General features: G+C 68.3%; 55 protein-coding genes and 2 tRNA genes (2 of these 57 only partly in view). 29 read left to right on the forward strand and 28 right to left on the reverse strand.

Going from position 1 to position 54987, the window contains the following annotated elements; translation table 11 throughout:
* A protein-coding gene (locus tag ABDJ40_RS08120; RefSeq protein WP_269629487.1) for a hypothetical protein crosses the window boundary here: on the forward strand, window positions 1-25 show its 3' portion. The gene continues 158 nt to the left of window position 1, outside the view; 25 of the gene's 183 nt are visible here — the last part of the coding sequence; the start codon falls outside the window, past its left edge; it ends in the stop codon at window positions 23-25.
* A gap of 69 nt (window positions 26-94) precedes the next feature.
* Here the strand turns inward: ABDJ40_RS08120 and ABDJ40_RS08125 are convergent, their stop codons facing one another.
* From ABDJ40_RS08125 to ABDJ40_RS08160, 8 genes are all read right to left on the reverse strand, one after another.
* Window positions 95-910 (reverse strand): LytR/AlgR family response regulator transcription factor, encoded by an 816-nt coding sequence (locus ABDJ40_RS08125; protein WP_347608622.1) that lies wholly within the window; start codon window positions 908-910, stop codon window positions 95-97.
* A complete protein-coding gene (locus ABDJ40_RS08130; protein ID WP_347608624.1) occupies window positions 907-1980 on the reverse strand; it encodes a sensor histidine kinase in 1074 nt (357 codons plus the stop codon). Before ABDJ40_RS08130 ends, ABDJ40_RS08125 begins: the two co-directional genes overlap by 4 nt.
* A gap of 153 nt (window positions 1981-2133) precedes the next feature.
* The gene (locus ABDJ40_RS08135; protein WP_347608626.1) at window positions 2134-2400 is read right to left on the reverse strand and encodes a hypothetical protein; all 267 of its coding nucleotides are present in this window, start codon (window positions 2398-2400) and stop codon (window positions 2134-2136) included.
* A gap of 119 nt (window positions 2401-2519) precedes the next feature.
* A complete protein-coding gene (locus ABDJ40_RS08140) occupies window positions 2520-3443 on the reverse strand; it encodes a hypothetical protein (RefSeq protein ID WP_347608628.1) in 924 nt (307 codons plus the stop codon).
* Window positions 3444-3766: 323 nt separating this feature from the next.
* Window positions 3767-3857, reverse strand: a tRNA-Ser gene (locus tag ABDJ40_RS08145).
* A gap of 97 nt (window positions 3858-3954) precedes the next feature.
* Window positions 3955-5250, reverse strand: a complete 1296-nt coding sequence (gene serS / locus ABDJ40_RS08150; protein ID WP_347608630.1) for a serine--tRNA ligase — start codon at window positions 5248-5250, stop codon at window positions 3955-3957.
* 102 nt (window positions 5251-5352) lie between these two features.
* Window positions 5353-6336: a 4-hydroxy-3-methylbut-2-enyl diphosphate reductase gene (gene ispH / locus ABDJ40_RS08155; protein ID WP_347608632.1), complete on the reverse strand. Its 984-nt coding sequence runs from the start codon at window positions 6334-6336 to the stop codon at window positions 5353-5355.
* Window positions 6336-6779 (reverse strand): FKBP-type peptidyl-prolyl cis-trans isomerase, encoded by a 444-nt coding sequence (locus ABDJ40_RS08160; protein ID WP_347608634.1) that lies wholly within the window; start codon window positions 6777-6779, stop codon window positions 6336-6338. The genes ispH and ABDJ40_RS08160 overlap by 1 nt, the downstream gene beginning before the upstream one ends.
* A gap of 150 nt (window positions 6780-6929) precedes the next feature.
* Between ABDJ40_RS08160 and radC the strand changes: the two genes are divergently transcribed.
* The 4 genes from radC to ABDJ40_RS08180 all read left to right on the forward strand — a co-directional run bounded on the left by radC (window position 6930) and on the right by ABDJ40_RS08180 (window position 10071).
* Window positions 6930-7601, forward strand: a complete 672-nt coding sequence (gene radC / locus ABDJ40_RS08165) for a RadC family protein (protein ID WP_269629497.1) — start codon at window positions 6930-6932, stop codon at window positions 7599-7601.
* A 1-nt stretch (window position 7602) separates the two neighbouring features.
* The gene (locus ABDJ40_RS08170) at window positions 7603-8259 is read left to right on the forward strand and encodes a Smr/MutS family protein (RefSeq protein ID WP_269629498.1); all 657 of its coding nucleotides are present in this window, start codon (window positions 7603-7605) and stop codon (window positions 8257-8259) included.
* 253 nt (window positions 8260-8512) lie between these two features.
* Complete coding sequence (locus ABDJ40_RS08175) at window positions 8513-9160, forward strand: hypothetical protein (protein ID WP_347608637.1); 648 nt, start codon at window positions 8513-8515, stop codon at window positions 9158-9160.
* Window positions 9161-9435: 275 nt separating this feature from the next.
* Entirely contained in the window at window positions 9436-10071 is a 636-nt protein-coding gene (locus tag ABDJ40_RS08180) for a hypothetical protein (protein ID WP_347608639.1), read from the forward strand.
* Window positions 10072-10332: 261 nt separating this feature from the next.
* Here ABDJ40_RS08180 and ABDJ40_RS08185 read toward each other — a convergent pair whose 3' ends face one another.
* From ABDJ40_RS08185 to ABDJ40_RS08205, 5 genes are all read right to left on the reverse strand, one after another.
* Window positions 10333-11751, reverse strand: a complete 1419-nt coding sequence (locus tag ABDJ40_RS08185; RefSeq protein ID WP_347608641.1) for a carbohydrate porin — start codon at window positions 11749-11751, stop codon at window positions 10333-10335.
* A 1-nt stretch (window position 11752) separates the two neighbouring features.
* Window positions 11753-11947, reverse strand: a complete 195-nt coding sequence (locus ABDJ40_RS08190; protein WP_347608643.1) for an iron transporter — start codon at window positions 11945-11947, stop codon at window positions 11753-11755.
* A gap of 232 nt (window positions 11948-12179) precedes the next feature.
* Window positions 12180-12590: a group II truncated hemoglobin gene (locus tag ABDJ40_RS08195; protein ID WP_347608645.1), complete on the reverse strand. Its 411-nt coding sequence runs from the start codon at window positions 12588-12590 to the stop codon at window positions 12180-12182.
* A 35-nt stretch (window positions 12591-12625) separates the two neighbouring features.
* On the reverse strand, window positions 12626-13429 hold the full coding sequence (locus tag ABDJ40_RS08200) for a MinD/ParA family protein (protein ID WP_347608647.1): 804 nt from the start codon (window positions 13427-13429) through the stop codon (window positions 12626-12628).
* The gene (locus ABDJ40_RS08205) at window positions 13426-14148 is read right to left on the reverse strand and encodes a GGDEF domain-containing protein (protein WP_347608649.1); all 723 of its coding nucleotides are present in this window, start codon (window positions 14146-14148) and stop codon (window positions 13426-13428) included. The genes ABDJ40_RS08200 and ABDJ40_RS08205 overlap by 4 nt, the downstream gene beginning before the upstream one ends.
* A 194-nt stretch (window positions 14149-14342) precedes the next feature.
* On the opposite strand from ABDJ40_RS08205, the gene ABDJ40_RS08210 reads away from it, so the two are divergent.
* The 4 genes from ABDJ40_RS08210 to ABDJ40_RS08225 all read left to right on the forward strand — a co-directional run bounded on the left by ABDJ40_RS08210 (window position 14343) and on the right by ABDJ40_RS08225 (window position 18962).
* Window positions 14343-15197 carry a CheR family methyltransferase gene (locus ABDJ40_RS08210; RefSeq protein WP_347608651.1) on the forward strand — a complete coding sequence of 285 codons (855 nt, stop codon included), beginning with the start codon at window positions 14343-14345 and terminating at the stop codon, window positions 15195-15197.
* A gap of 55 nt (window positions 15198-15252) precedes the next feature.
* Complete coding sequence (cheD, locus tag ABDJ40_RS08215; RefSeq protein WP_347608653.1) at window positions 15253-15921, forward strand: chemoreceptor glutamine deamidase CheD; 669 nt, start codon at window positions 15253-15255, stop codon at window positions 15919-15921.
* Between the two features lie 21 nt (window positions 15922-15942).
* The gene (locus ABDJ40_RS08220; protein ID WP_269629509.1) at window positions 15943-17037 is read left to right on the forward strand and encodes a protein-glutamate methylesterase/protein-glutamine glutaminase; all 1095 of its coding nucleotides are present in this window, start codon (window positions 15943-15945) and stop codon (window positions 17035-17037) included.
* Between the two features lie 137 nt (window positions 17038-17174).
* A complete protein-coding gene (locus tag ABDJ40_RS08225; RefSeq protein WP_347608656.1) occupies window positions 17175-18962 on the forward strand; it encodes a GGDEF domain-containing protein in 1788 nt (595 codons plus the stop codon).
* Window positions 18963-18973: 11 nt separating this feature from the next.
* Here the strand turns inward: ABDJ40_RS08225 and hemW are convergent, their stop codons facing one another.
* Genes hemW through ABDJ40_RS08250 form a run of 5 tightly spaced genes read right to left on the reverse strand, consistent with a single transcriptional unit; the run spans window position 18974 to window position 23494 of the window.
* Window positions 18974-20194 (reverse strand): radical SAM family heme chaperone HemW, encoded by a 1221-nt coding sequence (gene hemW / locus ABDJ40_RS08230; RefSeq protein WP_347608658.1) that lies wholly within the window; start codon window positions 20192-20194, stop codon window positions 18974-18976.
* 43 nt (window positions 20195-20237) lie between these two features.
* Window positions 20238-20852 (reverse strand): RdgB/HAM1 family non-canonical purine NTP pyrophosphatase, encoded by a 615-nt coding sequence (rdgB, locus tag ABDJ40_RS08235; RefSeq protein WP_347608660.1) that lies wholly within the window; start codon window positions 20850-20852, stop codon window positions 20238-20240.
* A gap of 22 nt (window positions 20853-20874) precedes the next feature.
* Entirely contained in the window at window positions 20875-21609 is a 735-nt protein-coding gene (gene rph / locus ABDJ40_RS08240) for a ribonuclease PH (protein ID WP_269629513.1), read from the reverse strand.
* 11 nt (window positions 21610-21620) lie between these two features.
* Window positions 21621-22529 carry a PP2C family protein-serine/threonine phosphatase gene (locus tag ABDJ40_RS08245; protein ID WP_183102785.1) on the reverse strand — a complete coding sequence of 303 codons (909 nt, stop codon included), beginning with the start codon at window positions 22527-22529 and terminating at the stop codon, window positions 21621-21623.
* The gene (locus ABDJ40_RS08250; RefSeq protein ID WP_183102784.1) at window positions 22526-23494 is read right to left on the reverse strand and encodes a serine/threonine protein kinase; all 969 of its coding nucleotides are present in this window, start codon (window positions 23492-23494) and stop codon (window positions 22526-22528) included. The genes ABDJ40_RS08245 and ABDJ40_RS08250 overlap by 4 nt, the downstream gene beginning before the upstream one ends.
* A 31-nt stretch (window positions 23495-23525) precedes the next feature.
* On the opposite strand from ABDJ40_RS08250, the gene ABDJ40_RS08255 reads away from it, so the two are divergent.
* The 14 genes from ABDJ40_RS08255 (at window position 23526) to ABDJ40_RS08320 (ending at window position 38341) form a co-directional block, all read left to right on the forward strand.
* On the forward strand, window positions 23526-24437 hold the full coding sequence (locus tag ABDJ40_RS08255) for a YicC/YloC family endoribonuclease (RefSeq protein ID WP_347608663.1): 912 nt from the start codon (window positions 23526-23528) through the stop codon (window positions 24435-24437).
* 302 nt (window positions 24438-24739) lie between these two features.
* The gene (locus tag ABDJ40_RS08260) at window positions 24740-25003 is read left to right on the forward strand and encodes an acyl carrier protein (protein ID WP_347608665.1); all 264 of its coding nucleotides are present in this window, start codon (window positions 24740-24742) and stop codon (window positions 25001-25003) included.
* Entirely contained in the window at window positions 24996-26051 is a 1056-nt protein-coding gene (locus ABDJ40_RS08265; RefSeq protein ID WP_347608667.1) for a 3-oxoacyl-[acyl-carrier-protein] synthase III C-terminal domain-containing protein, read from the forward strand. The genes ABDJ40_RS08260 and ABDJ40_RS08265 overlap by 8 nt, the downstream gene beginning before the upstream one ends.
* Window positions 26038-26982 (forward strand): 3-oxoacyl-ACP synthase III family protein, encoded by a 945-nt coding sequence (locus tag ABDJ40_RS08270; protein ID WP_347608669.1) that lies wholly within the window; start codon window positions 26038-26040, stop codon window positions 26980-26982. The genes ABDJ40_RS08265 and ABDJ40_RS08270 overlap by 14 nt, the downstream gene beginning before the upstream one ends.
* Window positions 26983-27001: 19 nt before the next feature.
* On the forward strand, window positions 27002-28426 hold the full coding sequence (locus ABDJ40_RS08275) for an MATE family efflux transporter (RefSeq protein ID WP_347608671.1): 1425 nt from the start codon (window positions 27002-27004) through the stop codon (window positions 28424-28426).
* Entirely contained in the window at window positions 28410-29999 is a 1590-nt protein-coding gene (locus ABDJ40_RS08280; protein WP_347608673.1) for an acyl-CoA ligase (AMP-forming), exosortase A system-associated, read from the forward strand. Before ABDJ40_RS08275 ends, ABDJ40_RS08280 begins: the two co-directional genes overlap by 17 nt.
* Entirely contained in the window at window positions 29996-31210 is a 1215-nt protein-coding gene (locus ABDJ40_RS08285) for a pyridoxal-dependent decarboxylase, exosortase A system-associated (protein ID WP_347608675.1), read from the forward strand. The genes ABDJ40_RS08280 and ABDJ40_RS08285 overlap by 4 nt, the downstream gene beginning before the upstream one ends.
* Before the next feature lie 19 nt (window positions 31211-31229).
* Window positions 31230-32369 (forward strand): acyl-CoA dehydrogenase family protein, encoded by a 1140-nt coding sequence (locus ABDJ40_RS08290; protein ID WP_347608677.1) that lies wholly within the window; start codon window positions 31230-31232, stop codon window positions 32367-32369.
* Window positions 32366-32893, forward strand: coding sequence for a GNAT family N-acetyltransferase (locus ABDJ40_RS08295; RefSeq protein WP_347608679.1), 528 nt, complete (start codon window positions 32366-32368; stop codon window positions 32891-32893). The genes ABDJ40_RS08290 and ABDJ40_RS08295 overlap by 4 nt, the downstream gene beginning before the upstream one ends.
* Before the next feature lie 43 nt (window positions 32894-32936).
* Window positions 32937-33977 carry a beta-ketoacyl-[acyl-carrier-protein] synthase family protein gene (locus tag ABDJ40_RS08300; RefSeq protein ID WP_347608681.1) on the forward strand — a complete coding sequence of 347 codons (1041 nt, stop codon included), beginning with the start codon at window positions 32937-32939 and terminating at the stop codon, window positions 33975-33977.
* The gene (locus ABDJ40_RS08305; protein WP_347608683.1) at window positions 33974-34942 is read left to right on the forward strand and encodes a hypothetical protein; all 969 of its coding nucleotides are present in this window, start codon (window positions 33974-33976) and stop codon (window positions 34940-34942) included. Before ABDJ40_RS08300 ends, ABDJ40_RS08305 begins: the two co-directional genes overlap by 4 nt.
* 200 nt (window positions 34943-35142) lie before the next feature.
* Window positions 35143-35871: a LuxR family transcriptional regulator gene (locus ABDJ40_RS08310; protein WP_347608685.1), complete on the forward strand. Its 729-nt coding sequence runs from the start codon at window positions 35143-35145 to the stop codon at window positions 35869-35871.
* Between the two features lie 613 nt (window positions 35872-36484).
* Entirely contained in the window at window positions 36485-37123 is a 639-nt protein-coding gene (locus ABDJ40_RS08315) for an acyl-homoserine-lactone synthase (RefSeq protein WP_347608687.1), read from the forward strand.
* A gap of 15 nt (window positions 37124-37138) precedes the next feature.
* Entirely contained in the window at window positions 37139-38341 is a 1203-nt protein-coding gene (locus ABDJ40_RS08320) for an acyl-CoA dehydrogenase family protein (protein WP_347608689.1), read from the forward strand.
* A 329-nt stretch (window positions 38342-38670) separates the two neighbouring features.
* On the opposite strand, the gene ABDJ40_RS08325 is transcribed toward ABDJ40_RS08320, so the two are convergent.
* The 8 genes from ABDJ40_RS08325 to ABDJ40_RS08360 all read right to left on the reverse strand — a co-directional run bounded on the left by ABDJ40_RS08325 (window position 38671) and on the right by ABDJ40_RS08360 (window position 46218).
* The gene (locus ABDJ40_RS08325; protein WP_269629530.1) at window positions 38671-39459 is read right to left on the reverse strand and encodes a FadR/GntR family transcriptional regulator; all 789 of its coding nucleotides are present in this window, start codon (window positions 39457-39459) and stop codon (window positions 38671-38673) included.
* A 125-nt stretch (window positions 39460-39584) separates the two neighbouring features.
* Window positions 39585-40130: an amino acid synthesis family protein gene (locus tag ABDJ40_RS08330; protein ID WP_347608691.1), complete on the reverse strand. Its 546-nt coding sequence runs from the start codon at window positions 40128-40130 to the stop codon at window positions 39585-39587.
* Entirely contained in the window at window positions 40127-41539 is a 1413-nt protein-coding gene (locus ABDJ40_RS08335) for an amidase family protein (protein WP_347608695.1), read from the reverse strand. Before ABDJ40_RS08335 ends, ABDJ40_RS08330 begins: the two co-directional genes overlap by 4 nt.
* On the reverse strand, window positions 41539-42723 hold the full coding sequence (locus ABDJ40_RS08340; RefSeq protein WP_347608697.1) for an ABC transporter substrate-binding protein: 1185 nt from the start codon (window positions 42721-42723) through the stop codon (window positions 41539-41541). The genes ABDJ40_RS08335 and ABDJ40_RS08340 overlap by 1 nt, the downstream gene beginning before the upstream one ends.
* Window positions 42724-42772: 49 nt before the next feature.
* Window positions 42773-43459, reverse strand: coding sequence for an ABC transporter ATP-binding protein (locus tag ABDJ40_RS08345; RefSeq protein ID WP_347608699.1), 687 nt, complete (start codon window positions 43457-43459; stop codon window positions 42773-42775).
* A complete protein-coding gene (locus ABDJ40_RS08350; protein ID WP_347608701.1) occupies window positions 43452-44189 on the reverse strand; it encodes an ATP-binding cassette domain-containing protein in 738 nt (245 codons plus the stop codon). The genes ABDJ40_RS08345 and ABDJ40_RS08350 overlap by 8 nt, the downstream gene beginning before the upstream one ends.
* Window positions 44186-45337, reverse strand: a complete 1152-nt coding sequence (locus ABDJ40_RS08355) for a branched-chain amino acid ABC transporter permease (protein ID WP_347608703.1) — start codon at window positions 45335-45337, stop codon at window positions 44186-44188. Before ABDJ40_RS08355 ends, ABDJ40_RS08350 begins: the two co-directional genes overlap by 4 nt.
* Before the next feature lie 5 nt (window positions 45338-45342).
* A complete protein-coding gene (locus ABDJ40_RS08360; protein ID WP_269630512.1) occupies window positions 45343-46218 on the reverse strand; it encodes a branched-chain amino acid ABC transporter permease in 876 nt (291 codons plus the stop codon).
* A 370-nt stretch (window positions 46219-46588) separates the two neighbouring features.
* Between ABDJ40_RS08360 and ABDJ40_RS08365 the strand changes: the two genes are divergently transcribed.
* From ABDJ40_RS08365 to ABDJ40_RS08385, 5 genes are all read left to right on the forward strand, one after another.
* Window positions 46589-48025: an amidase family protein gene (locus ABDJ40_RS08365; RefSeq protein WP_347608705.1), complete on the forward strand. Its 1437-nt coding sequence runs from the start codon at window positions 46589-46591 to the stop codon at window positions 48023-48025.
* Between the two features lie 154 nt (window positions 48026-48179).
* The gene (locus ABDJ40_RS08370) at window positions 48180-49226 is read left to right on the forward strand and encodes a porin (protein ID WP_347608707.1); all 1047 of its coding nucleotides are present in this window, start codon (window positions 48180-48182) and stop codon (window positions 49224-49226) included.
* A 300-nt stretch (window positions 49227-49526) separates the two neighbouring features.
* A complete protein-coding gene (gene gmk, locus ABDJ40_RS08375; RefSeq protein ID WP_347608709.1) occupies window positions 49527-50147 on the forward strand; it encodes a guanylate kinase in 621 nt (206 codons plus the stop codon).
* Between the two features lie 64 nt (window positions 50148-50211).
* Complete coding sequence (rpoZ, locus tag ABDJ40_RS08380; RefSeq protein WP_183102758.1) at window positions 50212-50415, forward strand: DNA-directed RNA polymerase subunit omega; 204 nt, start codon at window positions 50212-50214, stop codon at window positions 50413-50415.
* Between the two features lie 144 nt (window positions 50416-50559).
* A complete protein-coding gene (locus ABDJ40_RS08385) occupies window positions 50560-52827 on the forward strand; it encodes a RelA/SpoT family protein (protein ID WP_347608711.1) in 2268 nt (755 codons plus the stop codon).
* 23 nt (window positions 52828-52850) lie between these two features.
* On the opposite strand, the gene greB is transcribed toward ABDJ40_RS08385, so the two are convergent.
* The gene (gene greB, locus ABDJ40_RS08390; RefSeq protein WP_269629542.1) at window positions 52851-53414 is read right to left on the reverse strand and encodes a transcription elongation factor GreB; all 564 of its coding nucleotides are present in this window, start codon (window positions 53412-53414) and stop codon (window positions 52851-52853) included.
* 125 nt (window positions 53415-53539) lie between these two features.
* On the opposite strand from greB, the gene ABDJ40_RS08395 reads away from it, so the two are divergent.
* On the forward strand, window positions 53540-54685 hold the full coding sequence (locus ABDJ40_RS08395; protein ID WP_347608714.1) for a CaiB/BaiF CoA transferase family protein: 1146 nt from the start codon (window positions 53540-53542) through the stop codon (window positions 54683-54685).
* A gap of 245 nt (window positions 54686-54930) precedes the next feature.
* Here ABDJ40_RS08395 and ABDJ40_RS08400 read toward each other — a convergent pair.
* Window positions 54931-54987: transfer RNA gene (locus tag ABDJ40_RS08400), tRNA-Arg, on the reverse strand (it continues 20 nt past the right edge of the window).

Consider the following 54987-nt stretch of genomic DNA (forward strand, 5'->3'; position numbering starts at 1 on the left):
GGACGGCAAGTCCGCGCCGCGCTGAGACGCCCCCCGCCCGCATCGGGGCTAGCGAGGCTTGCCGGACGGCGTCACGTGACGTGATCCGCCGGGCTCACATCTGCCGGAACAGGTGCAGGTAGCTGCGACTGACCGGCAAGACCTCGCTGCGCTTCTTCAGGTGCAGGTCCGCGGTTTCATTGGGGCCGCGCGTCACGTGGCTGATCGCGTGCAGATTGACCACCACCGAGCGGTGCACCTGTACGAAGTTCTGGGGATCGAGCTGCTCGATCAACTCGCGGATGGGCGTGCGGATCAAGGCCTCGCCCTCCTCCCAGACCACCAGGGTGTACTTCTCGTCGGAGCGCATGAAGAGGATCTGCTCGACCGGGATGAGGCGCAGCGTGCTGCCCACCGAGGCGCGGATCCACTGCAGATAGCCGCTGGCGGCGGGTGCGGCGCGCGGGGCGGTCACTGGCAGGCTGCCCTCCTGCGCCAGGCGCTGGGCCAGTTGCTCGATCATGGACTCCAGTCCGGCCGCCACAGGCGACTGACCCGCGCGCTGCTGCCGCAGGCGCTCCTGGAGGCGCTCAACGGTGTCACCCAGGCGCGCCGGGTCGACCGGCTTGACGACATAGTCCAGGGCCCCCTGCTCGAAGGCCTGCACCGCGTACTGCTCGTAGGCAGTGACAAAGACCAGCTGCGCGCGGCGGCCGATCTGGCGCGCCGCCTCGACGCCATTGACGCCGGGCATGTGCACATCCAGGAAGACGACGTCCGGCGTGTGGATCTCGAAGAGCTCCACCGCCTCGCGCCCGTTGCGGGCGGTGGCCACCACCGTCAGCTCGGGCCAGTGCTGCAGCAGGGCCCGGCTGAGACTTTCGCGCAGCAGGGGTTCGTCGTCGGCAATCAGGGCAGTGGCGGCAATCATGGGCTGAACTGGATCTGGGCACGCAGGCCGTGCGGTTGATTCTCTGCCAAATCCAGCGAGGCCGAGGGTCCGTAGAACACTTGCAGGCGCTCGCGCAGATTGCGCAGGCCCGTGCCCGTGCCCATGGACTGCGCCAGGCCCACGCCGGTATCCGTGACTCCCAGCACCACGCGTGCCCCCTGGTGCTCGCCGCTGATCACGATGCGGCCGCCGTCCTCGCTGGGGTCGATGCCATGGCGCACGGCGTTCTCCACCAGGGTCAGCAGGGCCATGGGTGGGAAGCGCAGGCTGTGCAGCGGGGCGGGCACCTCGATGCTGAACTGCAGGCGGTCGGGCATGCGCAGGTGCATGAGGTCCAGGTAGGCGCGCACCAGCCCCAGCTCATCGCCCAGCGTGGCCAGCTCATCGTGCAGCCGGGGCATGGCCGCACGCAGATAGGCGATCAGGCTGTGCAGCACCGGCGCGGCCTGCGGCGAGCCCGTCTCCACCAGCGCGCGCACATTGGCAAGCGTATTGAAGAGGAAGTGGGGTTCGATCTGCGCCTGCAGCAGTCGCAGGCGGACATCCAGCGCGCGGCGCTCCAGCTCGCTGCGCTCCAGCTCGAAGCGCAAGGCCTGGGAGCGCGCCTCGGCGTCACGCTGGCGGTACAGCGCGCCCAGTGCGATCAGGGGCCCCAGCAGCAGCCCCGAACCCACGATCCACTGGAAGCCCAGGATGCGGCCCTCGCTCTGCAGCAGCCGGTCGACATCCCCGCCCACCGCGGCCAGGTAGACGATGGCCGTGCCCACTGGCACCGCCAGCACCACGACCATCACCTGCAGCAGCCAGCGCTCGATCCAGCGTGGCAGGCGCCTGGGCCATTGCCCGGCCGCAAGAAAGGCGATCAGCGCCAGGATGGCGACGAACAGCGTCCGGCCCAGCAGGACCGGAAAAGGCGTGATGAAAATGGAATTGAGGAAGCCGGCGGCCACGGCGCCCAGGGCCAGGGCGACCCCGACTCGGCGCGGATTCAGCTCGGCAAAGAAGGCGCGCCGGGCTTCAGCATGGCTGGGCACGGGCGGGCTGGGCATCTTCTCCGATTGCATGGAGCGAGACGATAGCCGCCCGTCGCGCCCTCACCAAGGCGCCAGCCCCAAGGAGGCGATGAGCGACGGTATGGCAAGCCTGAAATACGCTTGCCCGCGCCAGGGGCGCCCAGGGGTGTCTGGATGTGTCTGGCGTGCTCAGGCCGTCACGGCGCCGTAGGGTCTCTGCAGTGCCCGGCTGCTCACGGCCCGCTGCCCTTCGCGCACCGCGTGGCGCAGGGCTTCCGCCGGGGAGGGCCAGCCGTAGCCACCCGCCATGTTCTCGTCCCTGAAAACTTCGTGCTGCGGCCGCCCCTGCTCCAGGCGCATCACCACCACGGCGGCCACATAGCCGTAGGCTCGCGTGCGCTCGATGGCGCCAGCGAAGATCCGGTAGTTCCCGCAGTCGACTTCCTTGAAATGCATGACCAGCTCCATCGCGGCCCAGGCTTCAGGCCGCAGTCCCCACTGTCCTCCCGGGCAGGGGCGAGCAGGGGGACTCTTTAGGGGGCCCCCGAAGGAGGGATAAGCCAGACCAGCCCCCCTCAGTCCCGCGGATCCCGCCAGAACAGCGACCCCATGCGCAGACGCAACTCCTTGAGGCGCCTTCGGCTGCCCTCGTCCAGCCATTGCTCATAGAGGGCCTGCAGCCGTTCGCGCACTCCGGGCTGCGCCAGCAGGCGATCAATGGCCTGCACGGCGCGCCGCCCGGCCGGGCTGGCGGAGCAGGCGATGTAGGACAGCTGGGATTCGTCCAGCTCCTCCAGCGGCCACCAGGCCAGCTGCTCGCCGAGCTCGGGCTGCAGGGCCACGAAGTAGCTGAGCTCGAATTCGTAGACCAGGGTGGCGTCCATGGCATGCGCGCGGGCCAGCATGGCCAGCACGGACTGGTTGGAGGTGTTCAGCACGAAGCGCTGCACCTGGGCCGCATGGGCACCCAGCATGAGATCCACCATCCCGCCATGGGCTCGATAGCCCACGAGGCCCAGGCGCACCCCTCGGTCCAGCAGCCCCTGCAGGGACAGCGGCTGCGGGTCGATGCGCGGTGCCGGCGCCAGCGCATGGTCTCTGCGCATGACCACGCCCACGGGCAGGAAGCGGAAGATGGCCGAGGTGAAGGCATAGCGCGTCATGCGCGAGGCCGTGCGGCTGAAGGCCGGGCTGCAGACCGCCTGATCCGATTCCCGCAGCTCGCGGTCCAGGCGTGCGGGCGACACATGCAGGGTCTCGTGGCGGTACGGCGGCAGGCCGGGCTGCAGCACTTCGGCCAGCATGCGGTCCACATAGCCGCGCCCGCGCAGCGATCCTTCCCGGATGACCATGGGAGCATAGGGCGCCCCCGCCCAGACCAGCCGCTCCGGCGATCCGTTCGACGCCCTGCCCGCCACCGGCGCAGCAAGAGGCTCCGCCGCCTGGCACAGCAGCCCGGGCCACGCCAGGGCGAGCAGCAACAACAACTTCAAGGCCATCGGGCGCGCCTGGCAGGGAGATCCCAGGGACGATAGAGGATGACAGTCCCTTGCACCACAAAGCGGGCCCGCGCAAACGCCCACCAGGACACAAGTTTTGCACGCCAGACGCGCAGAAGACCGCTGCCACGATTGCCGTAGACCCGGTGCGCCGGGGCATACGCTTTCCGCCGCTTCCGCCGTTCTTGCCCTGCCCTTGCTGCCCGCGGCCGCATGGCAGCAAGGGCCATCATCATTGACGGAACCGGATTTCGGAAATGCTGGCCACAAAGCAAAGAAGCCGGCGCTGGGCCGGCTTCTAGGTCCTTGATTCACAAGGCATCTGGCGGAGAGGGGGGGATTCGAACCCCCGGTACGGGGATACCGTACGCCTGATTTCGAGTCAGGTACATTCAACCACTCTGCCACCTCTCCTGATTCGGTGCTCGCGTGGTTGTTTGCGAGTAAGCCCGCTAGTATAGCGACATTTTCCGACCCACCAAGCAATTTCAGCCGGGCAGGCGAAAAAAGTTCAGGCCTTCAGCAGGGCCAAGCCGCCCAGATAGGGGCGCAGCGCTTCCGGCACGGTGATGCTGCCGTCGGCGTTCTGGTAGTTCTCCAGCACGGCCACCAGGGTGCGGCCGACGGCCAGGCCGGAGCCGTTGAGCGTGTGCACCAGCTCGTTCTTGCCCTGGGCATTCTTGAAGCGGGCCTGCATGCGGCGCGCCTGGAAGGCCTCGCAGTTCGAGCAGGAGCTGATCTCGCGGTACACGCCCTGCGCCGGCACCCAGACTTCCAAGTCGAAGGTCTTGGCTGCGCCAAAGCCCATGTCGCCCGTGCACAGGCTCATCACGCGGTAAGGCAGACCCAGCTTCTGCAGGATGGCCTCGGCATGGCCCACCATTTCGTCCAGGGCCTCGTAGCTCTTCTCGGGATGGACGATCTGCACCATCTCGACCTTGTCGAACTGATGCTGGCGGATCAGGCCGCGGGTGTCGCGCCCTGCACTGCCCGCCTCCGAGCGGAAGCAGGGGCTGTGGGCCGTCAGCTTGATGGGCAGCTGGGCCGCATCCAGCACCTGCTCGCGCACGGTGTTGGTCAGCGAGATCTCCGAAGTGGAGATCAGGTACTGCTCCGCCGCTTCGTCGTCACCGCCGCGCAGCACCCAGAACATGTCTTCCTTGAACTTGGGCAGCTGGCCGGTCCCCTCCAGCACCTCGCGGTTGACGATGTAGGGCGTGTAGCACTCGGTGTAGCCGTGCTCTGCGGTCTGCACGTCCAGCATGAACTGCGCCAGCGCGCGGTGCAGACGGGCCGCCGGGCCCTTCAGGAAGGTGAAGCGCGAGCCGCTGAGCTTGGCGCCGGTCTCGAAGTCCAGGCCCAGGGGAGCGCCCAGGTCCACGTGGTCCTTCAGCTCGAAGTCGAAGGTCTTGGGCGTGCCCCAGCGGCGCACCTCGACATTGCCCGATTCATCGGCGCCCGCGGGCACCGACTCATGCGGCAGGTTGGGCACGCTCATCAGCATGGCGTGCAGCTCCTGCTGGATGGCGTCCAGGCGCTCGGCGCCGGCCTTCTGCTCGTCGCCGATGCCGCCGACTTCCGCCATCTCGGCCGAGGCGTCCTCGCCCTTGCCCTTCTTCATGCCGATCTGCTTGGACAGCGCATTGCGGCGTGCCTGCAGCTCTTCGGTGCGGGTTTGCACAGCCTTGCGCTCGGCCTCCAGGGCCTTGAAGCGTTCGACATCCAGGAAGGTCTGGGGATTCTTGCGGGTCTGCAGACGCGCGATCACGGCGTCCAGGTCCTTGCGCAGCAGGGTCAGGTCAAGCATGGGGGTCCTCGTCTCAGGGAGGGAATTCTAGGCAGCGGGCCGGCCGACTCAGGCGCGCCCGGGCGAAAAAGGGGCCGTGTGGCCGTCAGGGAGCGGCCAGCGTCAAGATCGGGACGCGGCGTGCTCGGCCATGGACTTGTCGCCCAGGCCCAGGGGCAGCGGGAAGCGCACATGCTCCTCCACGCCCGGCAGGCTGCGCACGGTGGTGGCACCCAACGCGCGCAGGCGGGCGATGACGGCCTGCACCAGCACGTCAGGGGCCGAGGCGCCCGCCGTGAGGCCCACGCACTGGCGGCCTTCGAACCAGGCGGCCTGCAGGTCCTCGGCGCCATCGACCATATAGGCCGGCGTGCCCAGGCGCTCGGCGAGCTCGCGCAGGCGGTTGCTGTTGGAACTGGTGGGGCTGCCCACCACGATCACCACGTCCACCTGCGGCGCCAGCAGCTTGACGGCATCCTGGCGGTTCTGGGTGGCGTAGCAGATGTCCTGCTTCTTGGGCTCGCGGACCTGCGGGAAGTGCCGCTTCACGGCGGCGAGGATCTCGGCGGCGTCGTCCACGCTGAGCGTGGTCTGGGTGACCACGGCCAGGCGGGCGGGGTCCTTCACGCGCACATGGGGCACGTCCGCCACCTCTTCCACGAGGTAGATGCCATCGCTGAGCTGGCCCATGGTGCCTTCGACCTCGGGGTGCCCCTTGTGGCCGATCATGATGAACTCATAGCCCTCGCGATGCAGCTTGGCCACCTCCACATGCACCTTGGTGACCAGCGGGCAGGTAGCGTCATAGACCTGGAAGCCGCGCTGGGCCGCCTCCTGGCGCACCGCCTGGCTCACGCCATGGGCGCTGAAGATCAGGGTGGCGCCCGGCGGCACGTCCGCCAGGTCCTCGATGAAGATCGCGCCCTTGGCCTTGAGGTCGTTGACCACGAAGGTGTTGTGCACGATCTCGTGGCGCACATAGATGGGTGCGCCGAACTTCTGCAGGGCGCGCTCGACGATCTCGATCGCGCGGTCCACGCCGGCACAGAAGCCGCGGGGCTCGGCCAGCAGAACTTCTCCCAGGGATTGCAGGGCCTGCTCGCTCATCACAGCACCCCGATGATCTGGACTTCGAAGCTCACCGGCTGGCCGGCCAGCGGGTGGTTGAAGTCGAACAGCAGCCAGTCCTCGCCGAGCTCGCGCACCAGGCCGGCGTAGCTGCCCGTGCCGTCCGGCGTCGGGAACTCGATCACATCGCCCACCGAGTAGGTCTGGTCGGGATCGCCCAGCTCGTCCAGGAGGGCGCGCTTCACGCGCTGCAGCATCTCCGGGTTGCGTTCGCCAAAGGCCTCGCCGGCAGCCAGCTCGAAACGGGTGTGCGTGCCCTCGGCCAGGCCGATCAGGCGGGCCTCGATGGCCGGCGCCAACTGGCCGGCGCCCAGGGACAGGGTGGCAGGCTTGTCGTCAAAGGTGTTGACAATGTCGGCACCGTCAGGACCGGCCAGACGGTAGTGCAGGGTTAAAAAGGACCCTTGTTGGATGAGGTTCATGCTGTCCCGGCGCCCAGGCCGGTCTCTTTGTCGCTGTGGCGGATTTTAGGCTGGACGACAATGCGAGCCCGGCCGAACCCACATTCCTTTCAATTCCTTGGTCCAGCGCAAGCTCGCCGCGCCTGGTGCCACGCTGCTTCTTCTGCTCCCATGCTGCATGAACTCCCCGCCGCCGCCCGGCCCCGCGAGAAGCTGCTGGCCCGCGGCGCCTCGGCCCTCGCCGATGCCGAACTGCTGGCCCTGCTGCTGGGCACCGGGCTCAAGGGCAAGCCCGTGCTGAGCCTGTCCCAGGAGCTTCTGGACCGCTTCGGCGGCCTGGCCGGGCTCATGCACGCCGACGCCCAGGCCCTCAAGTCCGTCAAGGGCCTCGGGCCGGCCCGGCGCGCCGAACTGGCCGCCGTCCTCGAGATCGCGGACCGTACCCTTCAATCCCGGCTGCAGCGCAGCTCCAGCTTCGAGGCCCCCCATGCGGTGCGCTCCTATCTGCAGCTGCAGCTGGCCCACCTCGACCACGAAGCCTTTGCCGTGCTGTTCCTTGATGCCCAGCACCGCCTCATCCGCATGGAAGTCCTCTTTCACGGCACCCTCACCCAGGCCAACGTCTACCCCCGCGAGGTCGCCAAGCGTGCCCTGGCCCTGGGCGCGGCGGCGCTGATCCTGGCGCACAACCACCCTTCGGGCGTGGCGGAACCGTCCAAGTCCGACGCACTGCTGACCCAGCAGCTCATCAAGGCCCTGGCCCTGGTAGACGTGCGGGTGCTGGACCACTTCGTCGTGGCGCCCGGGCAGTCGGTCTCCATGGCCGAACGGGGCCTGATCTGACATGAGCCGCAAGCCCGCCACCCCCGCGCTGCAAAGCCTCCAGGACCTGGGCCAGCTGCACAAGGAGCTGCAGCGCCGTCAGCGTGAGGAAGAAGTCCGCCTGGAGCGCGAGGCCGCACAGCGGCGCCTGATGGAGCGCGAGGCACGGCTGTTCGAGCTGAGCGTCGGCCCCGTCACCCAGCTGCCCGACACCGGCCGCGTGCTCCTGAGTGCCGCCCCACCCCTCCCCGAGCCTCGCCAGCGCGAGCTCGACGAACAGGCCGTGCTGCGCCAGGCCCTGTCGGACGACTTCGACGTCGAGTCCCTGCTGGAAACCGACGAGACCCTGTCCTTCCGCCGCCCCGAAGTCAGCCTGGAGGTGGTGCGCAAGCTGCGTCGAGGCCACTGGGCCCTGCAGGCGCAGATTGACCTCCATGGCCTGCGGCGAGACCAGGCGCGCGAAGCCCTGGGCGGCTTCATCCATGACAGCGCGCGCCGCGGCATGCGTTGCGTGCGGGTGGTGCATGGCAAAGGCAACGGATCGCCCGGCCGGGAGCCGGTGCTAAAGACCCGGGTGAGGCGCTGGCTGGTGCAGAAGCAGGAGGTGCTGGCCTTCGTGCAGGCCCGCCCCAGCGACGGCGGCGCGGGGGCCCTGATGGTGCTGCTCAACGGCTGCTGAGGGCCAAACCCGCCCAGCATCCCGGCCCATGCTGAACGCCAGCTTGCAAGGCTGGCCAACTGTCGATGTCGGACCACAGTCGAACGCCAGGACGGTCATCCACAACACCGCCCATTGACGTCCACTCAGCACCCTCGTTAGTCTGGCCCGGCGGCATGCACCGACGGGAGGTTTCCCGGCGGCCCGCCAGGCAAGCGCCCGGGACGGTGCCACCGTGTAGTTCTCATTGACCCCATTCCTGAGAGGACCGCACATGAGCGACTTGCACACCCTGCAACTCCCGAAGAGGAGTGTCAAAGGCATCGGCCTGGTCGTCCTGACCCATGCCTTGATCATCTGGGGGCTGGCCTCCGGCCTGAGCACCCATTTCACGAAGAAGGAACAGCCGCCCGCAGTGTTCATCGACAAGCCGGAGAAGACCGTCAAGCTGGAGCCCCCACCCCTGGAGCCTCCCAAGCCGGTCTTCGATGCCGTCAAGCCTGATCTGATCCCGCTGCGGGACATCCCCATCGAGCAGACCCAGCCCACCATCACGGGCGTCACCGAGGCCACGTCCACGCCCAGCGACGTCAGGCCGGGCAGCGGCAGCAGACCCGTGGAGAACGGCCAGACCCAGGTCGTCACCCCGCCCACGAGCGGTCCGCTGCGCGCTGAGGCCGTGTGCGATGTGATGGCCATGCCCGAGGTGCCGGCCGTGAACTGGAGCGGACGCGCCTCACTGACGGTCCAGGCCCGCCTGGTAGGCGGCCGCGTGGCCGAGGTGCAATTCCTGAGCCTGGCCGGCGGCATGGACGCGCGCACCCGCCGTGCGCTGCAGAGCGCGGTGCAGGCGGCCCTGGGCGCCTACCAGTGCCGCGGCAACCAGGCCTTCGAGCAGGAGTTCGTCTTCAACATCCAATGAGTTAGAGGCGCTGCCTCGAGACGGCAGGGGCGTGGCTGCGCCCCTGCTTCCCGGTGAGCAGACGTATCCATCTGAACCAAGCTGTCACTCCCTTGGCCGTCTCTCCTGGGGCAAGCCCCTGACGCCGCCATTGAGCCGCATTGACAGGCCCGCCGCCGCCTCACTAGTCTGGACTCGCGTCGTGCGCCGAGGGAGTCGTCCCGGCACTGGCTGGCGATTCTCGAGACGGTGTCACCCCGTGGTGCCCAAGCCGCATTCACAGAGGAGGCCTGCCCATGAACAGCACCCCTGCCCTGCAGCTGCCCCGTCGAGGGCTGCGAAGCCTGGTCCTGGTGATCCTGATCCACGTCCTCATCATCTGGGGACTGTCCTCGGGCCTGGCCCGTGACATCGTCAAGAAGGTCGTCCCCCCCACGGTATGGGTCGACGAGGTGGTGGAGCCCGAGAAGCTCGTGCAGCCCAAGCTCGAGATCGCCAAGCCTGAGTTCACGCCGCCGGAAACGCCGGTCATCCCCGCGCCGGAGATCCAGATCGACAAGTCGCTCCCCTCGCCCATCACGGTGGCGGTCGAGGCCGATGCCAGCCCGGCGCTCACGCAGGGAAGCCACCCGGCCATGCCTTCGGAGGACGGCGCCCCGACGTCCGAGGCCGCCCGACCGGAGGCACTCTGCAGCGTGATGGCCCCGCCGGCCGTGCCGGCCGTGAACTGGGAAGGCCAGGCCATGTTCCGCATCCACGCCCGGCTGCAGGCCGGCCATGTGGCGGACGTGAAGGTGCTCAGCAGCACCGGCGGCATGGACGCCCGCACTCGCCGCGCCTTGCTGGACTCGGTGCAGTCCGCGCTGGGCGCCTACCAGTGCCGGGGCAATCAGGGCTTCGAGCAGGAGTTCGTCTTCAAGATCGTCCGTTGACCCGCGGGCAGACCCTGCCCCGGTGCGCCAGGCTTGCCGAAAGTGGCGCCACCAGAGGCCGTCCACCAGCTGCAGGCAGACCAGCAGCAGGCAGGCCAGCAACAACAACCCCGCCGACCAGCGCCGCTCCAGGTGGCGAGGCCGATGGGATGCAATAGCCGCGCGGCCTCGAGCTTCTCGGCCACCCAGGCCAGGCAGACGACCACGGAGGCCATGAGCAGCCCCCCGGCCGCCGCAGAGCGCAAGGAAACGGCCGGGGCATCACAGCCCCACCCGGGCCCGCACGCCCCAGACGCGGATGGACGGGCTGCCGGCCTGGGCCAGCGGCCGACGTATCCATTGCAGGTCCGGTGTGATCTGCACCTTGTCGTTGAGTTGATAGCGGTAGAACAGCTCACAGACCTGTTCCTGCGCGCCAGAAGTCTGTGCCTGACGCCAGGACTGCGCAGCATGCAGCCAGGCGGCGGCCAGGCCCAGACCGTCGGCACTGCGCCCCCAGCGCCGGCCGTCGAGCTCCAGGCCCAGGGTCAGCGCCCGGTCCACGCGCGGCGAGCCCTTCAGCTGGTGGCCGTAGCGCAGGAAGCCGGTCCAGTCATTGCCCAGGCGCTGGTCCAGGGAGGCGCCCCAGCCCCCATGCGCGGCGGGGCGCCCCTCATGATCGCTGGCCTGGCCGTTGCGCCAGGCGTAGACCCGATAGTTGCCTGGCAGGCCGCCCCACAGGCGCCGGCTGGTGTCCAGCTGGGCCAGCAGCAGCGGCCGGCCCAGGCCCCGGCCGAAGCCCGCCGCCTCGCCCGCGGCGAACACGCCCAGGGAGGCGTTCCAGCCGGTCGCCCGGTCAGGCGAGGCGCCATAGGCAAGGCGCAGGCCCGGCGCGAAGCCGTAAGCGTCGCCGCCAATGTCTCCCCCCGCGTCCAGCAGAGGGTTGTGCACGAAGACCTTGTTCTGGAAGCGCGCTGTCTCGTCGTCTGCGATGGCGTTCTGGTCGAAGAACAGGAAGGGGTCCATCTTGCCCACGGTGATCTCCAGCTGCTCACGGTCCTGGGCCTGCCCATGCTCACGCGGCAGGGGCACGGTCAGTTGGTACCAGGCCTGGGCCAGGCTGGCGAAGGCGTCCGAGGCGCCGGCCTGCGTCTGGAAGACGATGGCATTCGTGCCGCCCGCCAGGCTGTCGCGCAGCGTGAGCCCCTCCCCCTGCCCCAGCCGCACATGGACGAACAGGCGGCCCTCGATGTCGTTGAGCCGGCCGGCCGGCACGCCCACCGAGACATCGCCCCGGTAGTTCAGCCGCGACTGAGCGCTGCTGCCGTCCCGAGACCTCGCCGGCGCCCGCTGCAGCACGCCCGTCAGCGAGGCCGCCACACTGACGCCCTCCAGCGCCTCGATCTGCCGTTCCACCGGCTTGAGCCCGGTGACGAGCTCGGGCTCCTGCTCGCTCAGGCGTTCGGTGGCCAGGGCCTTGTCGGTCTGCTGCCGGGCGTCCTCCAGGGCCTGGAGCCGCGGGTCCGTCGCCGGGGCCAGGGCATCCAGCCGCTCGCGCAGCTGCTGGTTCTCCCTCTCCAGGCGCTCCATGCGCTGCAGCAGATGCCGGAGCTCGGGCGGCAAGGGCAAGGCGGCCTGGGCGCACGCCAGCACCGGGCCCAGCAAGGCCGCGCCCAGCAGCGGATGCAGGGTCCGGCGCATCTCAGTACCCGCCCTTCCTGCCGGGGCCGCGGAGTTTGACGCTGTCGCCGTGGTGCGGGCCGTTGCTGACAGGCCCTTCGGGCGCCATGTCCACCGGCTGCAGGCAGACGGCAGCGATGTCCATGCCCGCCGGGTTCTGCGGCACGCCGATGGGCGTTTCCGCGGCCTGGGTCTGCCAGCGGCGATTGAACGTCATGCATGCCTCCGAGAGAAAGTGGGAGGCAATGTAAATGCGAACCACTCGCATTCAGTTGAACAAGATCAAGCTTGCTGCGCAGGCGCGCCGCCCGCCCCGGCAGGCACGCCGCGTACGGCGACGTACGGCAAGTACGGCTGGCGATCTGAGGCGCCCGGCAGCGGCAGCGGCAGCGGCAGCGCCGTGCGCAGGCAGACAGGCGAGAAGCAGGCGTCAGTGCGCCCGTGCCCGCTCAGCCGCCGATATTGCGCATCCAGTCCGCCGTGCCCATGAAGGCCTCGTCCAGGCGGGACTGCAGGGCCGGGTCCAGGGCCAGCTCGGCCATGGCCTGGCGCATGCAGGCCACCCATTGGTCGCGCTCGCGGATGCCGATGCGAAACGGCAGGTGCCGGGCCCGCAGGCGCGGGTGGCCGAAGCGCTCGACGAAATGGTCCGGCCCGCCCAGCCAGCCGCAGAGGAACCAGAAGAGCTTGTCCCGCGAGCCGGACATGTCGGTGGGATGCACGGCCCGCAACTCGGCATAGGCCGGTTCCAGGTCCATGAGGTCGTAGAAGCGGTCGACCAGGGCACGTACGGCGTCCTCGCCGCCCACCCACTCATAGGCGCTGCGGGGCGGCTCCTTGCTCGAAGCGGAATCAGTCATGCCGCCAGCTTAGCAGCGCGGGAGCGTTGCTGGCCTCAGCTCAGCAGGCGGGTCGCCAGGGCTTTGATGGACTGCGCGGCATCGCTGCCGGGGAAGTGCTCCAGCAGCAGTTGGCGCTTGAGCACGGCCTGCCGCACGGCCAGGTCCGCCTTGACCTCGCCCAGCAGCTCCAGCTTGAAGCCCTGGCCCGGCAGGGAGCCCACGAAGCGCTGCAGCACCTGCTGCAGCTGCCCGCAGATCAGCTTGCCCTCACCGGGTCGCGAGGCCTGGTTGAGCACCAGCCCCACATGACGGCGATCCTGCTGCGTGACCAGCACCTTGATGGTGGCATAGGCGTCCGTCAGGGAAGTCGGCTCGGGCGTGGCGACGACCAGCACATCGGTCGCCAGGGACACGGCATAGAGCACGACGTCGGAGATGCCGGCACCGGTGTCCAGCAGCACCCAGTCGAAGCGCGGCTTGACCAGCTCGATGATGTGCAGGAGCTTCTCGCGGACCTCGGGCGTCAGGCGCGAGTACTCGACCATGCCCGAGCCCGCCAGCAGCACGTGAAAGCCGCCGGGAGCCGGCAGGATGGCCTGTTCCAGCGTGGCCTTCTCCGTGAAGACGTCGTGCAGGGTGATCTTGGGATGCAGGTTCAGCACCACGTCGAGGTTGGCCAGGCCCAGGTCAGCGTCAAGGACCAGCACACGCAGGCCGCGGGCCGCGAGGGCGGCCGCGAGGTTGGCAGTCACAAAGGTCTTGCCGACGCCCCCCTTGCCGCTGGTGACGGCCAGGGTCCGGGCGCCGCCTCGGCTGGGCCGGGTGGGAGATGCAGCAGGCGCTGGGGTGGTGCTCATTCGCTTTCCTGTTGCGTTAGTGCAAACAACATGCTTTTTTCGTCAGCGCTGACCAGGGAGTCCGGCTGGGCCTCCAGACAGGCGCGGTTGCGGCCTTCGGCCTTGGCGCGGTAGAGCTGGCGGTCGGCGCGTTCCATCCACAGCAGGGCCGAGGAACGCACCCATTGCGGCGCAAAGGCGCCGCCCAGGCTGACGGTGATCTTGAGGGACTGCATCGGCGTCACCTGGATGGGCAGGGCCTCCACGGTCTCGCGGATGCGCTCCGCCACGGTGGCGCCAAAGGTGGCCGGGCAGTTAGGCAGGATGATGGCGAACTCCTCGCCGCCCACGCGGGCCACGGTGTCCATGGGGCGCACGGTCTGCATGAGAGCCTTGGCCACCGCCTGGATCACCAGGTCGCCAGCCGCATGACCGTAGGTGTCATTGACCGACTTGAAATGGTCGATGTCCAGCACCAGCAGCAGGGCCGGCTCGCCGGAGCGGGCCACCCGGTCCACCTCGCGCGACAGCGCCATCTCGAAGCTGCGGCGGTTGTCCAGATGGGTCAGGGCGTCCTTGCTGGAGAGATCGCACAGGGCATCCAGCACGGCCTGCAGCCAAGCCCTGCTGTGGGGTTCGGTGTCGGGCAGCATGGCGCCGGCCTGCTGCAGCAGCTGCAGCGCGGGCTCCAGGCGGAGGTCCTGGATGTCGATGTGAGGGCGGGATGGACTGGATGGCAAGAGCGTCCCCTGAGGATGCCAGGGCAGTCTAGCAGCGCCCAAGTGCGCAAACTGGCACGAATTGGCCCGTTCTCCCCTCCCAGTTTTTACATTCTTGCCACGGCAGGCTCACAGACACTGGAAAACACCCGAGAATCGACTCGACAGGGCCATAGAAGCCCTTGCCGACCAACCAGGAGCAGCGAGCAATATCCATGCGGCCCACCCTGCCAGCGTCCCCCGTTGCCGAGTCCGTGGACCACGAGTTCAGTTTCAGCCGCAGCGACTTCGACCGCGTGCGCCAACTGATCTACCAGCATGCCGGCATCAGCCTGCATGACGGCAAGCACGCCATGGTCTACAGCCGCCTGTCCCGCCGGCTGCGGGACACCGGCTACAACTCCTTCGCCAGCTACCTGCAGTGGCTGGAATCCTCCACCGGCCCCCAGGGCGAGCAGGAGTGGCAGGAGTTCGTCAACTGCCTGACGACCAACCTGACCTCCTTCTTCCGCGAGGAACACCACTTCCATGCGCTGGCCGACGACCTGAAGCCGCTGGCGGGCAAACCCGTGCGCATCTGGTGCTGCGCGGCCTCCACCGGCGAGGAGCCCTACTCCATCGCGATGACCTGCTCAGAGGCCCTGGGCAGCAGCGCGCAGGTGCAGATCGTCGCCAGCGACATCGACACCAACGTGCTCAACACGGCCCGGCGCGGCGTCTACAACGCGGACTCCCGCGGCCTCTCGCCGGCCCGCCTCAAGAGCTTCTTCATGCGGGGCACGGGGGCCAACGAAGGGCGCATCCGCGTCAAGCCGGAGTTGCAGCGCTGGATCGACTTCAAGTCGCTCAACCTGATGAACAACCAGTGGCAGCTGGGCGAGCCTTTCCACATCGTCTTCTGCCGCAACGTGATGATCTATTTCGACGCCCCGACGCAGCGCAAGGTGCTGGAGCGCATCCACAAGGTGATGCGTCCCAACGGCCTGCTCTTCGTCGGCCACTCCGAGAACTTCACCGAATCCAAGGATCTGTTCCGACTGCGCGGCAAGACCATTTACGAGCGCGTCTGAGCCGGGCCTCGGCCCGCCCCTCCATTTTCCCGAGCCCCCAGGCCGATACACCATCATGAGCACGCCTTCCCCCTCATCAGCCGTCAGCGCCTTGCAGGCCAGCGGCGTCGGCGCCGCGCGTGTGGCCCAGTTGAAGGCACAGCCCCGCAAGCAGGGTGAAGCCTCCTTCTTCTTCTACGACGCCCACTTCAAGAACGCCGCGGTCAAGGTCCTGCCCGGTGAGTACTTTGTCGACAGCGAAGACCTGCTGGTCATGACCACCCTGGGTTCCTGCATCGCGGCCTGTCTGTGGGACCGCCATGCGCAGGTCGGCGGCATGAACCACTTCATGCTGCCCGAGGGGGCCGGCGATTCGGGCCGCTACGGCTCCTTCGCCATGGAACTGCTGATCAACGAGATGATGAAGCGCGGCGCCTCCAAGGGCCGCATGGAAGCCAAGATCTTCGGCGGCGGCGCCGTGATCAGCGGCATGAACACCATCAACGTCGGCGAGCGCAACACCAACTTCGTGCTGGACTACCTCAAGCTGGAACGCATTCCCGTGGTCTCCAAGGACGTCATGGACGTCTACCCCAGAAAAGTCTGCTTCCTGCCGCACAGCGGCAAGGCCATGGTGAAGCGACTGGCCCCCACCAACACCGACGCCCTGCTGCAACAGGATCGCGCCGCCGCCCAGAAGGCTCAGCCCGTGGTGGCGACCGGCGGCTCCATCGATCTGTTCTGAGGCGCAACGAGGGAAAGAGAAATGGCCAAGACCAAAGTCGTGGTGGTCGATGACTCCGCACTGGTGCGCAGCATCCTGACCGAAATCATCAACCGTCAACCGGACATGGAATGCATCGGCGCGGCTGCCGACCCGCTGGCCGCCCGCGAGATGATCCGCAACCTCAATCCGGACGTGATCACCCTGGACGTCGAGATGCCCAAAATGGACGGGCTGGACTTCCTCTCCCGCCTGATGCGCCTGCGGCCCATGCCCGTGGTGATGGTGTCCACGCTGACCGAGCGCGGCGCCGAGGTGACGCTCAAGGCCCTGGAGCTGGGTGCCATCGACTTCGTGGCCAAGCCCAAGATCGGCGTGGCCGACGGCATCCGCCAGCTGGCCCAGGACATCACCGACAAGATCCGCGTGGCCTCCAAGGCCCACATCCGCCGCCATCACGCGCCCGCGCCTGCCGCGGCGCCGGGAGAGGCCCCCGTGGCGCCCAAGCCGGTCACCGTGGCCAATATCGGCCGCCTGTCGACGGAAAAAATCATCTTCATCGGCGCCTCCACCGGCGGCACCGAGGCCACCAAGGACGTGCTGGTCAACCTCCCCCCGGACAGCCCGGCCGTGGTCATCACCCAGCACATGCCGCCTGGCTTCACCAAGAGCTATGCGGCGCGCCTGGACGGCCTGTGCAAGATCCGCGTCAAGGAAGCACAGGACGGCGAGCGCATCCTGCCCGGCCACGGCTACATCGCCCCGGGCGGCATGCACCTCAGCGTCGAGCGTTCCGGTGCCAACTACATCGCCCGGGTGCAGGACGGCGAGCCCGTCAACCGCCACAAGCCGTCCGTCGAGGTGCTGTTCAACTCGGCGGCGCGCGTGGTGGGCCCCAATGCCCTGGGCATCATGCTGACCGGCATGGGCGCTGACGGCGCCCGAGCCATGAAGGTCATGAAGGACGCCGGCGCCTACAACTTCGTGCAGGACGAGGCCACCTGCGTGGTCTTCGGCATGCCGCGCGAGGCCATCAACGCGGGCGCCGCGGACGAAATCCTGCCCCTGGGCCAGATCGCGCCGCGCCTGATCGAACGCCTGCGCAGTACGGCGGGTTTCTCGACCAACCGCGTCTGAGGGCCAGATCTTGCCTGCCGCCGCCGGCCCGCGGCGGTGGCGTTTCGACTGCGGACTTGTTCACGGTCTGAGGCGATTCGTGTCAGCTGGGGATCAGGGTCGTCACCCTGTCATCGAGGGCGTCCACAGTGGCTTCCATGTCCCTGGCCTTCTCCGTTCCTGATACCCGCTGCGCCCCGGTCAGCGTTCGCGCCCTGATCGACACCGAGCAGCTGCGCACGGTCTTCCAGCCCATCGCCGCCCTGGACTGCAGCAGCATCCATGGCCACGAGGCACTGGTCCGCGGACCGGCGGGCAGCCCGCTTGAGTTTCCTGACGCTCTCTTCGAAGCCGGTCGCCGCGAAGGCCTCAGCGTCGAGCTGGAGGTCCGCTGCGCCCTGCTGGCCATGCGCGACTGGGCGCAGGCCCGGCTGCCCGGCAAGCTCTTCATCAACATCTCTGCCTCGGCCCTGTGCATGGCGCTCAGCGAGCAGAACTGGCAGCGCGGCCTGGGGCTGTGCGAGCGCTACGGCATCACGCCCTCGGACGTGGTCGTGGAGCTGACCGAGCACGAGCGCGTGAGCGACATCGACAGCCTGCGCCGCGGCCTGGTGCGCCTGCGGCGCCTGGGCGTGGGTATCGCGCTGGATGATTTCGGCGACGGGCGCTCCAGCCTGCGGCTGTGGTCGGAGATCCAGCCCAATCTCGTCAAGATCGACAAGTACTTCACTCAGCACCTGCCGGCGCACGCCGAGAAGCTGCAGACTTTCCGCGCCCTGCTGCAGCTGGCCGAGACCTTCGGCGCGCAGCTGGTGGCGGAAGGCATCGAGCAGCCCGAGGAGCTTCGCGTGCTGCGCGACCTGGGCGTCTCCTATGGCCAGGGCTGGTTGCTGGGACGGCCCAGCGACGGCGGCGCGCGCGAGCTGCTGCCCGCCGCCCGTGCGGTGCTGGCCAGTGCCGACATCGCCGTGCTGCCCGAGCTGCGACGCGCTGGCGGTCCGGGCATCACGGCGGAGAGCCTGGCCCAGCAGGCGCCCGCGCTGCCACAGTCGACCACGCATGAGCAGCTCTACCGCTTCTTCAATGAGCAGGAAGGCCTGCAGGCCGTGGCCGTGCTGGATGCGCAGGAGCAGCCGGTGGCCCTGGTCGACCGCAGCCAGTTCCTGAATCGCTGGGCCAAGCCCTTCTTCAACGACCTCTACGGTCGCCACGCCTGCACGCTCTTCGCCAACACCTCGCCGCTGGTCGTCGACGCACAGACCGGCCTGGATGCCCTCACGCGCGTGCTGACCTCGGCCGACCAGCGCTACCTGCGCGAGGGCTTCATCATCACCCGCGAGGGCCGCTACCTCGGCCTGGGCACGGGCGAGCAGCTGGTGCGCTCGGTGACCGAGGCCCGCATCGAGGCCGCGCGTCATGCCAATCCGCTGACCTTCCTGCCGGGCAACATCCCCATCAGCCAGCACATCGGCCGCCTGCTGGCCAGCGGCCGCAGCTTCGTCGCGGCCTATGCCGACCTCAACCACTTCAAGCCCTACAACGACCTCTACGGCTACTGGCGCGGCGACGAGATGATCCGCCTGGCGGCCCGCGTCATGAGCAGCCACTGCGACAGCCAGCGGGACTTCCTGGGCCACGTGGGTGGGGACGACTTCGTCATCCTGTTCCAGAGCGACGACTGGGAGGCGCGCTGCGAGCAGATCTGCTCCCGCTTCAACGAGCTGGCCCGCGGCCTCTTCGACGCCGAGGCCCTGGCGGCCGGCGGCATCATGGCCGAGGACCGCCATGGCAATCTGCGCTTCCATCCCTGCACCACGCTGAGCCTGGGCGTGGTGTGCATCAGCCCCGGTCTCCTGCACCGGGCGGAGGACGTTGCCAGCGCCGCCGCCAACGCCAAGAGGCATGCCAAGCATGCGCAGCAGAGCGTCTACGTGATGGCCGCCTGAGTGAGCCGCGGTCAAGCGGCGAGGAACAGTTCCTGGAGATCGCTGAGGAAGTCGAAGCCCCGCGGCGTGGCGCAGATGCAGGCGGGATCGGCCAGCAGCAGGCCCTTCTCGCGGCCCGCCGCCATGGCGCGCGCGATGCTCGAGGGTGGCAGGCCGGTGCGCTCCAGGTACTGCTGCAGGCCCACACCGTCCTTCAGGCGCAGTGCGTTGAGCATGAACTCGAAGGGCAGCTCGGCCCGCTTGACCTCATGTTCGTTGGAGACGGCCTTGCCGGCCAGTGCCTCGCGCTGATAGGCCGCCGGCTCGCGCCAGCGCACCTGGCGCAGCACCCGATGCGGGAAGGACAGCTTGCTGTGCGCCCCGGCCCCGATGCCGAGATAGTCACCGAACTGCCAGTAGTTGAGGTTGTGGGCGCAGCGATGCCCCTCGCGCGCATAGGCCGAGACCTCGTAGCGCTGCAGGCCCTGGCTGCCGGTGCGGGCGGTGATCAGGTCCAGCATGTCGCTGGCCAGGTCGGCATCGGGCACGGGCGGCGGCTCGACGGCGAAGCGCGTGTTGGGCTCGATGGTCAGGTGGTAGACCGAGAGGTGCGGCGGCCGGAAGGCCAGAGCCTGGCTCAGGTCCTGATCCAGCTCGGCGAGGGTCTGGTCAGGCAGCGCGTACATCAGGTCGATGTTGAAGGTCTCGAAGACCTCGGCGGCCTCGGCCACCGCGGCGCGGGACTGTGCCCCATCATGCACGCGGCCCAGGCGCTTGAGCTTGGCATCGTCGAAGCTCTGCACGCCGATGGACAGGCGCGTCACCCCGGCCTCGCGGAAACCGCGAAAGCGGTCCTTCTCGAAGGTGCCGGGGTTGGCCTCCAGCGTGATCTCGCAGCCGGGCTCGAGCGGCAGACGGGCGCGGATGTCCGACAGCAGCTCGGCGATCTGCTCGGGTGCGAAGAGGCTGGGCGTGCCGCCGCCGATGAAGAGGCTCACCACCGGTCGGCCCCAGATCAGGGGCAGCGCGGCTTCAAGGTCGGCCCGCAGCGCGGCCAGGTAGGCGCGCGCGGTGTCCACCGGCAGGCTGGCGCTGCCACCGGCTTCGGCGCGCCATTCGTGCGAGTTGAAATCGCAGTAGGGGCACTTGCGCAGGCACCAGGGCAGGTGGACGTACAGCGAGAGCGGCGGCAGGGCCGGCAGGTTCAAGGTGCCGGGGCGCATCAGCTCGGCCAGCCGATCGGGATGGGACATGGTCAGACTCCTGGCGCCGCCCAGCGGCCGGCGTCCATCACATTCAAGACAGCTGCCAGACCTCGCGGAACTGCTGCAGCAGGCTGGCGGAGGCCAGCGCGCGGTGGCTCAGGCGGTTCTTGGTGTCAGCGTCCAGCTGGGCCACGGACTGGCCCAGTGCCGGGATGAACATCAGGGGATCGTAGCCAAAACCGCCCTCGCCCGCGGCCTCGCGGCGGATCTCGCCGTTCCAGCGGCCCATGGCGATCAGGGGCTCGGAGTCATCGGCGCTGCGCACGGCGACCAGGGCACAGACGAAGCGCGCGCTGAAGGGCGCGGCATGCCCGCCCAGGGCCAGCTGCTCCAGCAGGACGCGGTTGTTGTCAGCATCGCTCTTGGGCTGGCCGAAGAGCGTGGCATAGCGGGCCGACAGCACGCCGGGCGCACCGCCCAGGGCGTCGACGCTGAGGCCGGAATCGTCCGCCAGGGCCGGCAGACCGCTGGCCGCCGCGGCATGGCGAGCCTTGGCCAGGGCGTTCTCGACGAAGGTGTGATGCGGCTCCTCCGCCTCCGGAATGCCCAGCTCGCCCTGTGTGACGAGGGCCAGGCCAAGAGGCTGGAACAGCGTCTGCAGTTCCTTCAGCTTCTTGGCGTTGTTGGAGGCCAGCACCAGCTTCATGATCGATTCCTCGCGAGCGGGCTCACGCCAGGCCCAGCGCCTGGCGCTGAGCGGCGAGCAGATCGCGGATGCCCTTGTCGGCCAGGTCCATCAGCGCATTCATCTCGGCGCGACTGAAGGCGGCGCCCTCGGCCGTGCCCTGCAGTTCGACGAAGCCGCCGCTGCCGGTCATGACCACGTTCATGTCGGTGTCGCAGGCCGAATCCTCGGTGTACTCGAGGTCCAGCAGGGGCGTGCCCTCGACAATGCCCACCGAGATGGCCGCCACGGCGTCCTTGATGGGCGAGCGCGAGATCTTGCTCTGGGCCAGGAGCCAGCTGACGGCATCATGCGCGGCCACGTAGGCGCCGGTGATGGCGGCGGTGCGGGTACCGCCGTCGGCCTGGATCACGTCGCAGTCCAGGTGGATGGTGCGCTCGCCCAGGGCGGCCAGGTCGAAGACGCAACGCAGCGAGCGGCCGATCAGGCGCTGGATCTCCTGCGTGCGACCACTCTGCTTGCCGCGGGCCGCCTCACGGTCGCCACGGGTGTGGGTGGCGCGAGGCAGCATGCCGTACTCGGCAGTGACCCAGCCTTCGCCCGAGCCCTTCTTGTGCGGGGGCACGCGCTCCTCGACGGAGGCGGTGCACAGCACCTTGGTGTTGCCGAACTCGATCAGCACGGCACCTTCGGCGTAGCGGGTGTAGTGGCGGGTGATGCGCACAGGGCGCAGGGCATCCGCGGCGCGCTCTTCGGCGCGTCGGAAAGTCGCAGTCATGGGGAACCCTTTCAGGCTTGTTTCTTGCCGGCGCGGCGGATCGCTTCCTGGATCTCGCGCACGCTGTTCTCGATCTCGGCTTCGCTCAGCTCGGCACCAGCCTCGCCGCGTGCCTGGATGGTGGAGGCGAAGGAGTCTTCGTCCAGCCCTTCGGTGGAGATGGAATCCAGGGCTTCCTGTTCCTCATCACCTTCCCACTCGACGGCCAGCGCGGTGACGTTGTCACAGCGGGCACCGCCATTGCGCAGGGCCTGCTCCACCAGCTCCGGCACGGCATCGGAAATGATGCGGGCAGAGAGGCACTGGGCGATGCTGGTGTCGGCCACGGTGCTCCACAAGCCGTCGGAGCACAGCAGGATGCGGTCGCCCGCTTCCAGGGGAATGGGGCCGCAGATGTCCACCATGGGCTTGCCGGGGCTGCCCAGGCAGGTGAAGAGCACGTTGCGGTTGAAGCGCTCCGAGCCTTGCGCCGCATGGCGGCCCAGGGCCTCCTGGAGCTCGCTGTAGGAATGGTCGCGGGTGCGGGCCATCAGCTCGCCGTTGCGCAGCATGTATAGGCGCGAATCGCCGCAATGGGCCCAGTAGGCCACGCCACGCTGCATGGCACAGACCACGATGGTGGTGCGCGGCGTGTCCGGCAGGCCCTTTTCCTGGCTGTAGCGCAGCAGCTGCTGGTGGGCGATCTGCACCGCGTCGTCCAGGAACTGGGTGGGATTCTTCAGCACGGGCTGCGCCTCGCGCTGGAACATGCTGGCCACGGTGACCAGGGCCATCTGCGCCGCCACCTCGCCCTCGGGGTGCCCGCCCATGCCGTCTGCCAGCACGAAAAGGCCCGCGTCGCGGGTGTAGCAATAGCCCATGCGGTCTTCGTTCTTCTCGCGACCGCCGCGGCGACTCACCTGGTAGACGCCGAACTTCACGCCTTGGCTCCGGTCTTCAGGTTCTCCAGTTGAAGCTTGAGGCGCTCGCTGAAGCTCAGCTTCGTGTAGCGCCGCTCGGTTTCACGAGCCAACTCCTTCTGCAACGCAAAGACGCTTTGCGGGCGGGACAGGGGGTCCAGAGACATGCACCATTCGGTGACTTCGATGAGATTGTCCGAATACACGTTGCGCAGGCGCGAGAGGCTGAGGCTGAGTCGGTCTTTTTCCAGACGCTGGGGGGCGTCGTTGGGCGGATAGCCCTGCATGCAGGCGTAGATGCAGGCGCCGATGGCGTAGATGTCGGTCCAGGGACCCAGGGAACCGTCCCGGCGGTACATCTCCGGCGCAGCAAAGCCCGGGGTGTACATGGGCCGGATGAAGTTGCCTTCCTTGGACAGCACTTCGCGGGCCGCGCCGAAATCCAGCAGCACGGCCTTGTTGTCATTGGTGATGAAGATGTTCGCGGGCTTGATGTCCAGGTGCAGCATCTTGTGCTGGTGCACGATGCGCAGGCCCTTGAGGATCTCGTCGAACAGCGAGCGGATGGTGGATTCCCGGAAGACCTTGTCCCGCTTCAGGTCCCGGGCGGTCACGATGAAGTCCTGCAGGGTGTCCCCCTGCAGGTAGTTCATGACCATGTAGACGGTCTCGTTCTCGCGCAGGAAGTTCAGCACCGAAACCACGCTCGGATGCGAAATCTGCGCCAGCGAGCGCCCTTCCTCGAAGAAGCTGCGCAGGCCGAGGCGGTACAGGGGCTGCTTCTCCGGCTTGACGCGCGGCGTCAACTCGCCGGGCGAACGCTCGGCCAGAGAGGCAGGCAGGTACTCCTTGACGGCAACGAGGTGGTGGTCAGGATCTTCAGCGAGATAGACCACGCCGAAGCCGCCTGCTGCCAGTTTCTTGACGATCTGGTAGCCCCCGACCACGGTTCCCGCAGGCAAAGGGGCCGGTTTCGGCTTTGACATAATCGAGTTTTGCTTGCTCCACCGATAGCTCATGCCAGTTTACAGCATGACGGGTTACGCCAGCGCCTGTGCGCAACCCGTCCCACACCCCGAAACCGGCGTCCAATCCGCTGCCAGCGTGAGCGTGGAGGCCCGATCCGTCAATGGGCGTTTCCTCGATCTCAGCTTCCGCATGCCAGAAGACCTGCGCGGTCTTGAACCCGCATTGCGTGACATCGTCGGGCAACACATCAAGCGCGGCAAGATCGAGATTCGTATCAACACGCAACGAGATGCTGACAGTGGCTGGCCCCAACCCCAGCCCGAGCAGCTCAACCGCCTGGCCCGGCTGGAGGGCACGGTGCAGACCTGGCTGCCCAAGGCCCAGGGCCTGACGGTGCATGAAGCCCTGCAATGGTGCCGCGGCGGCACGCCCAGCGAGAAGCTGGACGAAGCCACCGTCGACGCCGCCCGCCGCTGCCTGCTGGGCCTAGTGGAGGCCCGGGAGCGCGAGGGCGAGAAGCTGGTCGCCATCCTGATGGAGCGCATCGGCGCCCTGCGCCAGCTGGCCGACCAGGCCGAGCCCCTGGTACCGGCCGTGGTGCAGCGCCAGCAGCAGCGATTCCTGGAACGCTGGCAGGAAGCCCTGGCCAGCACCGGCGCCGCCCAGACGCTGCCCGAGGAGGCCCTGCGCGAGCGGGCGCTCAACGAGGCCGCGGCCTACGCCATCCGCATCGACGTGGCCGAGGAGCTGGCCCGCCTGCGCGCTCACCTGGACGAGATCAGCCGCCTGCTGAAGAAGGGCGGCGAGCTGGGCAAGCGTCTGGACTTCCTGATCCAGGAGCTGCACCGCGAGGCCAACACGCTGGGCTCGAAGTCCGCCGCACTGGAACTGACCAATGTGTCGGTGGAAATGAAGGTCGCCATCGAGCAGATGCGCGAGCAAGTGCAGAACATCGAGTAAGGCCGGGCCCGCGTCCACGCGGGCCATTCATTGCCATCCTGGGAAGGACGGCAATGGACGCTGACTTTTCACGTTAGCAAGTCGCACCCCCTCTCGCCCCCCTCTGGCCCCCTCTCTCGCACGCCCTGTCCGGACGAGCACCCGCAGACAGCGCGCAAGACCTGACCCTGTGACATCCGTTCACACCGTCGCCCCTCCCTGCTTGGAGAGGTTACGCACCACCAGACGCATTCCTAGACTGGCCCTGCCAAATGCAGCAATGAGCGCATGGCGTCAACAGTCATCCATAGGAGAAACGTCTGATGAGCACGACCACCACTGAAATCAGCCAAACCTTGAAGGCATGCCTGAGCGGCCTGGCGCAGGGCGGCTCCGAAGTCGATCTGGTGAACGAGGACACCAATCTGTTCGACGTGGGCATCGACTCGATGAACATGACCGAGCTGGTGCTGCGCATCGAGGAACACTTCGGTCTGATGCTGATGCCCGAGGAGTTGTCGGCGGACCTCTTCACACGCTACAGCCGCCTGGTGGACTTCGTCCAGCGGAAGCTGACCCATGAATGAGATCGGCATCGTCGCCTCCTCGGCCTACGTGCCGGCGGCCAGCCGCGGTCTCGTGCAGCTCCTGGTCGAAAGGCAGCCGCACGCCGAAGGCCGGACGGCTCGCTTCCTGCAGGCCTGCTTCGAGGAAAACCTGCGCATGCACGGCATCGCAAGAACGGCGCTGGACACCGCGCAGGCCGGGCATGACGCGCCGACCCTGCAGGAAGTGACCGGCATGGTGGCCGTGGCCAGCGAGCCGGCCCTCGAGGCCTCCGAGCTGCTGCTGCGGGTGACGCGGGACCTGCTGCAGCCTGCCGGGGAGGCGACGGTGCCACCTGTGTCGACCTTTCTGGTCTGCCACACCTGCCTGGAGAACGACGTCACGATCTCGGCCGCCTGCCGGCTGCAGTCCGAGCTGCAACAGGGCCGCGTGCCCTTTGCCATCGGGCAGCTGCAGGGGGCGACCTTCCTCATGGCCCTGTCCCTGGCGGCGGACCTGATGGCCACGAGCACGGACGACAGGATCGTCGTCGCCGCGGCCGAGCGCTGGTCCTGGCCCTACACGCGAGTGATCGGGCACACCACGCTGCTGGGCGACGGCGCCGGCGCGGTGCTGCTGGAACGCGGCTGCACACGGGGATGGATGCTGCGCGCCGTCCGCGTGCAGACGCCGCCGCCCACGGCCGAGGTCTACCGCCACATCATCCAGGGCCAGCCGCTGCCACTGAACCTGGACGGCCTGTGCGCCCTGATCCTGGACACCCTGCGCGAGGCGGGCTGCAGCCCCCGGGACATCGCCATCCTCGTGCCGCACCAGATCAGCCGCCACCTCGCCGACTGCGTGCGCCGCCGCTGCGGACTGCACAAGGCCTGGTGCGGACCGGCCGACATCCTGGACGGCGGCTATCTCTGCGCCGCAGAGGTGCCTGTGCGCATGCACAGGCTGCTGCAGCAAGCCGTCGCCCACCCAGGCGATCGCATGCTGCTGTGGGGACTGGGTTTCGAAGGTGCGCTGGCCTGCGCGGTTCTCGAGTATGTGGATCAAGGAGTGAGCCATGGGAATCACTGAGACCTTGCCCGCCGTCGGCATCCCCGACATAGCCTGCTACCTCCCGGAGCGCAAGGTGTCGGTCGAGGAATGGGGGCAGCGCACCGGGCAGTCCGAGCAGCGCATCCGGGCCATGCTGGCCAATGGCGTCCGCTGCTTCCATGACGCGATGTCGCAATCACCCGTGGACATGGGCATCAAGGCAGTGCGACTGTTGATGACCAAGGCCCACATCGCGCCGCGCAGCGTGGACCTGCTGATCTACACCCACACGGTGCAGAGCAGCATCGCGCCGCCGCCCACCAGCACCGCGGGGCACATCCAGGCCTCCTGCGGGCTGCAGAACGCACTGAGCTTCTCCATCGCGCAGCAGAACTGCGTGTCGCCCATGCTGGCGGTGCGCATCGCCCGCCAGATGATGGCGCGGCACGAGCACCTCCAGCGCGCCATCATCGTGTCCGTGGACCTGATGGGCACGGCTGCGGACGCCATCCGCGGCATCCTGGACCTCTCGCTGCACAGCGATGGCGCCAGTGCCTTCCTGGTCGAGCGTGAGGCGCCCCGCAACCAGGTGCTGGGCTACCACTTCTTCACCGACGGCCGCTTCTTCCGCGGCACCGACGAGAACCACGACCTGGTGCCGGACGAGAAGTACCACTGGTCCTGCTTCGCCACCATGCGCTCGGCGCTGCAGCAGGCCGGCCTGCGACCCGCAGACCTCACACGCATCCTGCCCAACCACGTGAACATGGAGGGCTGGCGACTGGTCCTGTCCATGCTGCGCCTGCCGCCCGAGCGGCTCTACACCGACAACTTCGCTCGCATCGGCCACGTGTTCGGCTGCGATCCCTTCATCAACTTCCTGCACGAGCGCAAGACGTCGGGCGGTCACTACCTGCTGTTCAGCAGCGGGCTGGCTGGCTGCTTCGGCGCCCTCGTCCTGAAGCACTGAACCTGAGGCAGGACACCCCATGCAACGATTCTCCTGGAAGGCCCAGGCGGGCCACATGCCCTGGTTTGGCGAAGTGCGGACGGCCCTCTCCCTGAGCGCCCACCTGCTGCTCGGGCAGGTCGCCCTGATGCTGATGCCCTTGATGGACCTCTTCACCGTGGGGCCGCTGGGCTCGGCCGCACTCGCGGCGGTGGGCCTGCTCAACAGCTTCACCGCCCTGCTGCTGCTGTTCTGCTTCGGCGTGATGCAGGCCATTGCCCCGCTGACGGGCGCTGCGCTGGCACGGGCCGATGGCCGGCAGGGGGCGCGGCAGATCCTGTCCCAGGGGCTGCTGCTCGCCTCCGTCATGGGCCTGGCGGCCGCCATGGCCACCCAGCTCTTCGCCTTCGCCGTGCCGCGGCTCGGGCAGGCCCCTGCGGTCGTGCAGGCCTTGCGCAGCTATGCGGACACGCTGGCCCCGGCCCTGCTCCCGGCCGCCTGGCTCACCGCCTGGCGCGTGGCCTATCCGCTGCTGGGTCAGGCACGTCTCCTGGCCCTCACCCTGATCGCCTGCTCACTGCTGCATGGCCTCGCCAACCGCCTGCTGGTCCACGGCCTGGGCGAGCTGGACGGCTTGGGGCTCGCGGGCCTGGGATGGAGCTACCTGCTGAGCTACGGCCTCGCCGCCCTCTGTTTCGCCTGGCAGGACGGACGGACAGCGCTGGCGGCACCTGCAGCACCTGCAGCGCCGCCCCCGCCGGACACGGCCGCACCGGCCTGGATCCCCCGGCTGCTGGCCATCGGCCTGCCCATCGGCGCGGTCATGGCCATCGAGTACACGCTGTTCACCGGCGCCACCCTGCTGATGGGCCGTCACGGCGGACAGGCACTGGCCGCCCACGCCATCGCGCTGCAGTGGGTGACCCTGGCCTTCATCGTCCCGCTGGCCATGTCAAACACGGTGCTCACCCGGCTGTCCCTGGCCCTGGGCCGCACAGATGCCGACGAGGTGCGGCGCGTGGTCGGCGTGTCCTGTGGCATCGCGCTGGCTTTCCACGTGGCCATCGCCCTGGTCTATGTGCTGACGCCGGCGCCGCTGGCCGGCTGGCTGCTGCCGGCTGGCCACCAGGACCGCGAGGCCCTGCTCGACATCGCGACGCCCCTGCTGCAGCTGGCCGCCCTGCTGCAGGCCTTCAACGGCATGGCCGTCGTCTTCGCCGCCGTGCTGCGGGCCTGCCGGGACACCCGTGCCCCACTGCTCCAGGTCTTCGCCGGCTACTGGATCGCCGGACTCGGCAGCGCCTGGCTGCTGGGCGAGGTGCTGGGCCCGGTCGGCATCTGGCTGGGCATGTGCCTGGGCTTCGGCCTGACCATCGTTCTCCTGCTGCGTCGCGTGCGCCAGCGACTGCTCAACCTGTCTGACATCTTCCCCCAACCGGAGGTAGCTCATGCGCAATCTCGTTGAACTCATCTGCAACAGTGCCGCGCGCACACCGAAGGCGGAGGCGCTGGTCGACGGCGAACGCCGGACCGACTACGCCACGCTGCGCAACCGGGTCCTGGCTGGCGCGGCCGGGCTCCGCGCCCGCGGCCTGGCGCGCGGCGAACGCATCGGCCTGCTCCTGGACAAGCGCCAGGAGACCGTCGAAGCCTTCTTCGCGATCACCGCGGCCGGCGGTGTCTGCGTGCCCATCAATCCCCTGCTGAAGGCGGACCAGGTCGCCCACATCCTGAGGGACAGCGGCGCGCGTGGCCTCGTCAGCTCGGCCACGCGGGTGTCCCTGCTGGCCGCCGACAGGCCCGCGCTGCCCGAGCTGCGCGAGGTCTTCCTCGTCGACCAGGTCCGCAGCACGCCCGTGACCCTGGGGCAGGCCGCCACGGTGCGCTGGTCCGTCCTGCTGGACCATGTCCCCTGCGATCCGGGCGACAGCGGCACTATCGACAGCGACCTCGCCGCCATTCTCTACACCTCAGGCTCCACCGGCATGCCCAAGGGCGTCATGCTGACCCACCACAACCTCCTGGAGGGGGCCTGGAGCGTGGCCCACTACCTGGGCAACGGCCCGACGGACCGCATCCTGTCGGTGCTGCCGCTGAGTTTCGATGCCGGCCTGAGCCAGCTCACCACGGCCTTCCATGCGGGCGCCGCCGTGGTGCTGCTCAACTACATCGCGCCAGGTGACGTGGTCCAGCTGTGCGAGCGTGAGCGCATCACCGGCATCACGGCGGTGCCGCCGCTGTGGATCCAGCTCTGCGGCGCCTCCTGGCCCGCGGCAGCGACACGCCACCTGCGCTACTTCGCCAACACCGGCGGGCGCATGCCCCGCCCCGTGCTGGAGCGCCTCCGCGCCCTGTTCCCGCAAGCCAGCCCTTTCCTGATGTACGGCCTGACTGAGGCCTTCCGCTCGACCTACCTGGACCCCGCGGAAGCCGCACGGCGCCCGGATTCCATCGGCAAGGCCGTGCCCAATGCGCGCATCCTGGTCGTCAGGCCCGACGGCAGCCCCTGCGCCGCCAACGAGGTCGGCGAGCTGGTGCACGTGGGCGCCTTCGTGACCAAGGGCTACTGGCGCGACCCGGAGCGAACGGCCCTGCGCTTTCGCCCGTCTCCCGAGCCCCGGCCCTGCCCGGAGCTGCCGCCCGAAACGGCGGTGTGGTCGGGTGACCTGGTGCGCCGCGATGCCGAGGGCTTTCTCTACTTCGTCGGTCGCAACGACGGCCTGATCAAGACCTCCGGCTACCGCGTCAGTCCCGAAGAGGTCGAGGAGGCCGTGCTGGCCAGCGGCCTGGTGGGCGAGGTGGTGGCCCTGGGCCTGCCCGACGAGCGCCTGGGCCAGGTCATCGCGCTGGTGGTGGCGCCGGTGCCCGGCCTCGCGGCCGATCCCGAGGCCATCCTCGCGCACTGCAAGCAGCGCCTCCCGCCCTACATGGTGCCGCACGCGGTGCATGTGCGAGAGGCCATCACCCGCAACCCCAATGGCAAGTTTGATCGCACAGGCCTGCTGCACGAGTACAGCAGCGGCAAGGAGTCGGCATGAGCATCTTTGAAAGTTACAAGGCCCCCCAGGGCGTCCTCGAGATCGGGGGCCTGCCCCTGCCAAGACTGGCCGAACGGGCCGGTCAGACGCCCTTCTTCGTCTACGACCGCAGCAAGCTCGGCGAGCGCGTGGCCCTGCTGCGCCAGATGCTGGCGCCGGAGCTGCGCATCCACTATTCGATCAAGGCCAACCCCATGCCGGCCCTGGTCCAGCACATGGCCTCGCTGGTCGACGGCTTCGACGTGGCCTCGGCCGGAGAGATGCGCATGGCCCTGGACGCCGGCATGCCGGCCCGGCATGTCTCGATGGCGGGGCCGGGCAAGTCCTCGCAGGACCTGCGCGGCGCCGTGGGCGCGGGGGTGACCGTCACGCTCGAATCGGCCCACCAGCTGGAGGCCGTGGAGCGCATCGGCCGGGAGCTGGGCGTGCGGCCGCGCGTGGGCCTGCGCATCAATCCGGACTTCCAGCCGCGCAGCAGCGGCATGCGCATGGGCGGCGGGCCCCGCCAGTTCGGGGTCGATGTCGAGCAGGCGCCCGCGCTGTTGAAGGTCATCGCCGAGCGCGACCTCGACTTCGTCGGCTTCCACGTCTTCTGGGGCTCGCAGTGCCTGGACCCCGGTACGGTGATCGCCGCCCAGCGCCACGTCGCCGAGCTGGTCATGCGCCTGGCCGACCTGGCCGGCGACAGCCTGGAATTCGTCAACATGGGCGGCGGCTTCGGCATCCCCTACTTCGACAACGAGCGCCCGCTGGACATCGGCGCCGTGGGCGCGGCCATGCAGGAATGGCTGACGCCCCTGCGCCGGCGTCTGGCCGGCACGCGGCTGATCCTGGAGTTCGGGCGCTACCTGGTGGGCGAGGCCGGCCTCTATGTGTGCCGGGTGCTGGACAAGAAAGTCTCGCGCGGCGAGACCTTCCTGATCACCGACGGCGGCCTGCACCACCAACTGGCGGCGTCAGGCAACTTCGGCCAGGTCCTGCGCCGCAATTACCCGGTGGCCATCGGCAACCGCATGGACAGCGGGCAGACCGAGACCTGCCATGTGGTGGGCTGCCTGTGCACCCCGCTGGACCGGCTGGCCGACAACGTGGTGCTGCCGGCCGCCGAGATCGGCGACCTGTTCGTGGTGGCCCAGTCCGGCGCCTACGGCCGCAGCGCCAGCCCGAGCGCCTTCCTGAGCCATCCCCTGCCTGTCGAGATCCTGGTGTAGCGCCAGACAAGGAGCTGACATGTCGATTCACACCGAACCCCTGGCGGCGTCCCAGGCTGCCGGGCCCTTCTCCCTCTGCATCAGCGAGGACCAGCGCCAGATGCTGGAACCGGTGCGGCGCTTCGCCCGCGAACGCCTGCAGCCGCTGCTCAACGAGGCGGCCACCGAGGCGCGTCGTCAGGAGGCCCGGCAGACCGCGCAGCAGCTGGGCCTGGCCAGCGCGATGATGTCCGAAGGCCAGGGCGGCCTGGGCATCCAGCCCTTCGAGCTGTGCCTGCTGCTCGAGGAGCTCGCCAGCGGCCCCCTGGGACTGGCGGCCGAGCTGACCGTCTCACTGCCTGCCCTGGCCATCAGCCGCGACCATGAATGGCTGTGCCGCCTGCTGCCCCAGGACAGCGAAGCCCTGCTCGCCGGCCTGCGGGCCCTGCCGCTGGCCGTGGCGGCCCCGTCGCCCAAGCCCACCTTTGCCCTGCTGCCGCGACAAGCCGCGGGCCTGCTGGTGCTGGCGCCGGATGAGGACAGGCGCTGGCGTCTTCGCTGGCTGGACGAAGTGGCCCTGCGCGATCTGGTGCTGCCCGGCGCCGAGGCGCAGGTGAGCGAGGGGCTGCGCCTGGTCCGCCTGCCGCCGGCCGGCGAGATCCACGGCACCGGCTTCAGCGCCACGCTGCCGGCCGGCGCCTGCCAGTCCATCCTGGTCTGGCAGGGGCTGTGGCTGGCGGGGCTCCTGGCCGGCGCCGCCCGCGCCGCCACCGCCTTCGCCTTCAGCTACGCACAGACGCGGGTCGCCTTCCAGCGCCCCATCATCCACCACCAGGCCGTCGCCCTGAAGCTGGCGGACATGGCCATCGCCACGGACGCCCTGCGCCTGCAGGTCTGGGACGTCGCGACCCGCCTCGCCCGGCCCGACCGCCTGCCAGCGGGGCACTTTGCCGCGATGGCCCGGCAGGTGATGGGCGCGAGCCTGGAGATCCACCGGCATGCCGTGCAGGTCTGTGGCGGCCATGGCTACGTCGAGGGCTTCCCGCCGGCCCGCCGCTTCCAGGATGCGCGGGTGCTGGGTCTCATGCTGATGGAACTGGCACAGGCCAGCGCCCACGAAGAGGCGGCCTTCGAGGAGGCCCGCGGCGAGGCGGGCGGCAACCGCAGGGTCCTGGTGTGAACGCCCCCGCGCGCTTCTTCATGCGCAGCCCCGGGCCGGAGGACCTGGACCGGGTGCATGGCTGGATGGCGGACCCGGACGTCCATGGCTGGTTCGACTTCGGCCTGGGCCGCCAGCAGGTCAGCACGGTCGCGCTGACCATGATGGCCCGCAGCCCGCAGTACTGCATGAGGGTCTTCGGTGAACAGGGGACCGACGCCCCCCTGGGCCTCGTGGTGCTCAGCGAGGTGCAGCACCCCTTCGGCACCGCCCATTTCTGGGTGGTCCGGGACCGCGGGCGCTCCGCCTACCCGGGCATCACGGCGGACGCGAGCCGGGCCCTGCTGCATGAGGGCTTCGACCAGCTCGGCCGATGCGCCGTCAATGCCTGGGTCGTGGAAAGCAATGAACGCTCCCTGCGTCTCCTGCAAGCCGTGGGCTTCCAGATCTATGGCGTGCAGCAGGCATGCCACCGGCTGGGCGGGCGTCTCCTGGGCCGTGTGCACCTGGAGCTGCTGCCCCAATGGTTTTACCGACAGTCCTAGAGATTCGCCAGCGTGGGTTTCTCGTGCATTCGAAGGAGTTGTGATGAGTGAGTTGTGGCGATGCACCGTGACAGGCAGCAGCCTCTGCCTGCCCCATACCCGATCCTGGTTCCACGGCCTGCGGGCGCAGCAGCGGACCCCCAGCAGCCTGTACCTGACGGAACCGGGCAGCGAGTACAACCTGCCCTTCGGTCGCTGGGGCGACCCGCCCTTCCCCCATGTGGAAGCGATGTACACCCCGGCCCCCGTGCTGCTGCACATGGCCGAGCCCGGCGTCAGCGCCTCGGACCTGGCCCTGGTCGCCGCACGCGCCGTGGTCGCGGAGCTGGGCAAGACCTGGCACGGCAAGAACAGGACCATCGATATCCTCATCTACTGCCACAGCACCTCCAACGAGGACATCGCCGATGCCATCGGCGGACGCCTGCAGTACGAGCTGGGCCTCACGACGCCACTGGTGTTCTGCCTCTCGCAGAACCTGTGCAGTGCGCTGATGGCCCTGCGTCTGGCCACGGCCCTGCTGCAGGAGGAGCCCGGCCTGCAGCGCGCCCTCATCGTGGCCTCGGAGAAATGGATCCACCCCTTCGTGCGCAGCTTCGGGCAGGCAGCTGTCTTCGAGGACGGCGCGGCGGCCGTGCTGATCGAGCGGGCCGGCGGCCAGGGCTGGCAGCTCGGCGAGATCCACCACGTCAATGCGCCCGATGCCCCTTCGCCCTTCGACAGCACCGTGCCAGCCATGCTGCGGCTGATGAGCGAGCAGGCACCGCGAGCCATCCGCAGCCTGCTGGAGGCCGAGGGCGTGGCCCCGGCCGACCTGGCCTTCGTCGCCCAGCCCACCCTGGATGCCACCCTGTGCGCCCAGGTGCTGAGGGATGCCGGGCTGGAGCACCTGCGCCTGCGCCCGCACGGGGAGCGCCGCGGCCACCTGGCTTCGGCCGAGGCCCTGGCCAATCTGCACGAGCTGCGGCATGCCGGCACGGCGCAGCGGGGGCAGATGGGCCTGCTGTGGGGCGTCGGGCTGCAGGGTGAAGCCGCCTGCTGCCTGCTCAGGCCGGCGCAGGCCGAGATGGAGGAGCAACGATGAGCGCGCCGCGTACCCCCTTCGGCATCGAGGCTGCCAGCCACTACCTGCCACCACGTGTCTCGGTGGAAGACTGGGCACGGGCTCATGACGTCCCCGACGAGACGCTGCGGCTCCTGCATGACAACGGCATGCGCTACTTCCACCATGCCGGCGAGGCCACGGTAGAGCAGCTGGCCTCCCGTGCCCTGGACACGCTCTTCGAGCAGCACGCGATCGATCCGGCCTCGGTGGACCTGCTGATCTTTGTGCACTCACTGCCCAGCAGCATGCCGGCCCCGCCCTCAAGCCTGCCGGCCCGGCTGGCCGCCACCTTCGGCCTGCGGCAGGCCCGCAGCTTCGCCCTGACCGGCCAGAACTGCGCCGGCCTCCTGGCCGCCCTGCGCGTCATGCGCAGCCTCTTCATGGCCGAGCCGCAGCTCAAGCGGGTGCTGCTGGTCAGTGCGGACCGGGCCTGCGGCGAGCGCTACCGCGAAGTCGGCGCCTTTTCCTTCGAGAGCGACGGCGCCTGCGCCCTGCTGCTGTCCCGCCACCATCCCTTCAACAGGCCGCTGGCCTTTGCGGGGCATGTGGACGGCCGGCATCACGGCGGCTTCCGGCGGCCGCAGGCCAGGACCCACGAGTACCGGGCGCTCTACGGCCTGGTCGCCCATCGCCTGATCAGCCGCACGGCTCAGGCCAGCCAGCTGGCGCTGGAGGACTTCCGCCACCTGCTGCCCGTCAACCTGGACCGGCACGTGTTCGAGCGGCTGGCGGCCAGCCTGCACATGCCGGTGGACTGGGTATTCACGGCGAATATCGCCGAGCATGGCCACGTCATGTGCTGCGACGTGGTCATCAATCTGCTGGACCTATGGAACCGGCATGCCCTGGACGCCCGGGAGAACCTGCTCTTCTTCATGTCAGGCAACAACGGTTCATTTGCGACCATGGCGCTTGGCAACTGTCAATCCTTTCACGAGGGTTGACCCATGAACGAGTGACATGAAGTGCTAGCCTCACGGCCGTGAGCTAGCACGCTGCACGAAGCGTTTGCTTCTCGATGTGTCGGCGCGGCCAGACTGCGCCCCGAAGACCATCGATGCGCTACTCACCGGAGGGCTTGCGAGCGCGTACGGGAATCGTCGGAAGTACGACCCGCCCGCTCGAGGTGTTGTGGGAGTTTCTGATGCGCGAATTCATCGAGGACGCCGGCCGGGCTGACACCCTTCCCGAGCTCCTGGCATCGTTCGAACGGGCGGTCCGCCGCCTCGACTTCGAGCACTATTCCTTCTCCTGCTGGGAGGCCAAGGGTGGCTCCGGCGCCTCGCCGGCGGGCGAGCATCGCATCCTGGCGCAGAACTATCCGTCCCCCTGGGTGGACCGCTACCGGGATCGCGACTATTTCAGCAAGGATCCCGTCATCCGCCATGCGCGCGGCACGGCCAAGCCCTTTCAGTGGAGCGACCTGGCCGTCCAGGGCAGCCGCGAAGAGGCGGTCCTGCAGGAAGCCTTCGCCGCCGGGCTGCGCGAGGGCATGGCCGTGCCCATCCATGAACCCTGGGGACGGATCTACCTGACGACGCTGGCCACCCGGCGGGCAGCGTCCGCGGCCGCGCTCGACGCGGACCAGCTGAGGACCCAGGCCCACATGCTGGCCGTCATCTTCCATGCCCGCTATGCGGCGCTGGGCGGGCTGCAGGCCCGGGACCGGCCCGTCGGCCTGACGCCGCGGGAAAGCGAGTGCCTGACGTGGGTGGCCCAGGGCAAGTCGTCCTGGGACATCGGGCAGCTGATGGCGGTGTCCGAGCACACGGTCAACTTCCATCTGAAGAATGCCATGCGCAAGTTCGATACCGCCAGCCGGGTGACTGCAGCGGTCCGCGCGGCCAGCCTGGGCCTGATCCACCTGCCCTGAGCCCATCATCAGCGCTGTGCAGCGCGCAGCGCCGGACGACCGTGCGGCAACGCGGGCCCTCCTGCCAGGTGCAGACGCCTGCCGCCTTGCCCGCCCGCGCCAATCACTGCCCGCCTGGCTGCAGGGCTCCGACGGCGTCCGCAGCCACCGGGGCAGGCTTGCGCACCCCGCCATGGCGCCTGGGGTCAGGTCTTGCCGGCAACGCCTTCGACCCCAGCAAAGACCGGGGCATTGAACCCCTGTCGATGAGCGCAGCTCCCGCACCGCCAAGGCCCTGAGGGCCCGCTGACGTGACGCTGCGCCATGCCTCGCAGGGGCGCCGTCGAGCGAAGCGTGCGTCGCTGCCGCGCTTGCTGCCGTCGGCCACCGTCGATGGCCTCGATGCGTCACCCGATGCCTAGCCGCTGGCCCTTGCAATCGCCTTGCAATCGCCTTGCAATCGCCTTGCAAATCCCTTCACTCAGACAGCTTCGTGCGTGCGTCGCCATGCCTGTCGCACGCTGGCGCCCAGGCGCGCCGGGCATGGCCTGCGTTCAAGCTCTCTGACTGGGTAGGTGCCTGGCCGAGGTCGATGTTTCTAGCATCCCACGCATGCCAACGGGAGGAGCCCTCCATGATCGAAGTCCATCCATCCCTGCCCGCCGATTCGCCCGTGGCGCAGGAGCTCTACCACTTCCGCTACCGTGTCTTCGTCCAGCATGCCGGCTGGGAATTGCCCTGCCAGCAGCAACAGGAGCGCGACCAGTTCGACACGCCAGGCGCCGTCCACCTGGTCAGCCGCGCAGCCAATGGCCGCATCGCGGGGCTGCTGCGCCTGCTACCCACGATGGCGCCCTACATGATCGAGAAGCTCTGGCCCGATCTGCTGGCGCCCTATCCGGCGCCGCGTTCCCCACAGATCTGGGAGGTCACGCGACTGGGCACGGACCCCGAGCTGGGCCTGCTCGAGCGCGGCCAGACGGTCGCCGAGCTGGTCACAGCCTGCCTCGAGTACGGCCTGGACCATGGCATCCAGCAGATGCTGGCCGTGATGAGCGAGGACCACGCACGCCGCGTCGTCATGGGCATGGGATGGCGCTACGAGCGCTGCGGTCCCATGCGCCTGCTGGGCGGCTCGCCCGTCATCGCCCTGCGCCTCAGGCTCAGCGAGGACGCGCTGGCCCGCGTACGCCAGCGCACCCGCCTGACGGCTCGACTGTGCCTCCAAGCCCACTCGTCGCGGGCCCTGCCCGCCCTTGCCCTGCCCGCCTGAGAAAGGACCCTCTCCATGAACCTGAGTACCGACTTGCAACTCGACCAGCTGCAGCAGCGGCTGCATGCCATGGGCCTGTCCATGCAGGACCTCTGCAGCGCCATGCGGCAGCACGCCGCCGCCGTCGATGAAACGGGCGACATCCCATCCGGATTCTGGAAGCAGGTCTCCGTGCGGGCCTTGAACCTCAACCTCGTGCCCCCCGAGCATGGTGGCGACGAGGGGCTGTGGCCCCTCATGCAGCGCGTACTGCTGATGGAGCAGCTGGGCCACGCCGACCCGGCGCTGGCGCTGGCCCTGCCCGGGCCCGGCCTGTCCACGCCGCCCTTGCTGGCGCTGGCCTCGCAGGAGCAGCAGCGCGAGCTGTTCAGCCGATTCCAGAGCGATGTGCCCGTCTGGGGAGGCTTCGCCATCACGGAGCCGGACATCGGTTCCGACGCCACGGCCCTGCGCACCAGCGCCCGGGCCTGCAGCGAGGGCTATGTGCTGAACGGCACCAAGTGCTTCATCACCAATGGGGCGCGAGCCGACTTCGTGGTCACCTTCGCCACCCTGGACAAGGGTCGGGGTCGCTTCGGCGTGCGGGCCTTTGCCGTCGACCGCCGGACGCCCGGCTTCCAGGTCGTGCGCCTGGAGAAGATGCTGGGGCTGCGAGGCAGCCAGCTGGCCGTGCTGTCCTACGCCGACTGCCTGGTGCCGCACGAGAGCCTGCTGCAGCGCGGGGACGAAAGCCGGCTGCATGACGCCTTCTCCGGCGCGCAGAGTTCCTGGGACTATTTCCGGCCGGTGCTGTCCTCGGTGATCGTCGGCAGCTGCGCTCGGGTGCGCGACGAGCTCGTGAGCTATCTGGAAGCCGCCAGACCGCAGTCCGCCCACTGGGGGCAGCAGCAGGTGGCAGCCATGCTCAGCAGCATCAGCGGCAAGATCAGCGCGGCGCGCCTCCTGTGCCACAAGGCGGCATGGCGCCATGAGCAGGGCCTGCCGGTGTCCAAGGATTCGTCCATGGCCAAGGCCTATGCCTCGCGCATCGCCATGGAGATCGCGGAGACCGTGCTGCAGACCGTGGGGCTCGAAGGCCTGCACGAGCACCCCGTGTTCGAGCGCTTCTACCGCGACGCCAAGGCCTACGACATCCTGGAGGGCACCGGCGACATGCAGCGCCTGATGGTCGCGCGATTGCAGCAGCGCCAGAGCGTCGAGGACGGCATGCTGGCCTGAGCATGAGGCGCCCTGCCTGAGGGTCCGGACGGGGCGTCAAGCCGCACGAGCAAGCCAGACCCGAAGGCTGCAAAGGCAAGCGGACCGGACGGCTGCATGAAGGGATCTCACAAACAACCCGGATGAGTGGCCTGCCCGCGCAGGCCGCTTAAGTAGACCGCTCAAGCAGACAGCTCAAGCGGGACGAATCATCCAGGCGCGTCCAGCCGCAGCAGCCCAGCGTCGAGTGAGGCCTTGGGTCATGCCCTTCGAGGCCTTGGGCCACGCCGAGGCTGCCAACAAGGCCGGGCGAGCGGCCTGCCCTCGGCCTACCCTCGGCCTGCAGCAACTCAGCTCTTGGCCTGCCGGCGCAGCAGCAGCGAGGTATCCGCCGCCGTCGGCAAGCCGGCCCCCAGACGCAGTTCCGAATCGAGCACCAGGCGGCTGCGCAGGCCGGCCTGCAGGAGGTCCAGATGCCGCTGGTTCTCAACGATATGCGCCAGCATCAGCTTGCGGACCTGGTCGGCATCCGCCTTGCGCACGGCGGCGAGGATCTTGCGGTGAGCCCGCCAGGCCGCCTCGCCCAGACGCTGGTGTTCATCCTGCGTGGCATGCAGAGAGGACACCACCATGGTCTCCAGCATGCGATTGATCAGCCTGCACTGGAAGCGCAGAAAGGGATTGGGGCAGGCCTCGGCCAGGATGTCGTGGAAGTGCAGGTCCTCGACGCGCTGCATGGCCGCCGGATGGGTGTTGTCCTGGCTCGGGTTGGAGATCTCGATGCTGCGCTCCAGGGCTTCGAGATCAGCATCGCTGAGATGCGGCACGGCCAGCGCAGCCATCTCGGGCTCGAGCATGCGGCGCAGGGCGTAGATGTCCCCGATGGTGATGTCCTGGAAGAAGAGGTAGTTCTGCAGGAACTGGAAGGTCCGATCCAGGGTGACGCGCTCGATGGTAGCGCCGCCGGCCGGCCCGGTGCTGAGCCGGATCAGACCCTGGACCTCCAGCGCCTTCAGGGCTTCACGCATGGTGCCCCGGCTCACGCCGAACATCTCCTGCAGCTCGGCTTCCTTGGGAAGCTTCTCGCCCGGGTTCAAGTTCCGGCCGGTGATCCAGCGCTTGATTTCCTCAACGACCAAGTCCCCTCTTTTGAGGCCGCGCTGCGCAACCTGTTTCTTCGTCACCGCCGCTCCCGGCTGTTCTGGCTGCGAGCGATGATACCGTAGGCCCACCGGGCACCAGGGCGTGGCACAGCCTGCGTCCGCTAGGTCTGCGGCTGGATGCGGGCCAGCGGCCGCCCACCCTCCGACAGCACCAGGGCGACCACGATCTCCCGTGGCAGGGGTGCGTCAGCGATGGAAAAGCTGACGGCATCGAAGTGGTCAAAACTCCAGGGGTCCAGGATGTTGTGGACGGGCACGTCGAGGACGCAGCCCGCTGCTGCGCGCTTCACGGTCGAGGGCATCACGGACAGGGCCTGCATCAGCCGCGCCCGCACGGCCTTGCCGAACAGCGGATGCAGCAGCGCTGCGGCATGCTCCACTTCACCGGACGTTCCCACAATGGCCCCCTTGCCATAGGCCTCCACCATGGCGCGCTCGCCGCCCAGCAGCTGCAGCGCGGAGGCCGTCAACTGCTGGCCGAGGTCGCGGCCCAGCCCGTAGAGTGCCGACAGGTCTTCCTGCCAGCGACCGGCGAATTCGTTCTCCAGCACGGCCGCCGTGACCACGCGACGCACCGGCCGACCGACGCGATGCCCCTGCTCCTCCTGGATCTCTTCCACCTGGCTGAAGAATTTGCGAATCCTCATGTCGACGCCTCCTCGGCCAGCACCATGGGGGGTGCCGGAAATGCACCGCGGGCCTGTTCATAGCCCCGGCATACACGCAAGACCAGTCCATCGTGAAAGCGCGGCCCGATGACCTGCAGGCCGATGGGCAGCCCCTCCCGGCTCAGTCCGCAGGGCACGCTGGCTGCCGGCTGCTGGGTCTGGTTGCACCAGGAGGTCAGGGGCGGCGCCATGCGCATGTCCGGCGGCAGGCCGGGATTGGGCGGCGGCAGGCGATGGAAGCTGGGGCAGACCAGCACGTCATAGCGCGCAAAGAAGGCATGCATGGCACTGGCCAGCTCCATGCGCGCCTGCAGGGCATCCATAAGCCGGACGGCACTCAGACGCCTTCCGCAGTCCGCCAGTTCCAGGATCTCGGGATCCATCAGCTGGCGCAGCGGCTCCGGTGTGTGGCGCACCAGTTGCTCTGAACGCGCCATCCACAGGATCGTGTGCATCTCGCTCTTCATATAGCCCTGCAGGGGCTCCACCGCCTCCAGCCAGCTCACGCGGGCACCGAGTTGTTCCAGCAGGCGCGCCGCGCTGCAGGCGGCCGCGGTGATTTGGGGATCGACGTCGGTGATGCCCAGGGTCGCGCTGAAGGCCACGCGAAGGCCCTCCACGCCCCGCTGGAGCCCGCGGCAGAAGTCCTCCACCGGGCCGCCGAAGGACTGCCAGTCGGCCGGCCAGGGCCGGGCCATGGCCGTGAGCATGAGGGCCAGGTCTTGCACGGTGCGCGCCATGGGGCCGACATTGGACAGCTCACCGACGTTGTGGGGTTCCATGGTCGGCACCCTCTTGAAGGAGGGCTTGAGGCCACAGACTCCGTTCCAGGCGGCGGGCACGCGAATGGAGCCCCCGCCGTCGGTGCCCACGGCCAGCGGCCCCATGCGCGCGGCCAGCGCCGCCCCGGCCCCGCTGCTGCTGCCCCCGGCGCTCCGCGTCGGGTTCCAGGGATTGCGCGTCACACCAGTCAGGGGGCTGTCGCTGACGATCTTGTTGCCGAACTCGGTGGTGGTGGTCTTGCCGAAGATCACCGCTCCCGCCCGGCGCAGCAACTCGATGCAGGGCGCGTCGTGCTCGGCCAGATGCCCCGGAGGCAAGGTGCAGGAGCCGAACAGGGTGGACATGCCGCGGGTGGCCACCATGTCCTTGACCGAGACGGGCACGCCGTCCAGCGGTCCGCAGGGCGTGCCTTGCAGCCAGCGCCGTTCGGAAGCCGCGGCGTCCTGCAGGGCGCCTTCCTCGTCGATGACCCGGAAGGCATTGATTAGCGGATCCAGGCTGTGCACCTGCTCCAGCACAGCGCGCATCAGCTCCACGGGCGACAGCGCCTTGCCGCGATAGGCCAGGACCAACTCGCTGGCCGACATTTCAAGCAGTTCGTTCATCATCCCGCCAGGCAGTGAACAGGAACCGTGGGGGTGGTATCCAGCAGCTGGAAGGTGCCATCCGCCCTCGCACGCGCGACCAGGGCCACGCCATTGAGGTGCGAGCCGCCCGGGCCCAGCACCACGCGCCCCCGCGGCGCGTTGATCACGACACCGCTCACCGCCGCCTTGACCGACGAGGCATCCGCACGCCCCGTCTTGGCCACGGCCGCGGCGAACAGCTTGGCCCCCGTGTAGGTGCTCTCGCCGTGCGGCAGCATCACGACATGCCCACCGACCCGCAGCGGCGTGGAGTCCGCGAACTGCCGCGTGTAGGCGTCAAGGAAGTGCTGATTCTCGGGAGTGGGGACGCCCATGAAATAGGGCGACACCCCGACCGTACCCGCGGACGCCCCCTCCGTAGCCATGGCCAGCGACTCATGGGTGATGTCCGTGACCAGCTGCGGCTTCATGCCGAAGCTGTGGTACTGCTTGACGAAGCTGACGGGATCGTCGCCGATGCTGTGCCAGACCACATCGGGCGCCAGGCTCTGGATCTGCTGGAGTACAGGCCCGTAGTCCCGGGTGCCAAAGGGGAAGTAGCGGGTGCCGATCAGCTTGCCGCCGCTGGCCTCCACCGCGGCCTGGATCTGCGGCATCAGCACGCTGCGGTTGCTGCCGATGTCGGACACCAAGGCGAAGAAGGTCTTGCTGCCCTCCTTGGCCGCCCAGTCGATCAGGGGGTCGACGCGCTGGTTGCTGGCCAGCCCTGTGGTCAGCAGCAGCGGATGGCAGCGGCCTTCGTCGAAGTTGGGAAAGATCACCAGGCGCTGGACCCGCCCGGCCACCTGCAGGGCCGCCTCGCGCTCGAAGGGCAGGACCATGCCGGTGATCATGGCTACGCCATCGCCGATCAGCAGCTTGCGTGCCTTGTCCAGGGCGACCTTGGCGGACATCTGGGTGTCCTCGGCGATGATCTTCAGCGGCTGCCCCATCAGGCCGCCGGCCGCATTGATCTCGTCGACCGCCAGCTTCAGGCAGTTCCGGTTGGTCTCCGCGACACGCGCCAGAGGCCCGCTGAACGGGGCCAGCAGACCGATGCGCAGGGGCTCGGCCGCTCTGACGATGGCCGGAGCCCCGCCGCAAGCCAGGCCCGCAAGTGCGCCGCGCAGCAGGGTACGGCGATGGATGTCTGCATTGATCATGAGGGGATCCTTTCCTTGCATGAGATGAGTGGGATTGCTCCGGCGTGGCCTAGACACCCAGGAGCTTCTCGAGCGTCTCGAGCTCGCCGAGACTGTTGAGCCGGCCTTCGTGGACGATGCGGCCGCGCTCCAGCACCAGCCAGCGCTGTGCCGCGTTCATGACCAGGTCCAGGTTCTGCTCGACCAGCACGGCCGAGATCTCCAGCTCCTTGCACAGGCTGGGGATGAGCTCACCCAGCATCTGGACGATATTGGGCTGGACCCCATCGGAGGGCTCGTCCAGCAGCAGCACCTTGGGCCTGGCGCACATGGCCCGCGCGATGGCCAGCATCTGCTGCTCGCCCCCGGACATGGTGCCGCCCATCTGCCGCAGTCGCTGCTTCAGCACGGGGAAGTAGCTGAAGATGATGTCGGGCGGTTCCGTCCCCACGGGGCAGGCGGCTTGCAGGTTCTGCAGAACGCTCAGACGGGGGAAGATCCAGCGCCCTTGCGGCACCAGACTGACGCCTGCGCGCCCGATGCGATAGGTGGGCAGACCCAGCAACTGCTGGCTGCGGAACTCGATGCTGCCGCTGGTCTGGGGCAGCATGCCCATGACGGCCTTGACCAGGGTCGATTTGCCGGCACCGTTGCGGCCGAGAATGCCCAGCACCTCGCCCTTGAGAAGATGGAACTGGACCCGGTCCAGCACCTGCGCCCCGCCGTAGCCGGCGCACAGATCACGCACCTCAAGCATGGTGGTCCTCCTTGCCTCGACCCAGGTAGATGCGGCGGATCTGTTCGTCCTGCTCGATGTCGGCGAAGCTCCCTTCGCGGATGACCTCACCCTGATGCATGACCAGGGTGCGGCAGTTGAGCTGGCGGACGAAGCCCATGTCGTGCTCGATCACCACCACCGCAATCTCCCGAGCCATGCGCCGCAGCATGTCCGCCATGCGGCGGGTTCCCTCGACGCTCATGCCGGCCGCAGGCTCGTCCAGCAACAGGAGACGGGGCTGGCACATGAGCGCCATGCCGATCTCCAGCCACTGGCGCTCGCCATGGGGCAGGCATTCGGCCAGCTCGTCGGCCCGATGGCGAAGGCCCGTCAGGAAGAGGATGTCCTGGAGCTCTGGAGCCGACGCCGGGCGATCGGCAGCCACCCCCTGGCCTGCCACGATGAGGTTGTCTCGCACGCTGAGCCACTGGAAGACATTGGTTCCCTGGAATTTCCGGATCACGCCGCGCCTCGCGAACTCGTGAGGGGGCCGGCGGGTCAGGTCCTTGCCATCGACCAGGAGACGCCCCGAGTTCGGCCGCAGGGTGCCGGACAGCAGCCCCAGCAAGGTACTCTTCCCGGCGCCGTTGGGGCCGATCACGCACAGAAGCTCCGCCGGTGCGATGTCCAGCGCGACCTCCTTGACCGCGTGGATGCCACCAAAGGCCACGTTGACACTCTGTGCCTGCATGAGGGGGGCGGCGTTCATCGTTCGACTCCTGCGCTGGCGACCTTGTCCTGGACGGCGGCGTCCGGCGGCGCCGCCGGCTGGGAGGCCGCCGGGTGGGAGGACTCCTGTTGGGCTGTCTGTTGGACTGCCTGATGGGCTGTCTGGTTGTGCTCCTCCCGGGCCCTGGCATTGCGCCGCGCCTTCAGCAGGCCGACAAAGCCTTGCGGCAACGCCAGCACGGACACCAGGAACAGCACGCCCAGGATCAGCGGCCATAGATCGGTACTGAAGCTGCTGACCTCCTGCTGGACCCGCGTGAAGAAGACCGCGGCGATGACGGGTCCGATCAAGGTCCCCCGGCCACCGACGGCCACCCACAGAATGACCTCGGTGGACATCAGGATGGAAAACAGATCGGGTGCCACCACCCCCGCGGTCCCGGCATACAGCGCCCCGCTGAAGGCAGCCAGGGCTGCCGACAGCGTGAACACGAACACCAGATGCCAGGAGGTGTCGAAGCCACAGTGCTTGGCCCTGAATTCGTTCATGCCGATGGCCGCCAGCACCAGGCCATAGCGGGTCCGGACCAGGCTCCACACGAGCAGCAGGACGAGCGCCAGGCAGACCAGCGCCAGCAGATAGGACGCACGCTCGTCAGACAGCTCCAGCGTCCAGCCGGGAAGCTCGATCCGGATGCCGGGAATGCCCAGGATGCCGACATCGCCGCCAGTCACCGACTGCCAGCTGGTCGCCAGCTGTCGGGTGATCAGCAGCACCGCCATGGTGATGATGGCGAAGAAGTGCAGCCGCACCCCGGCATACAGCAGCAGGTAGCCCACCGAGGCCGCCAGCAGCACGGCAGCGCCCATGCCCAGGCTGACGCCCTGCAGCCAGTTCCACTCCAGCTGCGTCGTGGCAATGGCGACCCCATAGGCCCCGATGCCGAAGAAGACGGCATGCCCCAGGGTGAGGACCATGGCCTTGCCCCAAAGCAGGTCGTAGCTCACCGCGAAGATGGCCAGGATGAGAGCGTCCCGCAAGGCGGTGGTCGCATAGGGGGAGAGAAGCCAGGGAATGCCGGCCAGAGCCAGCGCCAGCAGCGCTCCAACCAGCAGGCTGCGCTTCTCGGCAGGGGTGACCCGGGGCTGGCGCAGGAGCGTGGCCATTGCATGGAAACGATGACGCATGGCGCTCACCCCTTGCCCAGCAGTTGGTGTGCCGCGCTGAAGCCCGGCACCAGGCCTTGAGGCCGGATGCGGATCAGCGCGATGGCCATGATCAGCACCAGCGCCGAAGCCAGCGAGGGATCGACGCGGTAGTTCAGCAGCGTCTCGACGCTGCCGATCAGGGCACTGCCCGTCACCGCCCCCAGCACGGAGCCGATGCCCCCGACCACGATCACGAAGAAGGCCTTGCTGAGGTAGCTGAGCCCCAGGTGACTCTCCACGGACACGAGCGGCGCCACTAGCACGCCTGCAAAGGCCGCCAGCGCAGCGCCCAGCGCGAAGGCGGAGCGATTCATCTTTCGGGTGTTGATGCCCAGGCCTTCGGCCATGGCAGGGTTCTGGATCACCGCACGCAGGCGGATGCCGTAGCGGGTTCCCGTGAAGACCAGGGCACTCAAGGCAATTACCACGAGGCTCGTGGCGATGACAAAGATCCGGTAGGCCGGGTACTCCGCCCCCAGCAGGGTGAGGGAGCCGCCGATGGGCGTCTGGACCAGCTGGGGATGCTTGCCGAAGCCCAGCTCCAGCAGCTTCTGGACGATCAGGCTGACCGCGTAGGTGGCCAGCAGGGTGTCCAGGGTTCGGTGATACAGGAGGCGGATGACGGTGGCTTCCAGCAGCCAGCCGGCGGCCGCACCCACCAGCGGCGCCACCACGAGGGCCAGCCAGTAGGCCTCGGCGCCCCCTGCGTGCTGCAGGGCCGCGAGCGTGAAGGCCCCGAGGGTGACGAAGTCACCGTGAGCCAGATTGACGATGTCCATCATGCCGAAAACGATGGCCAGCCCCAGTGCAACAAGGGCCAGCACGCAGACCTGGCTCAGGACATTGAGCAGCAGCACCACACCCTCACTCATCGCACACCTCCCCGCGGGTCCTCGAGGGCATTGCGTGCGCCAGGCACCGGTCACCCGGGCCTGACATAGGGCTGCGCACGGCGTCATGGCCGATTCCGCCAGCGTCAACGCGGCTTCCCGACCCCTTCTCCGGTACTCTTTTCATTTTGGCTCCTTTGATAATTTATGATCATAATAGACAGGACGGCTTCAGAAGGCCGATAGGTGCTTACCCTTTATGACACCTGTCATACCGCTGGGACCCCACAAAACATGGGCCTTCACGCAGAGGCCACCAAGAATAGAGGGCAGAGGCCGCATCGAGGCATGTCGCCCTCATCAATCCTATTTATTACCATGATTCATCAAAGGAATGACCATGTCACCGTTGCACCACATGAGCGCCACCGAGCTGGTCGGCCACTTCGCCACCCGGACACTGTCGCCCGTCGAGGTCGTCCAGGCCCTGCTTGCCCGGCATGAGGCATTGGCGAAGGAACTCAACGCCTTCTGTTTCATGAACCGGGAAAGCGCGCTGCTGCAGGCCCGCGCTTCAGAGGCGCGATGGCGCGCAGGCAAGGCCCTCAGCACGCTGGACGGCATTCCCGTATCCATCAAGGACAACCTCGGCACGGATGACATGCCGACCCGCTTCGGCTCCCTTGCCGTCAGCCCCGAGCGCATGCAGCTGCCGGACAGCCCGGCCGTACGACGCCTGCGCGATGCCGGCGCCGTGATCTTCGGCAAGACGACCCTGCCGGACTTCGCCCACAAGATCACCACCGACAGCCCGCTCAACGGCACCACCCGCAACCCGTGGAACCTGGCGCACACGCCGGGCGGATCCAGCGGCGGCGCAGCGGCAGCGGTGGCGGCCGGCCTGGGCCCACTGGCCCTGGGCACCGATGGCGGCGGATCCATCCGCATCCCCGCGGCCTTCAGCGGCATCTATGGCTTCAAGCCGAGCTTCGGGCGTGTGCCACACCATCCGCGGGGCGCCTTTGCCCTGCTGAGCCATGTCGGCCCGATGGCCAGGACCGTCGAGGATGCAGCCTCCCTGATGAACATCATCTCGCGCCCCGACCCGCGCGACTGGTACGCGCTGCCCTACGACCCCACCGACTACCGAGCCGCCCTGCGGACCCCGCTGCACCACCTGCGCGTGGCCCTGAGCCCCTCGCTGGGGCTGGACAGGCAGGCCGCCCCCGAGATCCAGGCCGCGCTCAAACGCAGCGCCCGCATCCTCGAGTCGATGGGAGCCCATGTGGAGCTGGCGGATCCGCCCGCCGTGCTGCAATGCCTGCAGATCCACGGCGTGCTGTGGAGCGCCTTCGCAGCCCGGCTGGCGGACTCCCTGGGGGATGCCGCCCACACCCTGGACGCCTCCTTGAAGGCGTTGGTCGAGGCCGGCCGCCAGCTGCCACCGCACTGCATCCTGGACGCCCTGGCGCGCCGCGGAGACGCCGGCCGCGAAGTCAACGAGTTCTTCACACGCTACGACCTGGTGATGTGCCCGGTCCACCCCACGCTGCCACCCGCGCTTGGCGAGGACCTCCAGCTGAACCCTCCCTACCCGGTCTACACCCCCTGGTGCAACCAGCTCGGGCTGCCAGCCGCCAGCCTTTACGCCGGCCCTGCGGACAACGGCCTGCCCATCGGCCTGCAACTGGTGGGCCGGCAATACGACGACAGCACGGTACTCAAGGCCAGCCACGCCTTCCAGCAGGCCACGGGTCATGCAGGCGTGGCCGAGCACCCCTTCAGCGTGAAGACCAGCCAGCCGGCCAGCACCCAGCGACATCGGGACACCGCCTGAGCCGCGTGGAGCGTCTGGCTCCACTGTGCTCTTTTCGCATCATTGCTCGGGTTTTCCCCATGATTGTATTTGTGATCATAAATATCATCCACAAGCACCCACTGGCGCAGTCGAACGGGTGGGGGATCTCGGCATATCAACCAAGGAAATCATCATGAAATGGACCCATGGCCTTCTGGCCGCATCAGTTTCATTTGTCAGCATAAATTCGGCATTCGCACAGAACACGGTCAAGCTGTATGGCGTGCTCAATGCGGGCGCGGGTGCCTATCAGTTGGCGGGCGCAAACCGGATCAAGGCGGTCAGTTCGGGAGACATGAGCACCAGCTACTGGGGGCTCAGCGGCACGGAAGACCTGGGCGGCGGCCTCAAGGCGCAGTTCGCCCTGGAGAGCTTCGTTGGCATGGACACCGGCGCGGCCGGGCGCTTTGCGGGCGACGCGATGTTTGCCAAGAACGCCTATGCCGGCCTGAGCGGCAGCTTCGGGCAGCTGCGCGTGGGTCGCAATACCAGCCAGATGTTCGTGTCCCTGCTGCTGTTCAACAGCTTCGGGGACTCCTTCGGCTTTTCGCCCACGCTGCTGCACTATTTCCTCGACGGCCGCGACATCCCCATCAGCAAGACCGCGCGCCTGCAGAACGACACCTCCTGGCGCAACGCGGTCAGCTACATCAGCCCCGTGATGTCCGGCTTTCGCGTGAACCTGCAGGGCGCGTTGGGTGAAGGTGTCGGCAAGGCCAGCTATGCCGCCACGCTGCAGTACTTCGGCGATCCCTTCAGCGCCACCGTGGCCTACCAGGCCGTGGGGACGGACGCCGCCGCCCCGACCAACGGCCAGCGCGAGAAGACCTTCAACCTGGGCGCCTCCTACGATTTCAGGGCGGTCAAGCTCTATGCCCAGTACGGACAGATCGACGACGAGTCCTACGGCAGCAAGCTGCGCCTCTATGACATCAGCGCCGAGGTGCCCGTCAATGGCAGCGGAAAGATCCTCGCCGCCTGGGGCCACTCCAAGGTCCGTACGGGCACCTTCGCCGGCATCATCCCGCTGTGGACGGGCAACACGCACAAGACCCTGAGCCTGGGCTACGACCATTCCTTGTCCAAGCGAACGGATGTCTACGCCGTCTACATGAACGACAAAATTGACGGCCTGCACGACGGCAACAGCGTCGCCGTCGGCATGCGGCACAGCTTCTGAGGCAGAGGCGCCCCCCCGGCAACTCGGTACGCCACTGCTTGCCAGGGGCTGCTTGCCGGGGGCTGCTTCTGGGCAGGCCTCCGTCGCTCCTCCCCATGCGAGGCCGGGTTCCGCGCCGCCTGTCTGGCGGCTCGCCCTTGGCCCGCGTACCTCACAGGCCGGCGCCCGCCTGCGTCCCGGCGGGCAGGCCTCAGGCTCCGGGGAGGCGCACAGGGGCCGGCAAGGCCCTGCGGCGGCGCCATCGCAAGTGCAGGCAGGGTCGAGTTCGGCCAGGGGCAGCGGCTGAGCGACAATCCGCGGATGGAATACCCTGGCAATCTCATCGTGGTCGCCGCGCCGAGCGGCGCCGGCAAGTCCAGCCTCGTCAAGGCCCTGCTGGAACTGGACGCCAAACTGGCGGTCTCGATTTCTCACACCTCGCGGGGACCTCGCGGCCAGGAACAGCATGGCCGCGAGTACTGGTTCATCAGCCCGGATGAGTTCCGGGCCAAAGTCGAGCGCGGCGAGTTCTTCGAGTGGGCCGAGGTGCATGGCAACCTCTACGGCACCTCGCGCGCCGCCATCGAGGAACGGATGAAGCAGGGCGAGGACGTGGTCCTGGAGATCGATTTCCAGGGCGCCCTGCAGATCAAGCAGCTCTTTCCCTATGCCGTGCTGGTCTTCATCCTGCCGCCCAGCTGGGAGGAACTGCGCCAGCGCCTGACCCGCCGGGGCGACACCGCCGAGGAGGTCATCGAACGGCGCATGGCCAATGCACGCGTCGAGGTGGCACAGGCCCACAAGTTCGATTTTGTCGTGGTGAATGCCGTCTTCGAGACCGCACTTTTCGACTTGAAGGCCATCGTGCACGCGCAGCGGTTAAAATACGCCTCTCAGCGTCGCAGCAAGTCCGCCGTCTTCAAGGCACTGGACCTGCCCTGAGCCCTGGTTTCATCCCGACACCACGGCTCGAGACCTCCCTGAACAACAGTACTGGAAACCGCCCATGGCCCGCATCACCGTCGAAGATTGCCTGACCAAGATCCCCAACCGCTTCCAGCTGGTGCTTGCGGCCACCTACCGCGCTCGCATGCTGAGCCAGGGCCACAGTGCCAAGATCGAGAGCAAGAACAAGCCGGGCGTGACCGCCCTGCGCGAGATCGCCGCTGGCGAAGTGGGCATCGAGATGCTGCGCAAGGTGCCGGTCTGAGACCTGGCCCCGCCAAATGAAGGCGCCCCAACGGGCGCCTTTTTTCATGGTTTGCCCGGATGTCAGCAGCGCACCGGCGCCCTTCCCCGTCGCAATTTGTCCCGGCGCCTGCGGGCGGCCCTGGCCTTGTGTTAATTTCGCTCCATGGGTCTTCGCTCCTTTGCCGCCTCCTTGCCCGCTGCCCTGATGCCGGGCCTGCACAAGACCGCCCCCGAGCCCACGCAGGCCGAGGCGGCGTCCTTTGACGCCCTGCTTCACCGGCTGAGCTACCTGCCCAAGTCCGACATCAAGCGCATCCGCGAGGCCTACAAGTTTGCGGATGAAGCCCACCTGGGCCAGTTCCGCGCCAGCGGTGAGCCCTACATCACGCACCCGATCGCCGTGGCCGGCATCTGCGCTGAATGGCGCCTGGACGCCCAGGCCATCATGGCCGCGCTGATGCACGATGCCATGGAGGACTGCGGTGTCACCAAGACCGAGCTGATCGAGCGCTTCGAGGCCCCGACCGCCGAATTGGTGGACGGCCTCACCAAGCTGGACAAGCTGCAGTTCTCGACCAAGGAGGAGTCGCAGGCCGAGTCCTTCCGCAAGATGCTGCTGGCGATGGCGCGCGACGTGCGCGTCATCCTCATCAAGCTGGCCGACCGTCTGCACAATATGCGGACGATGGGCCACATGGCCTTCGAGAAGCGCCGCCGCATCGCGCGCGAGACCCTGGACATCTACGCCCCCATCGCCCACCGCCTGGGCCTCAACGAGATCTACCGGGAGCTGCAGGAGCTGTCCTTCCAGTACATCCACCCCTGGCGGCACGGCGCGCTGTCCAAGGCCATTGCCAAGGCGCGCGGCAATCGGCGCGACCTGGTCTCGCGCATCGAGCGCGACGTGGTCAAGGCCTTTGCGGATGCCGGCCTGAAGGTCGAGATCCAGGGTCGCGAGAAGACGCTGTTCTCCATCTACAAGAAGATGCGCGAGAAGCACCTCAGCTTTGCCCAGGTGAGCGACATCTTCGGCTTTCGCGTGGTGGTGGACGAGCTGTCCCAGTGCTACCTGGCCCTGGGCGTGCTGCACCAGCTCTACAAGCCCCAGCCGGGCCGCTTCAAGGACTACATCGCCATCCCCAAGCCCAATGGCTACCAGAGCCTGCACACCACCCTGGTGAGCCCCCTGGGCACGCCGGTGGAATTCCAGATGCGCACCGAGACCATGCACATGGTGGCCGAGAAGGGCGTGGCGGCACACTGGCTCTATAAGGCCAAGGGCAATGCCCAGGCCGTGCAGCAGCTGGGTTCGCGCTGGCTGCAGTCCCTCATCGACATCCAGGACGAGACCCGCGACGCCAGCGAGTTCCTGGAGCACGTGAAGATCGATCTCTTCCCCGATGCGGTCTACGTCTTCACACCCAAGAGCAAGATCATGGCCCTGCCCCGCGGGGCAACGCCGGTGGACTATGCCTATGCCATCCACTCTGACGTTGGCGACCACTGCGTGGCGGCCAAGGTCAATGGCGAGCCCGTGCCCCTGCGCGCCGAGCTGCGCAGCGGCGATGTGGTCGAGATCATCACCGCCACCGGCGCCCGCCCCAATCCGGCCTGGCTCAGCTTCGTTCGAACGGGCCGCGCGCGGTCCAAGATTCGCCATTTCCTGAAGAACCTGGAGCAGGAGGAGTCCCGCGAGCTGGGCCAGAAGATGCTGGCCCAGGCCTTGCGCGCCGAAGGCCTGGCTCTGCCCAGCCTGGACATCGAAGACCAGGAGGCCCATGGCCTGTGGCAGGACCTGGCGAAATGGGCCGGCAACCGCAATGTGCACGAGCTGCTGGTGGAGGTGGGCCTGGGGCGCAAGATCGCGACCATCGTGGCCAAGAAGATGGCCCGCATGCTGGCCGCCCAGGGCCAGCGGCCGGACGCCGTCACCCTCACCCTCGGCCGCTTCGGCGCCACTGACGACCAGACCACGCAGGGCCAGATCACCCTGGATGGCAGCGAGGGCGCCTCGGTGCGCCTGGCCAGCTGCTGCCGGCCGGTGCCGGGTGATGACATCAAGGGCTATCTGGGCCGCGGCGAAGGCCTCATCGTGCACACCGCCGAATGCCAGGTCGGCCGCCGGCTCTTCCAGCGCGACAGCGAGCACTGGATCGCCGTGGCCTGGGCCGACGAGATGACGCGCAGCTTCGAGGCCGCCATCGGCGTGCTGATGCGCAATGGCAAGGGCGTGCTGGCGCAGATCGCCACCGCCGTCAGCACAGCCGAGGCCGACATCACGCACATTTCCATGAGCGATGAATCACAGGCCCGCGAGACCGCCGAGATGCAGTTGCTGATCTCCGTGCGCGACCGCCTGCATGTGGCTGAGGTGCTGCGCATGCTCAAGCGCTCGCCCGCCGTGATGCGGGTGTGGCGCATCAAGCCCTGAGCCCTGGCTGAGCGGGTGTGGGGTCAGGTCTTGCCTGGCTCCGGGTAGCGCACTTCCAGCACCTCCAGCTGCTCCAGCCCGCCCGGCGTCATCAGCTGGACTTCGTCGCCCTCGCGGGCCTTCAGCAGGGCGCGGGCGATGGGCGAGACCCAGCTGACCTCACCCTTGAGGCTGTCCGCCTCGTCGATGCCCATGATGGTGATGGTGCGCTCCTCGCCTTTGCTGTTGGCATAGGTGACGCAGGCGCCGAAGAAGATCTGGTCGCTGCCATGGTGAACGGCCGGGTCCGCGACCTCGGCGATGTCCAGGCGCTTGGTCAGAAAGCGCAGCCGGCGGTCGATCTCCCGCAGGCGCTTCTTGCCGTAGAGATAGTCGCCGTTCTCGGAGCGGTCGCCATTCTTGGCGGCCCAGGACACCGTCTCGACAATCTTGGGGCGCTCGACATCCAGCAGCTCCATGAACTCGGCGCGCAGCCGCGCATAGCCCTGCGGCGTGATGTAGTTGCGTGTGCCGGCGGGCAGCGGCGGCAGGCCGGGGACGTCATCGTCATCGTCCCCGTCGCTTTCCTTGGTGAAGGCCTTGCTCATGGCCGTATTGTCTCGCCAACTGTCAGCGTAGCGCCGGTCCTGAGCGGCTACCCTGGGCGCTGACAAGCCCCAGGGCGCCAGGAACGGCACCGGGCGATCTTCATGAGCAGTCGGGAAGGAACGGCATGGCAACGGGACCCTTGGCAGGCGTGCGCATCATCGAGCTGGCAGGCATCGGCCCCTGCCCCTTCGCCGGCATGCTGCTGGCCGACATGGGGGCTGAGGTGATCGTCGTCGAGCGCCCTGCCGCGCAACGCAGCCTGGGCGGCGGCGGGGCCATGAACCGCGGCAAGCGCTCCCTCGTGCTGGACCTGAAGAAGCCGGAGGCGCGCCAGGCGCTGCGGCAGCTGGTCCTGGGCGCGGACGGACTGCTCGAGGGCTACCGGCCCGGGGTCATGGAGCGCCTGGGCCTGGGGCCTGAGACCTTGGTGGACGCACATCCGCGCCTGGTCTACGGTCGCGTCACCGGCTGGGGCCAGACGGGCCCCCTGGCCCACGCAGCGGGCCATGACATCAACTACGTGGCCCTGAGCGGCCTGCTGAGCCTCAGCCAGCGCCCCGGCCAGGCGCCCACCCTGCCGGCCACCGTGGTCGGTGATATGGCCAGCGGCGGCCTGCTGATGGCCTTCGGCATGGTCTGCGCCCTCCTGGAAGCCAGAAGCTCCGGCCACGGCCAGGTCGTGGACGCCGCCATGCTGGACGGCGCCAACCTGCTGGGCAGCCTGGTGCGCAGCCTGGCCAGCCAGGGTCACTGGCCCGAGGCGCCGCAGGAGAACTTCTTCCTGCACAGCAGCCCGTTCTATGACAGCTTCGAATGCGCCGACGGCCGCTTCCTCAGCCTGGGTGCCATCGAGCCGGTTTTCTACCGGGACCTGCTGCAGCGCCTGGAGATTGCCGACGAGGAGCCGGCCCGGCAGATGGACAGCGCCCGCTGGCCCGCATTGCGCGAATTGGTCGCCCGCCGCCTGAAGGAGAAGCCCCGCGACGCCTGGGTGACCCTGCTCGAAGGCACGGAGGCCTGCGTGGCCGGGGTACTGAGCCTGGAGGAGGCGCCCCTGCACCCACATCAGCAGGCGCGGCAGGCCTTCATGAAGGTGGACGGGCACTGGCAGGCCCAGCCTGCGCCCCGCTTCTCCCGCAGCGGGACGCGGACTCCCGGCCCTGCGCCGCAGCCAGGCGCCCAGGGCGCCGAGATCCTGGCCGGACTGGACCTGTCCGACGACGTCAGGGCACTGCTGCTGAAGGACACCGCGGCAACACCGGGCGGCTGAGCCGCGGGCAAACGGCTCGCACCCAAGGCGCGGAGGCGCAGGCGGCATGGACGCTACCGCCCGCCCCTGCCTGCCACCGCCCCGCCGCCTGCAGATTCAGCGACCATTTCCACTGCGCCTGCAAATGCCAGTCAGAAACTGAAGGCAAAACTCGAGGGCAGGACTTGAAGCCAAAACACAAAGGCAAGGCGGAAAACAAAAAAGGTCTGTGATTTCTCACAGACCTTTTCATTTCTTCTTGTTGTTGGCGCGGCTGGCAGGATTCGAACCCACGACCCCTTGGTTCGTAGCCAAGTACTCTA

Source organism: Roseateles flavus (assembly GCF_039872765.1).
Taxonomy (GTDB): Bacteria; Pseudomonadota; Gammaproteobacteria; order Burkholderiales; family Burkholderiaceae_C; genus Roseateles_B; species Roseateles_B flavus.

Coding starts and splice junctions, on each gene's coding strand:
- ABDJ40_RS08200 (WP_347608647.1), bottom strand. CDS start 13,429: ATGAGCACCACCCCAGCGCCTGCTGCATCTCCCACCCGGCCCAGCCGA.
- radC (WP_269629497.1), top strand. CDS start 6,930: ATGCTGCATGAACTCCCCGCCGCCGCCCGGCCCCGCGAGAAGCTGCTG.
- ABDJ40_RS08125 (WP_347608622.1), bottom strand. CDS start 910: ATGATTGCCGCCACTGCCCTGATTGCCGACGACGAACCCCTGCTGCGC.
- ABDJ40_RS08395 (WP_347608714.1), top strand. CDS start 53,540: ATGGCAACGGGACCCTTGGCAGGCGTGCGCATCATCGAGCTGGCAGGC.
- ABDJ40_RS08140 (WP_347608628.1), bottom strand. CDS start 3,443: ATGGCCTTGAAGTTGTTGTTGCTGCTCGCCCTGGCGTGGCCCGGGCTG.
- ABDJ40_RS08290 (WP_347608677.1), top strand. CDS start 31,230: ATGTCGATTCACACCGAACCCCTGGCGGCGTCCCAGGCTGCCGGGCCC.
- ispH (WP_347608632.1), bottom strand. CDS start 6,336: ATGAGCGAGCAGGCCCTGCAATCCCTGGGAGAAGTTCTGCTGGCCGAG.
- ABDJ40_RS08220 (WP_269629509.1), top strand. CDS start 15,943: ATGGCCAAGACCAAAGTCGTGGTGGTCGATGACTCCGCACTGGTGCGC.
- ABDJ40_RS08345 (WP_347608699.1), bottom strand. CDS start 43,459: ATGCTTGAGGTGCGTGATCTGTGCGCCGGCTACGGCGGGGCGCAGGTG.
- ABDJ40_RS08185 (WP_347608641.1), bottom strand. CDS start 11,751: ATGCGCCGGACCCTGCATCCGCTGCTGGGCGCGGCCTTGCTGGGCCCG.
- ABDJ40_RS08250 (WP_183102784.1), bottom strand. CDS start 23,494: ATGTCAAAGCCGAAACCGGCCCCTTTGCCTGCGGGAACCGTGGTCGGG.
- ABDJ40_RS08355 (WP_347608703.1), bottom strand. CDS start 45,337: ATGCGTCATCGTTTCCATGCAATGGCCACGCTCCTGCGCCAGCCCCGG.
- ABDJ40_RS08135 (WP_347608626.1), bottom strand. CDS start 2,400: ATGCATTTCAAGGAAGTCGACTGCGGGAACTACCGGATCTTCGCTGGC.
- ABDJ40_RS08365 (WP_347608705.1), top strand. CDS start 46,589: ATGTCACCGTTGCACCACATGAGCGCCACCGAGCTGGTCGGCCACTTC.
- ABDJ40_RS08265 (WP_347608667.1), top strand. CDS start 24,996: ATGAATGAGATCGGCATCGTCGCCTCCTCGGCCTACGTGCCGGCGGCC.
- ABDJ40_RS08385 (WP_347608711.1), top strand. CDS start 50,560: ATGGGTCTTCGCTCCTTTGCCGCCTCCTTGCCCGCTGCCCTGATGCCG.
- ABDJ40_RS08300 (WP_347608681.1), top strand. CDS start 32,937: ATGAGTGAGTTGTGGCGATGCACCGTGACAGGCAGCAGCCTCTGCCTG.
- ABDJ40_RS08330 (WP_347608691.1), bottom strand. CDS start 40,130: ATGAGGATTCGCAAATTCTTCAGCCAGGTGGAAGAGATCCAGGAGGAG.
- ABDJ40_RS08340 (WP_347608697.1), bottom strand. CDS start 42,723: ATGATCAATGCAGACATCCATCGCCGTACCCTGCTGCGCGGCGCACTT.
- ABDJ40_RS08130 (WP_347608624.1), bottom strand. CDS start 1,980: ATGCCCAGCCCGCCCGTGCCCAGCCATGCTGAAGCCCGGCGCGCCTTC.
- ABDJ40_RS08310 (WP_347608685.1), top strand. CDS start 35,143: ATGCGCGAATTCATCGAGGACGCCGGCCGGGCTGACACCCTTCCCGAG.
- ABDJ40_RS08280 (WP_347608673.1), top strand. CDS start 28,410: ATGCGCAATCTCGTTGAACTCATCTGCAACAGTGCCGCGCGCACACCG.
- ABDJ40_RS08160 (WP_347608634.1), bottom strand. CDS start 6,779: ATGAACCTCATCCAACAAGGGTCCTTTTTAACCCTGCACTACCGTCTG.
- ABDJ40_RS08315 (WP_347608687.1), top strand. CDS start 36,485: ATGATCGAAGTCCATCCATCCCTGCCCGCCGATTCGCCCGTGGCGCAG.
- ABDJ40_RS08275 (WP_347608671.1), top strand. CDS start 27,002: ATGCAACGATTCTCCTGGAAGGCCCAGGCGGGCCACATGCCCTGGTTT.
- ABDJ40_RS08210 (WP_347608651.1), top strand. CDS start 14,343: ATGCGGCCCACCCTGCCAGCGTCCCCCGTTGCCGAGTCCGTGGACCAC.
- hemW (WP_347608658.1), bottom strand. CDS start 20,194: ATGTCCCATCCCGATCGGCTGGCCGAGCTGATGCGCCCCGGCACCTTG.
- serS (WP_347608630.1), bottom strand. CDS start 5,250: ATGCTTGACCTGACCCTGCTGCGCAAGGACCTGGACGCCGTGATCGCG.
- ABDJ40_RS08180 (WP_347608639.1), top strand. CDS start 9,436: ATGAACAGCACCCCTGCCCTGCAGCTGCCCCGTCGAGGGCTGCGAAGC.
- ABDJ40_RS08225 (WP_347608656.1), top strand. CDS start 17,175: ATGTCCCTGGCCTTCTCCGTTCCTGATACCCGCTGCGCCCCGGTCAGC.
- ABDJ40_RS08270 (WP_347608669.1), top strand. CDS start 26,038: ATGGGAATCACTGAGACCTTGCCCGCCGTCGGCATCCCCGACATAGCC.
- ABDJ40_RS08170 (WP_269629498.1), top strand. CDS start 7,603: ATGAGCCGCAAGCCCGCCACCCCCGCGCTGCAAAGCCTCCAGGACCTG.
- rph (WP_269629513.1), bottom strand. CDS start 21,609: ATGACTGCGACTTTCCGACGCGCCGAAGAGCGCGCCGCGGATGCCCTG.
- ABDJ40_RS08260 (WP_347608665.1), top strand. CDS start 24,740: ATGAGCACGACCACCACTGAAATCAGCCAAACCTTGAAGGCATGCCTG.
- cheD (WP_347608653.1), top strand. CDS start 15,253: ATGAGCACGCCTTCCCCCTCATCAGCCGTCAGCGCCTTGCAGGCCAGC.
- ABDJ40_RS08175 (WP_347608637.1), top strand. CDS start 8,513: ATGAGCGACTTGCACACCCTGCAACTCCCGAAGAGGAGTGTCAAAGGC.
- ABDJ40_RS08350 (WP_347608701.1), bottom strand. CDS start 44,189: ATGAACGCCGCCCCCCTCATGCAGGCACAGAGTGTCAACGTGGCCTTT.
- ABDJ40_RS08370 (WP_347608707.1), top strand. CDS start 48,180: ATGAAATGGACCCATGGCCTTCTGGCCGCATCAGTTTCATTTGTCAGC.
- ABDJ40_RS08195 (WP_347608645.1), bottom strand. CDS start 12,590: ATGACTGATTCCGCTTCGAGCAAGGAGCCGCCCCGCAGCGCCTATGAG.
- ABDJ40_RS08305 (WP_347608683.1), top strand. CDS start 33,974: ATGAGCGCGCCGCGTACCCCCTTCGGCATCGAGGCTGCCAGCCACTAC.
- rdgB (WP_347608660.1), bottom strand. CDS start 20,852: ATGAAGCTGGTGCTGGCCTCCAACAACGCCAAGAAGCTGAAGGAACTG.
- ABDJ40_RS08320 (WP_347608689.1), top strand. CDS start 37,139: ATGAACCTGAGTACCGACTTGCAACTCGACCAGCTGCAGCAGCGGCTG.
- ABDJ40_RS08335 (WP_347608695.1), bottom strand. CDS start 41,539: ATGAACGAACTGCTTGAAATGTCGGCCAGCGAGTTGGTCCTGGCCTAT.
- greB (WP_269629542.1), bottom strand. CDS start 53,414: ATGAGCAAGGCCTTCACCAAGGAAAGCGACGGGGACGATGACGATGAC.
- ABDJ40_RS08255 (WP_347608663.1), top strand. CDS start 23,526: ATGCCAGTTTACAGCATGACGGGTTACGCCAGCGCCTGTGCGCAACCC.
- rpoZ (WP_183102758.1), top strand. CDS start 50,212: ATGGCCCGCATCACCGTCGAAGATTGCCTGACCAAGATCCCCAACCGC.
- ABDJ40_RS08285 (WP_347608675.1), top strand. CDS start 29,996: ATGAGCATCTTTGAAAGTTACAAGGCCCCCCAGGGCGTCCTCGAGATC.
- ABDJ40_RS08190 (WP_347608643.1), bottom strand. CDS start 11,947: ATGACGTTCAATCGCCGCTGGCAGACCCAGGCCGCGGAAACGCCCATC.
- gmk (WP_347608709.1), top strand. CDS start 49,527: ATGGAATACCCTGGCAATCTCATCGTGGTCGCCGCGCCGAGCGGCGCC.